Genomic DNA, 57,671 nt, shown 5'->3' with positions numbered 1-57,671 from the left:
CCTGTTGACCGGCATGGGCTACGGCCATCGCAAGCTCCACACCGGCGGCTCCGCCCCCCATAATCACCAGTCGCTTTTCGGCAAGGTTGCCGGATGCCGCGAACTGCTGCCACTGTTGATGAAAGTCCTCCAGTGGCTTGATGCTGATGACCTGCCCGGCATAACCCGTCAAGCTCGTCAGATCGGTTTTAGCGCCAACATCGATCGAGAGAAAGTCGTAGCTCATTATCTGGCCGTCTGCCAGACGAATCTGGTTGTGATCTGCCATTACCGCCACAACACTGCCCATCATCAGCTTGCCACCGGCAGCGGTAACCAGTGGCTCAACTTCGATACGACACTGCTCAATTCCGTAATGTCCCGCAATCCAGCCCGGAATCATGCCAGAGTAGTATTGCCATCTTGATGGCGTAACCACGATCAGCTCTACGCCCTGCAGCCTGCTTTTCCGAAGATGTTGTAGCACGATAAGGTGTGCATGCCCGGCCCCCATCAAAACCAGTCGTTTCATGGAATCTCCGCTGACAATCGACTAAACAGTGCTGGCAAAGGTATTCTCAAGGCTGACCCTTCTAGCTGGCGTGTGACTTCCCGTTGCCCGCCCGAACACTCAAACGTTACGGAGCACCGCACACAAGTGCAATGCAATCTGACCAAATTCCGCTTCGGCACCTTGTGATGACTGAACACTCCAGACACCAAGCCAACAACACTGGGCTCGCCATCATTGTACCGGTGCTGAACGAATTGAAGGTGCTGCCAGACCTTCTCAAACACCTTCAACACTGGCAACAGAGGGGTATTGAGGTTGTGCTGGTTGATGGCGGCAGTTCGGACACCACTGTGGAAGCCGCAAAAGCCGCCGGTTTTCGCGTTATCACGGCCACCGCCGGCCGGGCCCTCCAGATGAACGCCGGTGCCCAGGCCAGCGCCTCGGCCAACCTGTTGTTTCTGCATGCTGATACGCGGCTACCGGCGAATGCGGATCAGCACCTGCAAGCAATCTTCAAAACCACGCCCCAGGCCTGGGGTCGGTTTGATGTTCATATTGAAGGTTGCTCACGGTTGCTCCCGCTGATTGCTCTTCTGATGAACATTCGGTCCCGACTCACCGGCATTGCCACAGGCGACCAGGCAATATTCATGAGCCGTGAACTTTATAACCGGGTCGGCGGTTATCCCGAGCAGCCATTAATGGAAGATATTGAAATCAGCAAACGCCTTAAACAGATCTGCGCCCCGGTGTGCCTCAAGCAAAAAGCGACAACCTCCGGCCGCCGGTGGGACACCCACGGCAGCTGGCATACCATTACACTGATGTGGCAACTGCGCTGGGCCTACTGGCGCGGCACACCGGCAAACCAACTGGCGGAGCGTTACCGATGACCCCAGTGAGGATACTCATCATGGCCAAAGAGCCCGCTCCCGGGAAGGCCAAAACCCGACTGATTCCGGCCCTGGGTGAGGAAGGTGCAGCGGCACTGGCCAACCGGCTATTGAATCATGCACTGCAGCAGGCCCTGAGCGCCAACATCGGCCCGGTTGAGCTCTGTATCACCCCCAACCCGAACAACCCGTTCTGGCAGACCCTGGACCATGCCGGAGAGTATGAGTTTTCCGCACAGGTTGAGGGTGATCTGGGCAAGCGAATGGCGACGGCAGCCCGCCGGGGTTTGAGCCGGGGCACACCCGTACTGATCATTGGTACTGATTGCCCGGACCTGTCAGCTCAACGGTTGCGGACGATGGCCGAGTCACTTCACACCCACGACTGCTGCCTGTGTCCGGTCATGGACGGCGGCTATGCCCTGATCGGGCTGCGCCGGTTTGATGCAAGCCTGTTCAGCAGTATTCCCTGGAGCACCGAGCAGGTCGTAGACATAACCAGAGCACGGATAGAATCTCTGAACTGGTCTTGTTACGAAAGCGAATGCCTGAGCGACGTAGACGAGCCGCAAGACCTCGACCGACTGGCCGAATATTATCCGCAGCTTGCCACTGACAGGGCTTGAGCAACACGGCAAGACCCGCGCATCAGATTCCGGTTTCAAAGAGCCTTCGGGGACACAACGGCTCGTGGTAACATCCCCTCCTTTTAAACCCTGGCCCTAAAGAAACCGAGGACCTATGACGGCATCCGAGAAGCACCCGGCCCAGTCGGATTTATCCCAGCACACGCCGATGATGCAACAATATCTGCGAATCAAGCGAGAGCACCCCAACGAGATGGTGTTTTACCGCATGGGGGATTTCTACGAGCTGTTCTACGACGACGCCAAAAAAGCGGCCGAGCTGCTCGACATTACCCTGACCGCCCGGGGCCAGTCCGGTGGCAACCCGATCCCGATGGCCGGTGTGCCGTTCCACGCCGCTGAAGGCTACATTGCCCGAATGGTGCGCGCAGGCCAATCCATTGCCATTGCCGAACAGATTGGCGACCCCGCCACCAGCAAAGGGCCGGTTGACCGCAAGGTCGTGCGCATCGTGACCCCGGGCACCCTCAGCGACGAGGCATTCCTGGAGGACCGTCGGGACAACCTGCTGGCAGCCATCTACAGCCACAAAGAGCAGTTTGGTTTTGCCTCTCTCGACATTTCCAGTGGCCGCTTTGCCGTCGCAGAACTGGAAAGCCTGGAAGCCTTGCAGGGCGAACTCCAGCGCCTGCGCCCGGCGGAAATCCTGATCAGTGAAGACTTCCCCTACGGCGACGTACTGGAAGGCTTTACCGGGGTGCGCCGGCAAGGCCCCTGGCTGTTTGAAGCGGATTCAGCGCGGCGGGTGATTACCCAGCAACTGCAGGTCAAAGACCTCACCGGTTTTGGCTGTGAAGATCTGCATCTGGCCATCTGTGCTGCGGGCTGTCTGCTGCAGTACGCGCGGGAAACACAGCGCACCGCCTTGCCCCACATCCGCAAACTCACCCGGGAGCGCCGGGAGGATGCAGTGATTCTGGACGCCGCCAGCCGCCGCAACCTGGAGATCGACACCAACCTGATGGGTGGCCAGCAGTACACCCTGGCCTGGGTGATGGACCGCACCGCCACAGCCATGGGCGCCCGGGAACTGCGCCGCTGGCTCAACCGGCCGCTGCGGAATGTCGACGTTGTGCGCCAGCGCCAGCACGCGGTCTCCGCTCTGCTCGATGGTTTTCACTACGAGCCGGTACACGACCTGCTCAAGCGAGTCGGCGATATCGAACGCATTCTGGCCCGAGTTGCGCTGCGTTCGGCCCGGCCACGGGATCTGGCACGCCTGCGTGACGCTTTCGAGACACTGCCGGAGTTGCAACAAGCCCTGAAACCGGTGAGCTCGCCTCACGTCGCCAGTCTTGCCAAGTCCGTAAGTGAGTACCCGGCCCTGGCAGACCTGCTGACCCGGGCCATTATCGAAAACCCGCCCGTGGTCATCCGCGAGGGCGGTGTGATTGCCGAAGGCTTCGATGAAGAGCTGGACGAGCTGCGTAACATCAGCGAAAACGCCGGCCAGTACCTGCTGGATGTCGAAACCCGGGAGCGGCAGCGCACCGGCATTTCCACCCTGAAAGTGGGCTACAACCGGGTGCACGGCTATTACATTGAAATCAGCCGAGCTCAGTCAGACCAGGCACCGGTGGATTACATCCGCCGCCAGACCCTGAAAAACGCCGAGCGCTTCATCACTCCGGAACTGAAGGAGTTCGAAGACAAGGCTCTGAGCGCCAAGAGCCGCGCCCTGGCCCGGGAAAAAGGCCTGTACGATGAGGTTCTGGAAACCGTCGCCGAACAACTTGCACCGCTGCAGGATGCCGCCCAGGCCCTGGCCGAGCTCGACGTACTCAGCAACTTTGCCGAGCGCGCCACCAGCCTGCGCTTCACCGCGCCGGAGTTTACCGAGCAACCCGGTTTTGATGTGGAAGAAGGCCGCCACCCGGTGGTGGAGCAGCTGTTGGACGAGCCGTTTGTTCCCAACAACCTGTTGATCGACAACAAGCGCCGCATGCTGGTGATTACCGGCCCGAACATGGGCGGTAAGTCCACCTACATGCGCCAGGCCGCGCTGATTGCCCTGCTGGCCTACACCGGCAGCTTTGTGCCAGCCAACCGGGCGGTTCTGGGGCCCGTGGACCGGATCTTTACCCGGATGGGTTCGTCCGATGACATTGCCGGTGGCCGCTCCACGTTTATGGTAGAAATGACCGAAACCGCCAATATCCTGCACAACGCCACCGAGCACAGCCTGGTGCTGATGGATGAGGTCGGCCGCGGCACCAGCACGTTTGACGGCTTGTCGCTGGCCTGGGCCACCGCCGAACATCTGGCAAAGGAGATTCGCTGCTACACCTTGTTCGCTACTCATTATTTCGAACTGACCCAACTGGCCGATGACCTGGAACACGCGGTGAACGTTCACCTGACCGCCACCGAACACGACGATTCCATCGTCTTCCTGCACAACGTGCACGACGGCCCCGCGAGCCAGAGTTACGGTCTTCAGGTAGCAAAACTCGCCGGTGTGCCCCAGGATGTCATCCGCCACGCGAAGGCGCAGCTTGCCCACCTGGAAGGAAGCGCAGCCAATCCGTCCGTTCCGGTACAGGCGCGTATCGAGGAACCCGCCCCCAAAGCCGCCAGGCAACCGGCCAGCACGCAAGCGGTTTATCAGGGAGATATGTTTGCGATGGCAGAGCCAAGCGCAGTGGAAGAAGCCCTTCAGCAACTGGATATTGACGACCTGACACCCCGGGATGCCCTGAACCAGCTTTACGAGCTGCGGGCATTGCTGAAGAAATAACAGGAAACTGGGCCAAACTTGATCTGTGTAATAAGGTTATAGCAGGCCAAAGCTTGCGGCTGCGCGGGGCGCTCCCTACAATATCGCGCACAAATTATAGAAGGGGCCGGATTTTCAAGGCTCCTGATGAGACTGAACGTTCTACGAACCAGGGATCTGACTATGGCGTTTATCGTTACTGATAACTGCATCAAGTGCAAATACACCGACTGCGTGGAAGTCTGTCCGGTAGACTGCTTCTACGAAGGCCCCAACTTTCTGGTCATCGACCCGGACGAGTGCATCGACTGCGCGCTGTGCGAGCCTGAATGCCCGGCCGAAGCGATTTTCTCGGAAGACGAGCTGCCGGCTGATCAGGTTGCCTTTGTTGAAATCAACGCCGACCTGGCGGGCAAGTGGCCGAACATCACCGAGAAGAAAGATCCGCTGCCAGACGCCGCAGAATGGGATGGCAAGCCAGACAAGCTTCAGTATCTGGAGCGCTGAGCCCAGCCGTTACTGATAACAAAAAGGCCGGAAGATGTTCGTCTTCCGGCCTTTTTGTTGGCGCAGGCTTCAGGTGGCTCGGTACGATCAGTCCACCAGCAGTTTCTTGACCGCGGCTGAGCGGTAGAAAGCACCAAGCCGCCGACGCAGTAACGCTTCAACGTAGCCTTCCTCTCTCAGCACGTCGACCACCGGTAAAGCCAACTCTGCCAGCTCCGTGACAATCACTTCACGGGTCACGCCAACGTCCTGAAGTAAAGCGATGACGGGTTTACTGCCATATTTTGCATACAGGTGCTCAACCGCAGCCTGTGCGCAACCTTCGAAATAGGCGGTTTCCCGGAAGTGCAGCCAGAAGTCATACCCCAGCACTACAAACTCCTGAAGCTCCACATCGCCCAAGCCGTCTTTGAGCTCCGAAATGGTGGATCCTTCGAGCGTCACCCAGGCCGCCATCACGCTGTCCCTGAGCTCGTCGTCCGTGAGCGCCTTGTGCAGGAATTGTTCGCTGCGTGTGATCAGCCCCGGCAAGCTGTCGGACAACCAGGCCTTGATGCGCCGTTCAAAGGTTTCGTCCAGCCCTGGCACCGCTTTATTGGCCATTTTCTTGCCAAACTTCATCATCGAACCCACACCCGGAACCGAGCGGGTCAGCAGGTTGTCTTCATAGAGGTAGTTCACCAGCCCGTGGTAAACCACATTGGATACCAACTCCTGATACACCGGATGCGCCATGATCCCGGCAATAATGCGCTCCCGCTGCTGGCGAAGTTCCAGAGCTTCTTCAATAAAAGCACTGGCCTGATCACGGGACAAGATCTCACCCAAAGTGGTGTCTGCCTGCACCGGCGCGCTCATTACCTCAGTCGCCATTTCTGCGGCCAGCTCCGGTATCCCCGCATCGAGCTCCATATCGATAACAATACGCCGGATCACCCCCATCACCTGCTCGGAACTGACGAGCTGCTCCAGAGGAACCGTTTCAGCATGCTTCAGTAGCTCATCAACCTCAGCCTCCAGAAACTTCCTCAGTTTGGCACCTTTGAGAGAGGCCATCTCATGCTTAACGTGAGCCTCAAACAGAGTATCGGCTAAGTTGGGCGTAGGTTTGGTCATAACACTGGCATCCTTTGGCACGGTTCCTGAAATATGGCATGAGGCTATCACGGAAACCCGCGAGCCGGGTTTGCCTGAATTACCGGGAATGGGGTGAGAAAGGGCCAGTCAAGCAGACTGGCCCCAAAGACTACTGAAAATCGCTGAATTCATGTGGTTCGGAAGCCAGCGCGAGGCAGATGCTGCCCGGCCCCACATAGATTGCACTGGTGATTCCCATCTGGGACAGCAGCAATTCGACACCGTTGCTTTCGCAGGCGTCCCGGAGACGATTCAAGCCCGGCAGGTCCTCAATCTCGGTCCAGCTCAGACCACAGGAGAGACTGACATAGGGCGTCAGCAGGCCGGCCTCCACCCGGGCACAGGCGTAATTCATCACTTTTTCGACCGCCACATTGAAGTCACGGGTTTTTGCGACCGGATTACCGGCAGCACCCTGCCCAAAAATCACCGGAGTGATGTTCAAAGCCTTTCCGAGAAAGGCTGCAACAAAAGACACACTCTTGTCGCCCCGGCGACGCGCTCGCTCGCGGATGTAATGAAGATCTCGGGGAATCACGCATGTGTAGATTTTGTCAGTAAAGGTTTCCACCTCCTGCCGCAACGCGTTCTTGGGCATCTTCTGGCTAATCAGTCTAAGCGTGTGTGCCGCCAGCAAACCCTGGCCGGCAAAGATCTGTTTGCTGTCGATGACCCGCATGGAAAACTTGCCTTCCAGGCCTGCCGTCTTGCGCGCTTCTTCGTAATTGGCCATGACGGTGTTCATGGCCTCACTGGCATTCTGGAAGATCAGACTACGGCTGCGAGTCACGGTTTCACAAATAGCCACGTCAAACTGGGTAACAATCTTTTCCATGAACAAATCATGGATCTGCTGTGCGGAAAACGCCTGGGTTTCCGCCTCATGGCCCTTATCCAGAAGCCCACTCTGGTAGAACTCCTGCGTTTTCACCGGGTCATGGGTATCAATATAGGTTTGACCATCAATGATGGCGGTTACGGGCAGAACAAACAGATCGTGTTTGCGGGCAAATTCGTAGGGTAGATCACAGGCGGAATCAACAATCAGACCAACTCGCATGCGGCATGCCTCCAGATTCAGGCTACTCCCGAACCGGGGCGCCCTTTTTTGTCATTATTTTTAGGGCCAACAGTGTTGCACAAACTGGCGAAAAATTCAGCAGCCTGATTAAGTCAAACAATAAAAAAGGGAGGCACAAGGCCTCCCAAGGACACACAGTGGGTTGATGCCGCCGCCGAACACGGCGGCATCAGGTTCAGTGTTCTTTTGCCGCTTCGGCCCCCGGTGCCTCCGGGTCTGACGTGAAGCCGAGCAAGTGCGTACGTTCGATGAGGAAGTACAGGATGGCACCGGTGGCCAATCCCCAGCCTGCTCCGTAGACTGCCAGCACCACACCCATGGTGCCCGCAATGCCCCGCTCGGTGTTGTTCTCCAGTTGCTCCAGGCCCACCATCAAACAGATGTAGCCAGTCAGCAGCAGAGTCAGGGACAGAGCGATCGGCAGCACCGGCTGGAAGAAGCTCACCAGTGGCAGCACAAACAGCGCGATAAACCCGGTGATCCAGAAGGTGCCACCACCGCTGTAGATGGAGTCCATCGCATTACGACCGTACTTGTAACGCTCCGCCATGGTAGCTGTTACCGCCGTCCAGATCGGACCGGCGAGGCCTGGATAGGGTGCGAAGAAGGCGTGACCACCGTTACGGATCGCGGTGACCAGGTGAACGCGGTCAACGCTGTTGTCGATGTCTTCGTCTTTACGCAGGTGATCAACACGGTTCATCAGGGACTGACCAACCACGATGTCACCAAAGGCGATAACATAAGCGATTACGGCGGTCGGAATGGCGTACAGGAAGATGTTCAGATCCGGAAAACCAACGCTGAACGGCAGGTAGTTCCACAGTTGATCAAAAGCCGGCTTGGTGATGCCCCACTTAACATCGGGTACCGCATATTCACCGGTCGCAAAACCCACCAGAATGGCGACGATCATACCCGGCACCATGCCGTAGTTGGCGATTTTCCGGGCCAGAGCGTTGGTATCCACGAAGCCCTTGAACGACACCGAGAACATCAGGTAAAGGCAAACCAGCCCACCGACGATCAGGGAGATCGGGGTATTGGCCAGACGGCCGCCGGCCTCGATCTCACCCATCAGAGCGGCAATACCGGCACCGATGATGATACCGCCTTTCATGGAGCGTGGGATCCAGTTCACCAGCTTACTGCCGAGGCGAGTGACGCCAAGAATCAGGAAGATAAGGAACACCAGGAACTGCAGTGCAAACAGTGCCTGAATGGCCTCTGGCCCTGGCTCGTAATCCGAAAGGAACAGAAGAACCACGGGAATACCGGGCGTAATCCAACCCGGCACCAGGGGCACACCCAGCAACGCGGGCAGCATGAAGCCGATGCCACAAACCACCACGTAGGCCAGGGCAACGTCGTAGGGGACACCCAGGTATTTTTCCAGCAACGGAATCATCGCCAGACTGACCACGAACATGATCAGTGCCTGCACCATCTCCGCGAATTCCCAGCGGTAATGGACAAACGGAAGACGTACCTTGAACGGACCAGCCGGCCAGAACGGCTGTTCTTCACCGTTTTTTCTGTGGAACATTTGCATAATACTACCTCCGGGCACGCCTGCTCAGGGTGCCAGTCAATGTTGTTTTTGTGGTGAGAGTCGGTGGCACCAGCTGGCGCCACCGTTCAGGAGATCAATTCAGTTCTTTGGCCTGATCCCGCAACACGAACTTCTGGATCTTGCCGGTCGATGTTTTCGGCAATTCCGAGAAGACAACGGTTTTGGGTACCTTGAACCGAGCCAAATGCTCACGACAGAATTCGATGATGTCTTCTTCAGACACATCGCCTGCCTCAGGCTTGAGGGTGACGAAAGCGCAGGGTGTTTCGCCCCACTTTTCGTCCGGGCGCGCCACAACGGCCGCTTCCATGACCGCCGGGTGACGGTAGAGGGTATCTTCAACCTCAATGGTGGAGATGTTCTCACCACCGGAGATGATGATGTCTTTCAGACGGTCCTTGATTTCCAGGTAACCGTCTTCATGCCATACCGCCAGGTCACCGGTGTGGAACCAGCCACCACGGAAGGCTTCTTCCGTTGCTGATGGATTCTTCAGGTAGCCTTTCATCACGGTATTGCCACGGAGGAAAATCTCACCAATGGTCTTACCGTCCTTCGGTACCGGCTGCATGGTGCTGGGGTCGCCAACCATGGTGCCGCCCAACGTGTGATAACGAACGCCCTGACGTGCCTTGATCTGGGCGCGCTCGCGCAGGGGCAGCTCGTCCCATTCGGACTTCCAGGCACACACGGTAACCGGGCCGTACACTTCCGTCAGGCCGTATACGTGAGTCACCTTGATACCCAGTTCTTCGATGGCACCAATCACCTGGGCTGGGGGCGCCGCACCGGCGGTCATGGATTTCACTTCGTGATCAATGCCGGCTTTGGCTTCCGGAGAGGCGTTCAGCAGAGCATTCAGGACGATCGGCGCGCCGCACATGTGGGTCACCTGGTGATCGCGAATCAACTGGAGAATCTTCTCCGGATCCACCCGGCGCAGGCACACGTGGGTACCCGCCATGGCCGTGATGGTCCAGGGGAAGCACCAGCCGTTGCAGTGGAACATCGGCAATGTCCACAGGTACACCGGGTGCATATCCATCGACCACACAGCCTGGTTACCCAGCGAATTGATGTAAGCACCGCGATGGTGATACACCACACCCTTCGGGTTACCGGTAGTGCCGGACGTGTAATTCAGAGAAATGGCATCCCACTCGTCGGCCGGGAAGGCCCACTGGAATTCCGGATCGCCTTCCTGCAGAAACGCCTCGTAATCGAGATCGCTTACCTGCACGCCTTCGCCATACTCCGGGTCGTCGACATCGATCACCAGCGGCTTATGTTCAAGATGACGAACGGCATCCTTGATCACCTGACCGAACTCGCGGTCGGCAACTACCACCTTGGCCTCACCGTGCTCCAGCATGAAGGCGATCGCGTCGGCGTCCAGGCGAACGTTCAGCGTATTCAGCACGGCACCCACCATCGGCACACCAAAGTGGCATTCGACCATGGCGGGAATGTTCGGCAACATAACCGCAACCGTGTCACCCTTGCCAATGCCCCGCCCCTTGAGCGCAGAGGCCAAACGACGGCAACGGTCATAAGTCTCGGCCCAGTTGCGACGGATGGCCCCATGAATGATTGCAGGGTAGTCCGGATACACACTGGCCGTGCGCTCGATAAAATCAATGGGGGACTGGACAGCGTAATTGGCGTCCCGGGGCGTCAGGCCCTGGTCAAAGATCGAAGTCATTGGCGTGGTCCTCTAATCTCGGATGTTGTTCTTATGGCTTATGGCGTATTCAGAAGAATAGCCAAAGCAGCTATACTTCAAATTGCCGAAAATGGTAGAACACAGCAACAATGCTAGAAACTCTACCATGGTATTATAGGATTTTTACTATAACCTTATGAGTAAGCCTAAACAGCCCGTCGCTTTCAGCCCACTGCTGGCCAAAGACCCGCACCCCACCCTGATCGTGACCGCCAGGGCAGAAGTGCTGGCCACGAATGCTTCAGCGGATGCTTTACTAAACAAAGCACAGCTCGATACCCCTGGCCAGTTACTGCCGGTAAACGCCGAAGCGTTAGTCAAATCAGCGTTGGATCAGGGCCGCGCCATCGAAAATGTCGAGTCCCGGTTTGCGGGCACCATCTGCCTCTGGTGTTTCATTCCCGACCAGGACAACCAGCAGGTGCTGGTGCGTGGACGAGAGGCCACTCAGGACATCATCACCCGGGAAGAAGCGCTCCGCTCCAGCCGCCTGTACCGGCTGATCACCGAGAACACCACCGACCTGATCTCCCGGCACGCTCCGGATGGCCGCTTCATTGACGCGACGCCTGCTTCCTGGCGACTGCTCGGTTACTGGCCGGAAGAGTTACGTGGCAAGGCGCTCGAAACGGTGTTCCAGGGTGAGCATGCGGCTGAACAGCTGGCTCTGACCCGGCACCGGCTGGGGGAAGACGGTTACGCCACCATGACCCTGGAAATCCTGCACCGTAATGGCAGCCGGCGCTGGTTCGAGATTGCCAGCCGAGCCATTCGTGAAACCTATACCGGTGCCGTGGTGGAAGTGATCAGTGTCTCCCGCGACATTACCGCCCGGGTGGAGTCAGAAGAACAGACCCGCCTGCTGGCGGACGAACTGGCCCACACCGCGCGCCTGGCAACTCTGGGTGAGCTGGCCTCCAGCATTGCCCACGAGATGAATCAGCCGCTCGCCTCCATTGTGAATTTTGCCTCAGCAAGCCAGCGTTTTCTGAAAGAAGCGGACCAGCAGCCGGAAAAACTCACCAAGGTGGACGACGGCCTGCAGAAAATCGTGCACCACGCAAACAGGGCATCAGAAGTCATCAAGCGGTTGCGGGCGTTTCTTCGCAAAGGTGAGAAACGTATGGGGCCGATATCACTGAACGCCGTGATCACAGACGTTGTCCGACTGTGTCAGTGGGAAGCCGACAAGAACGGCGTGCGGCTGTATGAAAACCTGGCGGGTGACTCCCCCGTCATTACTGCAGATCCGGTGCTGCTGGAACAGGTATTGATTAACCTGATCCGTAACGGCATCGAGGCCAACGTAGAGGCGAATCCGGACCCGGGCAACGCCGGAGCCTCGCGCATTGTGGTCAGCACCTGCGTGAACGACCAGCAGGAAACCCTGATTCAGGTTTCCGATGAGGGGCCAGGGCTGAGTGACGAAGGCATCCGCCAGATGTTCCAGCCGTTTTACACCAGCAAACCCAAAGGCCTCGGTCTCGGGCTGTCCATGAGCCGCTCGATTATCGAAGGTTTTGGTGGCTTCCTCGATGCCACCCGACTCGAAACCGGAGGTCTGGCGTTGATCTGCCGGTTCCCCGCCAATAACCCTCGCGGCATTCCGAAAAATCGCTCAGGAGTAGATCCCGATGTCCGGTAATCCCCAGTCTCCAGCCAACACCGTGTATGTGGTCGACGACGATGCCGGCATGCTGGAATCCACGCAATGGTTACTGGAATCCGTAGGGCTTGAAGTTAAAGCCTACAGTGACGGCCGGCAGTTTCTGGAGGCGGTGGAAGGTTGTCGCCCCGGCTGCGTGGTATTGGATATCCGGATGCCCGGGCTGGGGGGGCTGAATGTGCAGGAGGAACTGCAGAAGCGGGACCTGGATGTGCCCATCATTTTTATCTCCGGGCACGCCGACGTGCCGATTGTTGTGCGCGCCTTCAAATCCGGCGCTTTCGATTTCATCGAAAAACCCTTCAACGAACAGCTGCTTCTGGACAGCGTTCAGCAGGCGCTTCAGCAGGCGACATCGGCTCAGGAAAAGAGCCCGGCCAGCGCCGATACCGAAGCCCTCATCGACACCCTCACCCGCCGGGAACGGGACGTATTCCTGCCTCTGGCCCAGGGTTACACCAGCCGGGAAATTGCCGAGCAGCTGGACGTGAGCGTCAAAACCATCGACCTGTACCGGGCCCGTGTAATGAAACGGCTTGGTGCCGATCGACTACCAGATGTGACCGGCATCGCCATTGCCGCCGGCCTGCTGGACCCCGAGCACCTGCGCGGCGTTCAGGCGCCCTGATCGCGAATCTCGTGGGCCAGGGCACCCAGTCGGATAACCGCCTTTTCAATGCGTTCGCTCCAGGGATTACCGCCGTTCAGTCGCAAGCAGTTCTCGAATTTGTTGGTGGTGGAGAACATCAGGCCAGGCGCCACGTTGATGCCTTCCTGCCTGGCCCGACGGTACAGTTCGGTGCCTGACACACCCACCGGCATCTGAACCCACAGCACAAAACCGCCCTGAGGCCGGCTCACCGCGGTACCCTCCGGGAAAGACCGGGCCACCGCCGCACGCAGCCGCTCAATGCCCTCACGATAATGCTGCCGGGCCTGACGCAGGTAACGGTCGTAACCGCCCTGCTCAAGAAAATGCGCCATTGCCAACTGCGGAATGGTTGAGGTGGCCAGGTTCACGAAATATTTGTGTTGGCGGGCGCTGGCCATGTGGCGCCCCGGGATCATCCAGCCCAGCCGAAGACCAGGCGAAACGGTCTTCGAAAACGAACTGCAGAAAATCACGTTGTCGGAGCGATCGAAGGCTTTGGCCGGCCGCGGACGCTCACCCGAGTGATAGAGATCGCCGTAAATATCATCCTCGATCAATGGAACATTGGCGGCCGCCAGCATGGAGACCAGCTGCTGCTTGCGCTCGTCGCTCATCCGGGCGCCCATCGGATTGCTGTGATTGGGCACCACCACGCAGGCCTTCAGCGGCCATTGCTCAAGCGCCAACTGAAGACCCTCCAGGCTCATCCCTTCGGATGGGTGGGTAGGGATTTCAATCACCCGCAAGCCCACCACCTCCAGCGCCTGCAGAATGCCCGGGAAAGACGGCGATTCTACCGCAACAATGTCCCCGGCCTGGGTAACCGCCCGCAACGCCAGAATAATCGCCTCCTGCGCACCATTGGTGGCCAGCACATCTTCCGGTGACACCGGCACCCCCAGGGTTGCCATACGCTGGGCAATCTGGCGCCGGAAACTTTCCTTGCCGGGAAAGGCGTAATCCAGCGTTTCCAGCCCGCGCCTCGCGGCCCAGATCGTGCTCTGCTGGATCTGCCGGACCGGCAGGTAATCCGGGTGAGGAATGGCCGTTGCCAGCGGCACCATCCGTTTTTGCTCATCCGCACACAAATCCAGCGTCATTTCCCGGGCAGACACCGGCAAAGGCCGGGTACGCTGATCCGGCATGCTCGGCTCCGGCACATCCCGGGCCGGCAGACACACGAAATAACCGCTGCGCTCCCGGGCCTGAAGAAAACCACGGGCTTCGAGGGTCTGATGTGCCTGCAGCACGGTAGAAATGCTCACCCCGAACTGTCGACTGAGAGCCCTGACGCCGGGCAGGCGATCACCCGCCCGATAAACGCCATCCGCAATCAACCCCTGTAACTGATCAGCCACCTGATTATAGAGCGCACCCATATCCGCCTCCCGCCATCACAATCCATCGATTCATCAACCTATTGGACCAGAACCACCGACAAAACCGGCAGTACAGATCGGCTATTTTCTGTACGGCACAGATGCCAAAAGCCGACGACTGTACCGGTTCAATAACAACTTAACTGAATCTGTTATGGAAGTCTGGCCCGGCAGACAATGAGATCCGGATCAGAGAAGAAGGAGCTTCACCATGGCAACAGCAACCTCACCGCTGGCCCAGGCAGCCGATGTAAGACAATTACGCACCCGGCGCAGCCGTAAGGATGTGCTTGGCCTCTCGGACACCCGCGCAACGGCGCACCCGACCTTGTTACAGGCGTTCCAGACACTTGCGCAGGCCGGATACCATGTCAGCCAGACCGGACCGACGCACTGGATCATCCGGGGCAGGACGCCCTTGCCCGAATTTCATTGCTACAGTGAAGGCGAAATACAACAGTTCGCCGCTAGCCGAACATGACACAAGCCAATTCAGCGCCCACAGGACAAACCATGCAGACACCGATCTTCCAGATAGACGCCTTTACCAACACACTGTTCGGTGGCAACCCGGCCGCCGTCATGCCGCTGCGTAGCTGGCTGCCGGACGACGTGTTGCAGGCGATAGCCGCAGAAAACAACCTGTCGGAAACGGCGTTTCTGGTAGCAACACCGGAGCTCGATGACGCCGACTTTCACATTCGCTGGTTCACTCCGACTGCAGAAGTGCCGTTGTGCGGCCATGCTACGCTGGCGTCGGCCTGGGTGGTGTTCAACAAGCTGGAATGGCCAGGGGATACTGTTCGATTTCAGTCAAAGTCCGGACCGCTGGCGGTTTCGAAAAGGCCCGGCGGCTGGCTGGAACTGGACTTTCCTAACCTGCCCTTCGAGCGCTGTCCTACTCCGGCACTGATTACTGAAGCCCTGCCCGGCGCACCGAGTGAAGCCTTTTTCGTACCCAACGACACCAACTACCTGGTGGTTCTGGAATCCGAGGCGGAGGTCAGATCCGCCGCTCCGGATATCCGCAAACTCGGACAGCTGGGCAATCAGGGCCTGATTGTGACGGCTGAGGGAGAACACTGTGATTTTGTCAGCCGATACTTCGCACCGGGCGTGGGTATTGAGGAGGACCCGGTCACAGGCTCGATACACAGTGTGCTAACGCCCTACTGGGCCAAACGCCTGGGCAAGTCCAGTCTGCAGGCGCGGCAACTCTCGGCCCGGGGTGGTGAACTGCGCTGCGAACTCAAAGGCGAACGCGTAGCCATTGCCGGCCAGGCGGCGTTCTTCATGGAAGGCTCCGTGCAGCTACCCTGAGGCTGATATACTGCCCGCCGGTTTTCTATCAGCGGCGGGCAGTCAATGGCAGTATCCACATCCCAGTATGACGTGATCATCATCGGCGCCGGTGCCGCCGGGCTGATGTGCGCGGCCACCGCCGGCTATCGCGGCCGCAAAGTGCTGGTGATTGACCACGCCAACAAGCCCGGCAAGAAGATCCTGATGTCCGGCGGCGGCCGCTGCAATTTCACCAACCTGAACAGCACGCCGGCAAATTTTCTCTCGGACAACCCCCATTACTGCATCTCGGCCCTGAAGCGTTATACCCCGCAGGATTTCGTCGAACTGGTGGACCGCCACGGGGTGGAATACGAAGAAAAAGCACCGGGACAGCTGTTCTGCAAGGACAGCGCGAAAGACATTCTCAATGTGCTGTTAACCGAGTGCGAGTGGGCCGGTGCGGAAATCCGCATGAACACCGCTGTTTCCGGCGTTCAGGCCTCCGGTTCCGGCTATACGGTCAAAACCAGTGCCGGCAGCCTGACGTGCGAATCGCTGGTGGTTGCCACCGGCGGCCTGTCCATCCCTACCATGGGCGCGACCGGTTTCGGCTACGAACTGGCAAAGCAGTTCGGGCTAAGGGTATTACCCACCCGCGCCGGGCTGGTGCCATTCACCCTGCACCCGGAGCTGAAGCAACAGCTGGCGCCCCTGGCCGGCGTAAGTTGCCCCGTGGACGCGAGCTGCCACAAGCAGCATTTTCGCGAGCCCATGCTGGTCACCCACCGGGGCCTGAGCGGGCCTGCCATGCTACAGGTATCCAGTTACTGGCAGCCGGGAGACGAGCTGCACATCAATCTGCTGCCGGCACAAACCGTCCAGGACGACCTGTTTGCGCTGCGCAAGCAGAAGCCCCAGTCCACCATGGCGCAGTACCTGAACCAGCACCTGCCCAAACGCTTCGCCCAGGCCTTCAATGAACTTCAGGGCTGGAGCCGGCCGCTGCAGGAATACCGTAACCAGGACATCGAGCAGATTGCCGACACTCTCGGCAACTGGATCATCAAACCCGCCGGCACCGAAGGTTACCGGACCGCCGAAGTAACCCTGGGCGGCCTGGATACCCGTCAGTTATCGTCAAAAACCATGGCCGTGCTGGAACAGCCCAATCTGTATTTTATCGGGGAAGTGGTGGATGTAACTGGCCATCTGGGCGGGCATAATTTTCAATGGGCCTGGGCTTCCGGCGTGGCGGCAGGCAACGATGCCTGACGTTATTACAGGTACTTTTCCAACGGCCACCAGGACAAGAACTTCGACGTCACCCGCCGCCAGAAACCCACACCCGGCTCGTGATCGATCCGTTGCCCTGAAGACTGCCAGACCAGATCGCCTCGCTCATCCAGGCTGACCTGCCAGCTGTTTTCCGGCGCCATGGCGTAGCGGATGTCATTGGCAACGGTTTCTGCCAGTTCCGGGCTGTGGATGATCAGTACGGTCTCGCCATTAAGGTACATAGACCGTAGGTTCACATTGAACGAGCCGATAAACAGGGTTTCCCGATCAAACACCACCGCTTTGGAATGCAGGCTGACCGCACCCTGTTCGCAGGCTGAATGGCTGGCAACCCATTTCAGACAAGCTGGGGCGCCCGGGCGAAGCTCATACAACTCAATACCCTGCTCCAGCATTTCCGTCCGCCAGCGGGCATAACCGGAATGATTGGTGACCAGATCGTTGGAGGCCAATGAATTGGTGATGGCCGCAATCTCAAGCGCCGGGTGGGCAAGGCGGCTCAGATCTTCCAGTTGATCTTCTGCCAGAATCAGATAAGCCGATTCGATCAGCACCTCCGATTCCGCTGCCTCTACCAGCCGATACAAGGCTTTCGCAGTATTCTGTCGGGCATTGGCCGGGGCTTCCGGATCTTCTGGCGGTGGATCAAAAACCAGTTCACCCGGTGCCTGCACCATGCCCGCAAACCAGCCACTCAGCAGAGTTTCCGCTGCTTGTCTGTTTTGCGGTGGCGCTGCCTGAAAGGTCTTCGTTCCAGAGGGTTCCCGGGTGAGGCGTGCCAGTGCATCTGATGCTTGTTCGGATAATGGCAACGGATACAGGTCGGCCAGTGGATACGCCCACTGGCTATTCCAGTAGGCCTCGAAATTATCCGTCATTTCGCCGGCCATCGGGCCCAGAGCCATCACATCCCGATCCCGAAAATTCAGTGTCGGGTGCTCATCGAAATACTCGTCGCCAATGTTGCGTCCCCCCGCAATACCCACGTAACCGTCCACCACCAGGGTTTTGTTGTGCATGCGACGGTTGATTCGGTCAAAATCGACCAGCAGGGCCAGCAAACGGCTAACGCCACTGCGGGATCTGGCAGGATTGAAAATACGCACTTGAATGTTCGGATGGCTACCCAGGCTGGCAAACAGAGGTTCCTTGCCGGCGGCATTGATATCGTCCAGCAGCAGCCGCACCTGCACGCCCCGATCTGCCGCTGCGACCAGGCGGCCGGCCAGATAGCGGCCGGTAGCATCGTCATTCCAGATGTAATACTGGGCATCAATATGGTGGCTGGCAGCCTCAATCAGAGCAGCACGCACAAGAAAGGCATCCCGGCCGGTGTCGAGCAGCTGGAAACCGGAATCCTGAGAGCCAGGGGCGAGGTGTACCTGGCCCTGATCCGTCAGGAAGGAGTCCGGCACCGGCGCCCTTCTAAGGTCCGGCTCATGATCCATCGGCTGCAACGCGGAGGCACACCCGGTTACCAACCCCAGAATCAAACACAGACTCAGCGGCGTGAGAATTATTCTCGTGAGTTGACCGGGCATGGCGTAGTTTCCTGCCTAACGAAGAATAACCAGGGGCTTCTTCGCGGTTTTCAGCATGGTGGTTGTGGTACTTCCCACCAGGAACTGGCGAATCCGGGAGTGGCCATAGGCGCCCATCACCAGAATGTCGATATCGTGCTCGTCCTGGTACGCGTGCAGCGCAGGCTCAACATCACCGTCACGAATAGCCGGGGTAATCTCCACACCCAGCCCGGCCAGCATTTTCTCTGCCTTTTTCAACTGCTCCCAGCGGTCTGCAGAGTCGGTACCAATCATCACCAGATGCACGGGCATGCCCTTCAGCACCGGGCTTGCCGCCAGCAATTCCACACCCTTGAAGGCAGTGTCGCTGCCATCGAACGCCAGCATGGCGCTTTTGGGCTGAGCAAACTCATCCGGTACCAGAAGAATCGGACGATGCACGCTGCGGATCGCGGTTTCCAGCTGGCTTCCGATATGAATGTCACGATCGGAGCTGCTTTCGCCGTGCAACCCGACCACAAACAGGCGGGTTTCTTTTTCGAGAGCCATCAGGGATTCGGTCAGGTTGCCATGGCGTTGGCGCTTGACCGCTTCGGCGGCACCTGCCGCTTTTACCCGGGCTTCTGCCTCATCCAACATATGGTGGCCGTGTTCAAGAGCAAGCTTCGCGCGTTTTCGATCCAGCTCAGCCAGCTCATCCAACAACTGCTCACGACTGCCCAGGCCAATGCTGCCCGCCAGGTCCGGCTCCGCCGGATAGCGCTCCTCATCGAGCACGTGCAACAGCATCAGGGGTGTGTCCATGTGCCGGCTGGCCCAGGCGGCGTAATCACACACCGCTGGAGCTGCCCGGGAACCGTCGATACAGGCCACTACTCGTAACATGTCTGCCTCGCCTTGGTGATGTTTCTCGTTCTTATTATGGCTTTGTATACCTGAATTTTCTTTGGTCGCGGTCATATTCAGTGCCCCATCAGCTGATCAACGGCATCGGGCTTGTCGTGCACCCCGAAGCGATCAACGATGGTGGCGCTGGCCTCGTTCAGGCCTATCACCTCAACATCCGCGCCCTCGCGGCGGAACTTGAGCACCGCCTTATCCAGAGCACCAACCGCGGTAATGTCCCAGAAATGTGCCCGGCTAAGATCTATCACTACATTATCCACTGCTTCCTTGAAGTCAAAGGAATCGGTGAATTTTTCCGAAGAACTGAAGAACACCTGCCCCACCACGGTGTAGCGGCGAGTGTCAGTTTCTTCGTCCCGTTCGGAGGTCACCAGCATGTAGTGGCCCACTTTGTTGGCGAAGAACAACGAGGCCAGCAGCACGCCCGCCAATACGCCGAACGCCAGGTTGTGGGTGGCCACGACCACGACCACCGTCACCACCATCACAATATTGGTGGAAAGCGGGTGGTCCCGGAGGTTCTTGATGGAGCCCCAGCTGAAGGTACCGATGGAGACCATGATCATCACCGCCACCAGTGCGGCCATGGGAATCTGCACCAGCCACTTGTCGAGCACCAGCACCATGATCAACAGGAAGACGCCCGCCGTCAGCGTTGACAGCCGGGTACGACCGCCTGATTTGATGTTGATGATTGACTGGCCAATCATCGCGCAACCGGCCATACCGCCCAGCAGACCGGAGCCGATATTGGCAATACCCTGACCTTTACACTCACGGTTGCGATCGCTGGTGGTGTCGGTCAGGTCGTCCACGATGGTGGCGGTCATCATCGATTCCAGCAGGCCAACGACTGCCAGCGCCACCGAATACGGCAGAATGATCCTCAAAGTTTCAAGGGTAAGCGGCACATCCGGCCACAGGAAGATTGGTAGCGTATCGGGCAGTTTACCCATATCACCCACGGTACGAATGTCCATATTCAGTGCCATAGCAACACCGGTCAGAACAACGATGCACACCAGAGGAGAAGGAATCAGCTTTCCCACCGCAGGTAGCAGCGGGAACAAATAAATGATTCCAAGGCCGGCGGCGGTCATGGCATACACATGCCAGGTAACGTTAGTCAGCTCTGGGAGCTGCGCCATAAAAATCAGGATGGCCAGCGCGTTGACAAAGCCGGTCACCACCGAACGGGAAACAAAACGCATCAGGCTGCCGAGCTTCAAGTAACCTGCCGCGATCTGAATCACCCCTGTCAGCAAGGTCGCGGCCAGCAGGTATTCCAGCCCGTGTTCTTTCACCAGAGTGACCATCAACAGCGCCATGGCGCCGGTCGCCGCCGAGATCATGCCGGGGCGGCCACCGACAAACGCGATGATGACCGCAATACAGAACGACGCATACAGGCCGACTTTCGGGTCAACACCCGCGATGATCGAGAAGGCAATCGCCTCGGGAATCAACGCCAGGGCCACCACGATACCGGAGAGCAGGTCGCCGCGAATATTCGAGAACCAGTTTTGCTTGAGTGCATTCACCATGGTTGGGGATATCCAGTTTTACAAAGAAAAGAGAAAAAGTTACCAGGCGCCACCAGGCCGGGCACGGGCAAACCTCAGGAAGCCTGCGGGGTATTCTGGCCGGGGCCAGTGAAGAATGGATGAAACGCTAGGGCGGAAGGATCGTCACGGTTTGGGGAGCTTCGCTTTGATTTTAGTCAGGTTACTGTTGATTCGGGGGCGCGAAGCTTAGCAGATGCAGGCACGAAAAGTAAGGCGACCCTCAACCGGTTCAGCTTAAAGGTGACCTGACCGCCGGTAATTGCCTAGAATGCAAAGCAAAACCGTTTTTTCACCGGATGCCTCCAGATGGACGATGTAGCAAACCAGTTTATCGCCTCAAACCAGACCACCATCCACCTGGCTGTGGCGTTGCTGCTTGGCGCCATCATCGGACTGGAGCGGGGGTGGGACGCACGGGAACAAAAGTCCGGCGAGCGTATTGCGGGCATACGTACCTTCTCGCTGGTGGGTTTGCTGGGCGGCATCTCCGCCGTGCTTGCCACCGAAATTACTGTCTGGGCCTTCCCGGTTCTGCTTCTGTGTGTCGCGGCCATGGGTCTGGTCGCCTACAGCGAGCGCCTGGACCACATTCGAAACTTCAGCATTACCGGCCTGGTGGGCATGCTGCTGACCTTTTGCTTCGGCGCAGTGGCCGTGGCGGTTGACCCGGTTATTGCCACAGCCGCGGCCGTGGTGACAGCCATTATTCTGGATAACAAACAAGAAATTCACGGCTGGGTACAGAAACTGCAGGCCCACGAGCTGGATGCCGCCCTGAAGCTGCTGCTGATCTCCGTGGTGATGCTGCCCCTGTTGCCCAATGAGCGAATGGGCCCCGGCGGTGTGCTGAACCCAAGGGAAATCTGGTGGATGGTGGTGATGATTGCCTCTATCTCCTTTGTCGGTTATTTCGCCATCCGGGTGGCCGGAGCCCGCAAGGGTATCCTGTTCACCAGCCTGTTTGCCGGCCTCAGCTCCTCAACCGCCCTGACCCTGCACTTCGCCCGTCAATCCGCCAAGAACCCCGACTTCAATCCTCAGTTTGCCGCCGGCATTCTGATTGCCTGCGGCACCATGTTTCCACGGATTCTGGTGTACTGCCTGGTGATCAATGCCGCCCTGCTCCCTCAGCTGATCTGGCCAGTGCTGGTGATGACCGCACTGCTTTACGGTCCGGCATTGGTTATCTGGAGGAAGAATTCAAAGCAACAGCAGGTCAGCCAGCCCAATCTTTCCCAGAACCCGCTGGATCTGTCCTCCGCGCTGGTGTTCGGTTTTCTGCTCACAGCCATACTTCTGCTGGGTGAATTTCTGAAGAATGCCTTTGGTGATGCCGGCGTCTATGCCCTGGCCGCCACATCGGGTGTAGCCGATGTCGATGCCATAACGCTCTCCCTCACCCGCATGTCCAATAACGGGCTGGCCATGGACGCCGCTGTCCTGGGCATCGTCATTGCGGCGGCGGTCAACAACCTGGTGAAGTCTGGCATTGCCTGGACCATCGGCAACCGCGAGGCGGGCCTGCTGGTGGCTGTACCCATGGTGCTTTCGCTCGGTGCCGGCCTGCTGGTTGCGTGGCTGCAATAACGAACTAGCCAGCCTTGCGGAACGTCAGGTTGTAGCGGAAGCTCCCCGTCAGCGGGTGCTGGCCGGCCTTGAGCGTCAGTACGCCGTGGTAGTTCAACCTGGCCGAGCCACCCCACACCGCCACATCACCATGCTCCAGCACAATGCGTTGCGGCCGGTCGCTGCGCTTGGGCCCACCAAACTGAAACACGACGGGCAATCCCAGAGACACCGAAACGATCGGCCAGGACATGTCCGTTTCGTCTTTGTCCTGGTGCAACCCCATCTTTGCTCCGGGCTGATAGCGATTGACCAGGCAGGCATCCGGTACGAAGCCGGGGAAGCCTGCTGCCGCGGCGGCCTGCTGGGCCAACTGGCCAAAACTGTCGGGCATGGCCGGCCAAGGCTGGCCGGTTTCAGGGTCACAGGCCTGATAGCGATAACCTCCAGCGTCCGTCACCCAGCCCAGCGGCCCGGCACAGGTCATGGCTACCGACATAGAATATCCGCCTGGCGTCACCATATGTCGAAACGGCGCCTGCCCGGCGATATCCGCCACTGCGCTCATCAGCGCGGGTGCGGCAGCGCACGCAAATCGCCGCAAAATCACCAGGCCCTCGCACGGTCGCTCCTGCCACGGCAGCTCATCATCGGAATCAAACAGGTCAAAAGTCATAAGCTGATCATTTTTATTGAGAAAATCAGGACAACAAAGTCAGAGCGTCTAAACTGACAGCAAGTACCAATATCTATCAAGGGCACCTCATGCAACCTCACCGTCAGCTCGCTCAGGTTTCACTGGCCTTCCTTATTGCGTTCGCGATTACCCTGGGCATGTTGATTCTGACCATTGTCCTGGTTGGCCAGAGCTTTCGGGGCATGGAACAGGCCAAGATCACGGCTGCATCAGCCACTGCGCGGCAACTGGCCGTCAGCGTGGATGACCGGATACAGGCCATCACACAACCACCGTCCACCGCCCTTGCCGTGCTCCGACACGATCCCCTAACCAACGCTGACACATTAGAGCAACGGCTGGAACGTTTGCCGGTTGTCGCCGACATTCTCTCCAGCAGCCACATCGTCAGTGCCGTTTACGCTGGCTATGGAAACGGCGATTTCTTTCTGTTCCGAAAGTTACAAAGTTCCGGCGCCGCTCAGTTTCCGGACGCGCCAGTCAACAGCCACTTTCTACTGCAAAGTCTGGTCCGCAGCGAAACCGGCCACCAAGGCAGCTGGCGATTCTACGATCGCAACCTGAACCTGATCGAGCATCGCGAACTGGCCAGCTACGACTACGATCCCCGCCAGCGGCCCTGGTATCAAGCCGCACAGGATTCAGATAGCCTGCGGCTCTCCGCACCTTATGCGTTCTTTACCACCCGGGAAACCGGCATCACTCTGTCTCAAAAGGCAAGCGGTAACGCGGCAACCGTTCTGGGCATCGATGTTACCGTTACGGACCTCGGCGCCCAACTGGTCGAACTGAAACAGACCCCCGATAGCCGCATTGCCATTCTGAACACATCGGGCCAACTGCTTGCCAGTTCGTCCCAAACCAACGAGCCAGATGACGCGGTTATCCGCGCGCTGATGCCTGAAAACGAAGCAGGCATCAGCCAGTTCACCCTGGACGGGCAAGACTGGTATGGCATCAGCGAACCCCTGGAATCCCTGCCGGGCGAGGCGCTGGCCATCGTCATTGCCATTCCTTCGGATGAGCTGCTGGCCGATGTCTGGACGGCCCTCACCCGGCAGACCCTGATTGCCGGCGCCATTGCCCTGATGCTACTGATCGTGGGCTGGGCACTGGGGCGGCAGGTAGGCAAACCGATTGAGCTACTGACAGGACAGGTCAGCCGACTTTCCAGATTCCGGTTTGATACGCCCGTCAGGTCCAACTCCCGCATACGGGAAGCGTCAGAATTGAGCATTGCCCTGGACGACATGGCTCACACCATTCGCAGCTTTCAGAACATTTCAACCGTGCTGAACCGGGGGCAAGACCTCAACCAGCTGTTAAAAGACATTCTCGAGCAGCTTGTTGGCATCGTAGGGCAGAAACGGGGCGCGGTGTACCTGTTCAACAGTCGCGAGCAGAAGCTTTACCTGTCGGTGAACCGGGATCTGGAGCTGCCTGCTTCCGTTCACCCGATCACGCCCGACGCCGATGATTACGAAGTCATTCGGGAGCTTCGCAGATACATTCCCGGTCATCCGGTGTTTGCGATTCTCAAAAACCGACGCAAAAAGCTGATCGGCGTTCTGATCATAGAAATCGAGCACGGCAATCAAACCAACCTGAGCGATGATCTGATTACCTTTGTGGATGAAATAGCCGGCTCCGCCGCTGTCGCCATAGAAACCCGAGAGCTGATCGAAAGCCAGCAAGCCCTGCTTGACGGCATCATCCGGCTGGTGGCCAATGCCATTGATGCAAAATCACCTTATACCGGGGGCCACTGCGAGCGAGTCCCCAAACTGGCTCAAATGCTGGTTGATGAGGCTGAAAGAAGCGGAGAAGGCGCCTTTGCACCGTTCAGAATGTCTGAAGACGAACGCTATGAGTTCCACCTGGCCGCCTGGTTGCATGACTGCGGCAAAATCACCAGCCCTGAGTACGTGGTCGACAAAGCTGTAAAACTGGAAACCATCCACAACCGAATTCATGAGATCCGCACCCGGTTTGAAGTGCTGCACCGGGATGCCGACATTGCCTACCTGAACGCACTCCTCGCCGGTGAGAATGATGCGGATGCGGCGGCCAGGCGGGATCAGGCCCAGGCAAAGCTGCAGGTTGACTATGCCTTTCTCGCGCAAGCCAACCAGGGCAGCGAATGGATCTCTGATGACGACGTGGAGCGTATAGGTCGAATTGGCCAACGGACCTGGTTGCGCCACTTCAGTGACCGAATCGGGCTATCGGGAGATGAGGAACGGGCCCTGACGAACACGCCCGAAGCCCCCTTGCCCGCGAGCGAAACCTTGCTGGCTGACAAACCCGGACACATCAGGGCCTGGGGTGATCGTATACCACCAGTGCAGAAAGACGACCCGCGCAATCACTGGGGGTTTGACATGAAGCTTCCGGACTGCGAATACAACCGGGGTGAGCTACACAACCTGACCGTGCGTTCGGGCACGCTGACCGATGAAGAGCGGTTCAAGATCAATGAACACATCGTGCAGACCATCTGCATGCTCGACGCCCTGCCCTTGCCTGACCGCCTGGCCAAGGTGCCACGGCTTGCAGGCACCCACCACGAGCGCATGGATGGAAAAGGCTATCCTTGCGGCCTTCAGGCAAGCGACATGACCATCCCGGAAAAGATCATGGCCGTTGCCGATGTGTTCGAGGCACTCACCGCAGTGGATCGTCCGTACAAAAAGGGCAAGACACTGACCGAGGCCCTCAGCATCATGGCCGGGATGGTCGACAAAGGGCATATTGACCCGGAAGTATTCAGGCTGTTTGTCCGTTCCGGCACCTACCTGCGCTATGCCGAGCAGCATCTGCGCGCCGAACAGATTGATCCTGTGGATGAAAGCCTGTTCATGCAGTAGCCGCGAAAAACCCGTATATTCCCGATACTGATTGTTACTTGAAGGATAGATGAATGCTTTTTGCAATTATTTTTGGTGGCCTGATTGGTTATGCCGTCGGCCGCTTCCCAGGATTTCTGGTCGGCGCGGCGATCGGCGCTTTCCTTTTCCAGCGCATAAAACAACGCCTGATTGGCAAAATCCAGAATCTGCAAGCCGGCTTCATCGAATCCATGTTTGCGGTGATGGGCGCACTGTGCAAAGCGGATGGTGTGGTCTCGCGGGACGAGATTCAGATGGCGGAAACCATGTTTGCCCGGTTCCGGCTGAACGAATCACAAAAAGCCATGGCCAGAGACGCGTTCAATCGGGGCAAATCCCCGGATTTTGATCTGGATGCCGAGCTTAACCAATTTTTGCAGTCCACTGGTCGGCAACCGGCATTCCTGCAAATGTTCCTGCAGGTTCAGGTATCGGCTGTTGCGGCCGACGGCGTGGTACACCCGGCCGAGCACGAAATGCTCGTGCGCATTGCCCGGGGGCTTGGTTTGCCGGAAAGCCAGGTAGACCAACTCGAAGCCATGCTTCGCGGCGCCCACGCGGGCCAGGCCGGAGGCAGTCCCAACTACTCAACCGGTCAGCAATTGGAGGATGCCTACAAAGTTCTGGGAGTGTCGCCCAGTGTCTCGGATACCGAGCTGAAGCGGGCTTACCGCAAACTGATGAGTGAAAACCACCCGGACAAACTGGCCGGGCGAGGCATGCCGGAAAGCATGCGGGAAATGGCGGAGGAACGTACCCGTGAAATCAGCCATGCTTACGATGTGATCAAAGAAGCCAGGAAGACCGCTTCGTAGCGGTTCAGAACCAGCGAGGAACGCGCCGGCAGTAGGCCATGTAGTCTTCGCCAAAGCGCAACGTCAGGGCTTTCTCTTCTTCCCTGGCCTGCCGGCCGATAACGACCCCCCCCACCACCAGGCACATCAACGAGAAGACACTCGGCAGTGCCAGAAAGAACCCAAGCTGGCCCGCCATTACCGCCAGAAACAGCGGGTTTCGGCTTCTGGCAAAGGGGCCCGCAGTCAACAGGCGGCCCCTGTTTTCCGGATCAATACCCGAACGCCAGTCATCGTGCATGTACGCCTGAAGGTAATTCACTGAGGCGAAGGCCGCCATCATCAACACCATACCCGCCAGCAATATCGGCCAATAATAAAGCCAGGGGAAAACACCCAGCCAGGCATCGATATCTGCAAAGATGCGAACCACACACACCAGCAGAATCGCCGCCCTAAACATATTGAAGGTATGCCGGTGCCACCAGGTGGCTCTTCCCCGCCGACCGTAATGAATATGGGAAAAGCCCAGGCGCGCATACAACCCCAGGGTTCTGGCGCTGAACTGAAGTCCAATCATCAAAAAATAAATGCCGAGAAACACTCGGACAGCGGGCTCGATCACATGCATGGTTCTTTCTGGGGTCAACAAATCGGAGGACAGCTTACGGCCTGGCACAAGTGATTAAAAGTGATGCTGATCAAACATTATTATGGAAGCAACGCGGCACACTGTGACGCCATACCCAAAATGACATGTCATCACGTTTGAAGCTGGGTTATGGTTTGAGGCTAACTGACCGCCTGGAGTATCGAATGGACTTTATTCAGCCTGCCTCCTTCAATTGTTTTCGGGATGATGCGCTCGGGGCATCAGATGCCACCGAGGTTGCGGCAAGAATCCGAAGTGGTGAGGTATCCGCCTTGGACGTTGTCAGCGCAGCGATCGAACGGTCCAGGCTGGCTCAGGTCACACTCAATGGAGTGGTCGCAGAAGCTTACGATGGCGCCCTTGCACAGGCTGCAAAGTTGGCATCATCAGACGCGCCCTTCGCTGGCGTTCCGACCTTTATCAAAGATAATACCGACGTCAAAGGACTGCCCACCGGCCATGGCTCCGCCGCCGTTCCGCGCCAGCTCGCCAGCAAGACCAGCCCCTTCGCCGAGCAGATGCTGGCGCAGGGTTACCTGTGCCTGGGCAAAAGCAGCATGCCGGAATTCGGTTTCAACGCGACGACCGAACCGGCCCACGGGCAACCCACCCGCAATCCCTGGAATCTGGCCTATTCCTGCGGCGCATCTTCCGGCGGTGCTGCCGCCATGGTGGCGGCCGGCGTAGTACCCATTGCCCATGCCAACGATGGTGGGGGCTCCATACGCATTCCCGCCGCCTGTTGCGGCCTGATCGGGTTGAAGCCCACCCGCGGGCGGGTTGTCGATAATGAAGCTGCCAAAACCCTGCCCGTGAATATTGTGAGCGATGGCGTGGTCACTCGCTCTGTGCGCGACAGCGCGGCTTTTATCGCCTACGCCGAACAGTATTTTCACAACCCGAAACTGCCTGAAGTTGGCCAGGTTCACGGGCCGGGTCACAAACAACTCCGCATCGGCCTGGTACTGGATTCCATCAACGGCTATCCAACCGACGCCGAAACCCGGCTCACCGTTGAACAAACGGCCAGGCAGCTGGAAAAGGCCGGTCACATTGTGGAGCCCATGGCGGTTCCCGTAGCCAAGTCGTTTCCGGATGACTTTGCCTTGTATTGGGGCATGCTCGCCTTCGGCCTCAAGCTTCAGGGTCGTAAACTCCTGCACCCCGATTTTGACAAACGAAAGGTAGACGGCCTGACCAACGGGTTGGACCGCATGATGCGAAAGCAGATCTGGCGATTACCTGCGGCTATCTGGCGGCTGAAACGATCCTGGCACGACTACGCCAGGGAAATGGCAGGATACGATGCAGTTCTGACACCGGTACTGGCCCACACCACACCACCGCTCGGCTACCTGAGCCCCACCGTGCCCTTCGACACGCTGTTTGAAAGGCTGATGCAGTACGTCAACTTTACCCCCCTCGCCAACGCCACCGGCGCACCGGCGATCTCGGTGCCCATGGGCTTAACCGAAAACAATCTGCCCATATCGGTTCAGTTCATGGGGCGCCATGGTGATGAGCGCACCTTGCTCGAAATCGCCTACCTGCTCGAAGCAGAGCAGAGCTGGCCCTCCCTGGCGGGCTACTGAGCTTAAGCCTCAGGCCAGTGCAGCAGTCATAGCAGGATCATCACTGCTATCACTGCTGCAGGCTACAACCCGGTTCCGACCTTGTTCCTTGGCGGCATAGAGGGCGCTGTCAGCGCGGGCAAAAAGGTCTTTGGTGGCATCGGCCCGGGCGGGCGATGCACTGCATACCCCAATGCTGACGGTCAGGTGAAGTATCTCTCCGGACACCCGGAACGCTGTTTTTTCAATCTCTCGACGAATGCGCTCTGCAACACGGAGCGCGCCCTCTTCAGGTGTATCTGGCAACAATACGACAAATTCTTCACCGCCGTAACGAGCGGCAAGATCCTGTGGCCGAGTAACATGGTCTTTTACGCACTTGGCAACCATCTGCAGGCAATCGTCGCCCACCAGGTGGCCATAGGTGTCGTTGAACTTCTTGAAGTGGTCAATATCCAGCACCAGCAATGACAGCATCTCTTCAAACCGGTATGCGTGAACCACTGCAGACTGGAAGGTTTTATCAAAATGCCCCCGGTTTTTCAGATTGGTCAGGGGGTCTTTGGCATTCAGTTCCAGCAACTGTTCATTCAGTGCTTCCAGATCACGGGTGCGTTCTTGCACCCGTGCTTCCAGCAACGCATTGGCTTCGCGCTGGATGTTCAGGGACTTTTCCTGGGCAAGTCGAGCCTTCCGCTCTTCACGCAACAGCCGCTGCTGAGCTGCAAAGGCTTTTTTCTTCTCGCGGTTCAGGCGGTCAGCCAGAGCAATTGACAGCAGAATAACGCCCAGCGCCGAACCCACCTGTGTGGCGTTTTCCGTCAGCAAATTGCGCGGCAACATCGTGAACTTGCTCAGCGCCAGCACGATGCCACCGAACAACATAAACACCCAGGCCACGGTGTAATAGCGGGCGGCGGGATCTTTCTTGACCCATCGCACGACACTCAATAGCAGCATGGTGGAGCAGCCGACAAACGCCACCAGGATGGAAGGCAGAATCATATGCTGATAAGGAATGAACAATCCCGCGGCTGAGAGCATACCGGCGATCATGACCATCGCCATTGTCCAGCGGTTGAGCCAGGGATGGTTTTCCCGGGTGACGTTGATAAAGCTGATGCTGAACGCGCCGCCGAAAAACACCACAAGATTCAGAAAAACGATGATCGACTGGTCGTTCCACCAGGTCGCCTCTGGCCAAAGAAACTGAAACGCCACACCATGCAGGCATGCCAGGAACAACGGCATAGCGGCAATGTATCCGACGTAATAGAGAAAGTTACGTTCGCCAACCGCCATGAATACAAAGAGATTATAGAGGATCATCACCAGTACAATGCCGTAGTAGATCCCCTCAAACAAACTCCGGCCTTGCTCAGCGGCATAGAAGGCATCCTGATCCCAGAGCGTCAGTGGCAACTGCATAGAACTGGTGGTGGCAACGCGGATAAGGATCGTTGTCGTCTCGTCCGGGGCAAGGACCATGGGAATAATAAAATTCCGGTGGTGAACCGGTCGATCGTAGAACGGCTGCTTATCGCCCAACACAAGCGGTTGCGACAGGCCGTCTGAAGACGCCGAATAGAAGGTTATTTGGTCGAGAACCGGATAACCGATTTCCAGAAAGTTGATGGCTTCCACCGCCAACGAATTGCTCAATTGGACCCGGAACCAATAGGCCTCGCTCCCGTAGCCAAGGCTAACGCTGTCGTTGCCGTTATGGGTCCACGCGGTTTCAGGCAACGAACGGACGTCCTCAACGGACACGTCTCCGCTTTCCACCCAGTAGTTAACAAACTGTGAAAGTTCCAGGCGCTTGGAGTGCTTGCCCCAAACGGCAGACTCAGCCAAAGCAGCGTTGGGTACCAAAAGTGATAGCGCGAATGCCAGCAGAAGTGCGAGTCTGTTCACTGTGTGCCCCGGATTATTGATTTTTTTTATATCTTTAGGCCTGAGTATGCACCAAACCGCCTGGGAGCACAGTCCGCCAGAACCAATCGACGCAAAATGACATAAAAAGATACAGAAGCAGTGCCACGACTGAGCTATTTATGTCAGAACGACTCCGGAATCGGGGAATATGCCCAGCACGGTCACGAAACTCGGCTCCGGCTGCGCATCTAATCTGACCGGCTCCCCCGTGACTGGATGGTTAAACGCCATTGCGATGGCCGCCAACATCAACCTGCCCTGCCCGAAGCGTTCGGCAAAATACCGGTTATGCCGGCCACGGCCATGATTGGCATCACCAATGATCGGGTGATTGATGTGTTTCATATGGCGCCGCAACTGGTGTTTGCGGCCGGTTTTCGGAAACAGCTCAACAAGGCTGTAGCGACTGGTAGGATAGCCTTCGATTGCCACGGGAATTTCCGTGGTGGCCAGCCTCCGGAAATGAGTCAGCGCCTCCCTTACGGGTTGCTCCTGCCCTCTCAGGCGCCGATCTTCCGGTTCATCCCTCAGGGGGTGGTCGATGATGCCAGCTTCCGGCGCCCAGCCCCGCACCATCGCCAGATAGGTTTTCGCCACTTCCCCCGCCATGAAGGCCTGCCCCATCGCTCTGGCGGTATCGGGGTCTCTGGCAAACAGCAGAAGGCCGGACGTCGGGCGGTCCAGCCGGTGCACCGGGTAGACATGCTCACCACCGTTCAGGGCGCGCGCGTACTGCAGTGCAAACTCGGTTTCATGTTTGTCGATCGGGCTGCGATGCACCAGCAAGCCAGAGGGCTTGTGGACTGCCAGCAGCCACTGATCACTATAAATTTCCCGCAGAGGGTTCAGTATTGTCATGCATGGCCGATAATAGTGTGACTCAGAGGCAGATAATGACTGCCCGTTCCGGACCTCCGGATCATACCGCTCTAAACCGACCTGAAACAGGACTCCGTCCAATGCCCTGGTACTCAAAAAGCATCCTGAACCGGATTCTCACCATTGTTGTGCTTGCCAACGTGCTGATCGCCGCGGTGGCTGGTGTCTATTTCAACAGTTCACTGAGCACCCAGACTCGTTACGACCACCTGGTCAGCGAAGAAATGGTGCAGGCGTTGGAAGCTCAAGACATCCTGAGCGACTTCAAAACCCAGGTTCAGGAATGGAAAAACGTGCTCATTCGTGGTGCCGATACCGGTCAGCGCGAGAAGTACTGGCGCAGCTTCCAAAATATGGAGGCCAACATTCAGCAGAAGCTGGACCGACTGGTTCCCCGGCTCACCGATGAAGACGCCAAATCCCTGATGCAGCGTTTCAAGAAAGCGCATCGGGACATGGGCGAAGCCTACCGGGACGGTTTCCAGGATTTCGTCGCTTCCGGCTACTCGCACAGTGCTGGCGACCAGGCCGTTGCAGGCATTGACCGGGAACCTGCCAAGCTCATTGACGAAGCGGCAACGAGTATCCGTGACTACGCCGTAGCGCAGTCAGCCGACCTGCGCGACAGCTCGGCATCTGACACCTGGTTGATGGGCAGTCTGCTGCTGGCCGCCATTGTACTCGGCACCCTGGCTTGCCTGCTGGTTCTTGTTCGTTCTGTCGTGCGCCCGACCCAGGAGCTGATCGTCAAACTGGACAAAATTGGCACAGGTGACCTGTCTGATCCCGTCACCCTGAAGCGACCGGACGAACTCGGCCGACTGGCCGACACCGCCCGGGCGTTACACCGGTTCCTGTCGGATACTGGTGAGCTGATGACGCACAACGCCGAACAATTGGCGCAAACCGGAGCGATGATCCGCGCCAATGCGGATGCGGTGTCGTCACAATCTGACCAGGCCCATCAGCGCATTGACCAGATTGCTACCGCCATGAATGAAATGTCGGCTACCGCCCAGGATGTTGCCCACCATGCCGCTTCGGTCGCCAGCCAAGTGGATGAAACCACCAATCAGACCCGCCACGCGGACAGCCAGATCAATCAGGCAGTGACCAGCATGAACCGGCTGACTGACCAGATTCGCAGCTCGGCGGAAACCGTGGCCGACCTGGCTCGCAGCGGTCAGCGCGTGGGTGATGTCATGCGGGTGATTCGTGAAATTGCCGATCAGACCAACCTGCTGGCCCTGAACGCCGCCATTGAGGCTGCCCGGGCGGGCGAAGCAGGCCGCGGGTTTGCGGTGGTTGCCGATGAGGTGCGAAACCTGGCCGCGAAAACCCAGGCTTCGACAGTCGAGATTGACCAGATCATCGCCAGCATTCAGACCGGCTCCAAAGATGCCACCGAATACATGCAGGCGTCAGAAGTGGTTGCCAAAGAAAGCAGCGATTCGGTGGATGCCGTTCGTCAGACCCTGGCGGACATCACCCAGCGGATGGTCAGTGTCAACGATGCTACCACTCAGGTAGCGACCGCCGCGGAAGAGCAGACCAGTGTTAGCGAAGACATCAACCGCAACGTAACTGAAGTGGCAGAAATCTCGGAAGCCATGCACCAGGCTGCGGAAGACAACCTGCGCACCGTCCCGGAACTGGAAGCCATGGCCGGAAAAGCCCAGGAACTGGCCGGCCGCATTCGCCACTGAGTCTAAGGCTGACGAAGCCGGCTGATCAGCGCACGGAAGCGCTGGCCCGAGCGTTCCCCAAGAACCAGCAAGGCCGGGGTCAGCAACAGCGTTAACAGCGTGGCAAAAGCCAGCCCCCCGGCAATGGCACTGGACAGTTGCATCCACCACTGGGTAGAAGGTGCACCCAGGCCCAGTGAAGGCTCCAGAAGGTTCACGTTGATCCCCAGTACCATTGGCATCAGCCCGAGTATGGTGGTGATGGCGGTCAGCAACACCGGCCGAAAGCGCAGGCAACCGGTTTCCAGCGCCGCCTCATAGGCCTCCTTGCCCTCTTTTTTCATCTGGTTGAAGGTGTCAATCAGGATGATGTTGTTGTTCACCACAATGCCTGCCAGGGCAATAATGCCCATGCCGACCATCACGATGCCGAACGACTGGCCATTAAGCAGCAAGCCCAGCAGAACGCCGGCGGTGGACAGCACGATGGCAGAGAGAATCAGCAGGGTCTGGTACAGGGAATTGAACTGGGTTACCAGGATCAGCAACATCAGGCCAATGGCCACCAGGAAGGCGGAGGCCAGGAAGTTGGACGCCTGCTGCTGATCTTCATTTTCACCCCCAAAACGGACCGTAATCCCCTCTGGCGGTTCGGGCATTTCTGCCTGCAAGACTTTCAGCAACTCATCCATCCGGCGGCCCGGCGCAACATCCGACTTGATGGTAATGGTCCGCTGGCCATCCACCCGAACAATGCTGCCGGTTTTGTCTCCGGGCTCCAGAGTCACAAACTCGGACAACGGCACCTGGCCCCTCGGCGTGTTGATGGTCTGCCGTTGCAAGTGCTCCAGCTCACGCCAGTTATTGGGCACACGCACCGCAATGTCGACTTCGTCCCGAACGTCCTCAGGCCGGTAAGTAGCCAGCACCAGACCATTGGTGACCAGCCGAACCGCGCTGCCAATACTCAGCACATCGGTACCGAAGCGGGCTGCTGCCTCGCGGTCTACTTCCAGGCGCCACTCAATGCCGGGCAGGCTGCGGTCGTCCTCAATATCAACAAACCCGCCAATCGTACGCATCCGGCTCTCGATCTCGTCCACAAATCCGTTCAGCTGGCTGCTGTCCATACTGCTGACCAACAACTCAACCGGCTTGCCTTCCGCCGGGCCACCTTCCTGTTTGCGAAATTCCAGTTCGATACCGGCTATATCCGCGGTGCGTTCCCGAAAGCCGTCGAGTATTTCGGTCGCGGTACGGCGAGTGAACCAATCGTTGAACTGAAACTGCAAAACCCCGATCACATCCGGTGCCATCTGATTACCCGTGGTGAGCATGGAGCGGGCATACAAGGCTTTGACTTCCGGCATGTTCTGCAGACGGCGCTCCACCTCCCGAACAATCGCATCACGCTCCCAGATCGACAGATCGCCGCGGGCGCGCACTTGTACCTGGGCGGAATCCGGCTCGACACTGGGGAAGAACTCAACGCCGTGATTGAAGCGGCCATAGGCTGCATAGATGATAATAATCAGCACCAGTGATCCCAGCAGGGTCAGGCCGGGCCTACGCAATAGTGCACCCAGGGTATTCCGGTACAGAGCCATGAAACGCCCTTCGGTGGCATCCTGATGCGAACGCCGACCTCCGCTGACACCACCCATAACCGGCAGGAACACCAGCGCCATCGCCAACGACGCAATCAGGCAGATCAGAACCGTCATCGGCAGGAACTTCATGAACTCGCCTACCACGCCAGGCCAGAACAGCAACGGCACGAAAACCGCCAGCGTGGTCGCCGTGGAGGCGATGACCGGCCAGGCCATCCGGGATGCAGCCTCCACCCATGCAGTTTTGACCGGCTGACCATCGCTCAGGTTACGGTCGGCCAGTTCGGAAACAACGATGGCTCCGTCAACCAACATTCCGGCCACCAGAATAAGGCTGAATAACACAACAATATTGAGGGTGAAGCCCATTCCCCAGATCACCAGAATACCGGTCAGGAATGCGCCCGGAATGGTCAGGCCGACCAGCAAAGCAGAGCGCGGGCCCATGGCCGCGATCACCACAATAAGCACAAGAACAATGGCCGTCAGTACGTTGTTGAGCAGGTCAGACAGGATATCGCGAACTTCCTCGGACTGATCCATGATGTAGCGGATTTCAAGCGTCTCGGGCAACCTGGGCCGGGCTTCATCAATCAGCGCCCTGACCTGCGCAATGGTTTCAATGATATTGGCTCCGGAACGCTTCGACACTTCCAGAACCAGAGCCGGTTCACCATTTATCCTGGCAAAGCCGGTTGGGTCCTTGAAGGTGCGCTGCAGCATGGCCACGTCACCGAAGGTCACCACGGCGTCACCATCCACTTTAATGGGCATGGACATCACATCTTCGATCGTCTCAATCACCCCGGGCACTTTCAGTGCCATTCTGCCATTGCCGGTATCCAGGGAACCGGCGGCCACCAGCTGGTTGTTGCGGGTAACCAGTGCGGCCAGCTGGTCAAAATCGATGCCATAGCTTTCAAGCACCTGAGGATCTACCACAATTTCCAGCAGGTCTTCGCGATCCCCGCCAATGTCTACTTCCAGGACTTCAGGAATGGCTTCGATCGCATCCTGGAAGCGCCGGGCGATGGTGATCAGTTCGCGCTCGGAAAGCGGGCCCGAGAGGCCGACCGACAACACCGGAAAAAGCGACACGTTAATCTCGTGCACCCGCGGCTCATCCGCCTCCTGGGGCAACTTGCTACGGGCAGTGTCGACCTTCTCACGAACATCCTGCAGCGCTTTGTCCGGATCAAAACCGGCATCAAACTCCAGCATGACCGAGGCATGGCCCTCGGAGGCGGTACCGCGCATTTCCTTGATACCTTCCAGGGCACGCAGCTCCTGCTCCATGGGACGCACCAGAAGTCGTTCCGCGTCCTCCGGGCTGATGCCATCCAGAGTCATGGCCACATAGATCATCGGGATAGTGACGTCCGGATTGGATTCCTTGGGAATCACCTGGTAGGCCGCCATACCGCCCAGCAGAAGAAACAGAAAGGTCAGCAAGGTGGTGCGGCTTCGGTCCATCGCCGCAGCGATCAGTGCTCTCATGGTGATCAGCCCCGCTGGTCAGAACGGTCGACAGGCAGAACCGTTTCACCGGCGGCGACAAACCCCGCACCGCGGGTAATCAACCGTATTTCGTCTGGCAGGCCAGATACCCAGGCGCCGGAGGTTGAAATACCGAGCAATTTGACGGTCTCGAACACCACCTCGTTTTGGCTGTTCACGTACTTCACGCCGGGCCGGCCATCATCATTAAGGCTCAGGTAGGCAGGTGAAATGAAAATCGCTTTCTGTTCCGGCAGCCGGATATTGAGGTTCGCGGTGCCACCCGCGGCTTTTTGCAGGTTCGGATTTTCCACCACCACTTCGACCGCAAAACTCCGGGTGTTCGGGTCGGCGGCACTGGCCACAAAACTGACCACGCCCGCCAGGCGACTACCATCCAGAAGGTTCACCTCAACCGCCTGCCCCGGCTGTACGTCCTTAACCGTTTGCTGTGGAATTCGCCCGGTGGCCTTCAGGCGGTCTACCTGCACCAACTCAAACAGCGGAGTACCCACTTGCACCAGCGCGCCCGGATCAACTTCACGGCGATTCACCACACCATCAAACGGCGCTTCGGGCTGAAGGTGCTCCAATGCCAGTTCAGCCGCTTTCAACTCAGCCCGGGCTGCGGACAACTCGCTTTGCAGGCTCAGTATTTCCGTTTCAGCCGCCAGGTTGCGAGCCTTAAGCTGACGCGCAGCGGACAGGTCCGCTTCCAGCTTACGAATTCGGGCTTGCCAGCGCGCTGCCACCGCATCACGGCCATCGGTAGACAGGGTCAGCAGCGCCTGGCCTACTGTAACCTGATCACCCAGGGTCACTTGAAGGCTTTCAACGGTTCCCGCTACGCGGGCGCTGACCATCACCATCTGCCAGGGCTCAAGCTGACCCTGCAGTTTCAATTCTGGCTGATAGGATTCAGACTCAAGCGTTTCCACTTCAACCCGAGTCAACTCCCGCTGCTCCTGTTCGGGCTCTGGTGGAACCTCGTCGCTCGCAACTTTAACCTCGCCGGTTGCCATCCAGATGACCAAGAGCACGACAACCAGAATCGACAGGCCCAGGGAACTCCATTTCGCTTTTGTCATCACTCACTCGCTGTTAATGAATTATTGCTGGCCGCGTCATAAAATTTGGGGCCGCCCGGCAAACCGAAAATAAAAGGTTGCAACCGGTTAAAAACGTAGGTTAGATTCTACACACATTGTTTGAATCAATTCAGAGCAGACTGTCGATTTTATGAATCTCAACTCAGTGGTTGTCCTTGTGAAGCTAGTCCTGGTGGTCGTGGTACCGTCCGGGGGCTTTTGCGTGGACAAGCAGGTGAGATAGCGACAACCTGACCAAGACACCAGAAACCCCCGGCACCGCAAGGTCCCGGGGGTTTCTTTTTGCGGCAAAGAAAAGGAAAAAACGACCATGAACGGCGCACAGCACATTCTTGAAGCGTTCCACCGCCACAACATCAGCACAGTTTTCGGCTACCCGGGTGGCTGCATCATGCCGCTATACGACGCGCTGGTGGACGATGTGGGCGTGGAACACGTGCTGTGCCGCCACGAACAGGCCTGCGCCCTGGCGGCGGATGGGTTTGCCCGCGCCAGCGGCGAGATTGGCGTGTGCATTGCCACCTCAGGCCCCGGCGCTACGAATCTGATCACCGGTGTGGCCAATGCCTACATGGACTCGACACCGCTGCTGGTCATCACCGGGCAGGTGCCCTCTGGCCTGATCGGCACCGATGCCTTCCAGGAAACCGACATTCTGGGTATGACTCTCGGCATCGTAAAACACAGCTACCTGGTGGACGATGCAGAGGCCCTGCCCGCCATCATGGAAGAGGCCATTGCTCTGGCCCAGAGTGGCCGGCCCGGGCCGGTGTGGATTGATATTCCAAAGGACACTCTGCTGGCCGAGGTGGCAACGCCGTCCCCGGTGACAGCACAGGAAGCTGAAGCCAACTGTCCGGATATCACCCGTGCCATGACTCTGTTGCGCACCGCAAAACGGCCCTTACTCTACAGCGGCGGCGGGGTCTCTTTGGCCCGCGCTGAAGAGAGCTTCCGCGCCTTTGCTAACGCGTCTTCCCTGCCAGGAGTTGTCACACTCAAAGGCATCGGCAATCCCGGCAAACACAATCCGCACAACCTGGGCATGCTGGGTATGCACGGCTCCCGCGCCGCCAACAAGGCGGTGGACGAGTGTGATCTGCTGTTTGTGGTCGGCGCACGCCTGGATGATCGCGCCACCGGCAAATTGAATACCTTTGCGCCAAATGCCCGACTGATCCACATCGATGCCGACAACGCCGAGCTCAACAAACTCCGGCCAGCCGACCTGGCCATACGTGGCGACCTGGATCGCATTCTGGCGGCGTTTACCGATGCCTTGGCAGCCGAACCACTGGCGATCAGCGACTGGCAGAAACAGTGCAAAACCTGGTACACCACCGGCGGCTTTCAGGCTGCGGATAATGAAGAGGCGCTGGCGCCGATCGCCGGCCCGGCCTTCATCCGCCAGCTGTCCCGAATTGCCCCGGATGACACCATCATTGCCTGTGACGTTGGCCAGCACCAGATGTGGGTGGCCCAACATTATGAGTTCGATCATCCGCGTCACCACCTGACCAGTGGCGGACTGGGCACCATGGGATTCGGCTTGCCGGCGGCGATTGGTGCGCAGTTTGCCGACCGCAACAGCACGGTGATCAACGTCACCGGCGATGGCTCGTTCATGATGAACGCCCAGGAGCTGGCAACCATTCGCCGTTACAACCTGCCGCTGAAGCTGATCATTCTCGACAATCAGTGCCTGGGTATGGTGCGCCAGCAGCAGGAGCTGTTCTACAACAACCGGGAAAGCCACATCAACCTGGACGACAACCCAGACTTTGTCGCCATGGCTCGAGCGTTTGATATTCCGGCCCTGTTCATCGAGCGCACCGATCAGATTCGCCGGGGCATCGAGACCATTCTGGCCTACGACGGGCCAATGCTGCTGCACGTGGCCATCAGCCGGGAGGAAAATGTATGGCCAATTGTAAAGCCCGGTGGCAGCAATAAAGAGATGATTGATGAAACCCGTCGCACCAATACAAACGCTAAGGAGCAGGTAGCATGAGCCCGCAGGCGGACAGTTCTATGCACAGTTACACTTTGAATTGCCGGATGATTCAGGAGGCGGCGGCGTTGGAGCGTTTGTGCCAGGTCGTTCGCGTTCGGGGGTTCCGGATTTCGCGGATGTCCATGGAGTCTGCCGATGACCACCTGGACATCGCCCTGACGCTCTCCGGCAGCCGGCCCATTACCATGTTACGCTCTCAACTGGAGAAGCTGCATACCGTTGTCGATGTGGCCCTTCAGGAACAGGGGGCATCGGTTCGGTCGGTTTCGGCTTAGGGGTCTTGGGTGGGGTTCTCGCCTGCTGGCTTGGGCTCCTAGCCTGTGGGTTTGCGGGCGGGTACGCGGGGTGTGGGGTGATTTTCTTCTGGGAAAAATAACTCGCTGCGCTCAGACATTTTTTTCCCTGCCAGAAAACCACCCCAACCCCCCCCTACCGACGGGCATTTTTGGTACGGGAGTTTTTGACTCCGGCGCCTGTTGAAATTGTGCTCTTATCGGCTTTGTGGGTTTTGCTGGGGAGAGACAGATTCCGTTTACAGAATTTAATTGAGAGGTTTTGCTCATGACTACGGACAAACGACGTCGCTATTCCGCGCCGGTGGTAGATGGCATCAACAAGTCGGCCAGTCGTGCGATGTTGCGGGCGGTGGGGTTTACGGATGAGGATTTTCGGCGGCCTCAGATTGGTATTGCGTCCACCTGGAGCAATCTGACGCCGTGCAATATGCACATTGACGGGCTCGCCCGGGAAGCCGCCAAAGGCGCCGATGCAGCAGGGGGTAAGAGCCTGATTTTTAATACCATCACCATTTCCGACGGCATCGCCAACGGCACCGAAGGCATGAAGTACTCGCTGGTGTCGCGGGAGGTGATTGCAGATTCGATCGAAACCGTCGCCGGTTGTGAAGGCTTTGATGGGCTGGTGGCCATTGGCGGGTGTGACAAGAATATGCCCGGCTGCCTGATGGGGCTGGCGCGGTTGAACCGCCCATCGGTGTTTGTTTACGGCGGGACTATTCAACCGGGGGAGAACCACACCGATATCATCTCGGTGTTTGAGGCCGTTGGTGCCCATGCCCAGGGCAAGATGGATCTGATTGAGGTGAAGCAGATCGAGGAAACGGCGATTCCGGGGCCGGGTTCCTGTGGCGGCATGTACACCGCCAATACCATGGCCTCGGCCATTGAGGCGATGGGTATGAGCTTGCCGGGAAGTTCGGCGCAGAATGCGGTGTCGGATACCAAGCTGGCCGATTGCGAGGCCGCCGGCGCGGCGGTGCTGAAACTGCTGGACGCAGACATCAAACCGTCTGACATCATGACCCGCGAGGCGTTCGAGAATGCGATTACCGTGGTGATCACGCTGGGTGGCTCCACCAATGCGGTGCTGCATTTGCTGGGCATGGCAAGCACGGTAGGGGTTGAGCTGTCACTGGACGACTTCGTGCGCATTGGCAAACAGGTTCCGGTGCTGGCCGATTTGCGCCCATCGGGCCATTACATGATGTCTGAGCTGGTCGCCATCGGTGGCATTCAGCCCCTGATGCGGATGCTGCTGGACCGGGGTCTGTTGCACGGCGACTGCATGACGGTGACCGGCAAGACCCTGGCCGAAAACCTGGCAACCGTGGCGCCCTATCCGGACGATCAACAGATCATCCGGGCCTTTGAGAATCCGATCAAAGCAGACAGCCATTTGCGGATCCTGTTCGGCAACCTGGCGCCGGAGGGCTCGGTGGCCAAGATTACCGGCAAAGAAGGCACCCACTTCTCCGGTCGGGCGCGAGTGTTCCATTCTGAAGAGGAAGCCCAGGAGCGGATTCTCGACGGCACCGTAGTGGCCGGCGATGTGCTGGTGATTCGCTACGAAGGCCCCAAAGGCGGCCCGGGCATGCGAGAAATGCTCAGCCCCACCTCCGCGATCATGGGCAAAGGTCTAGGCAGCGATGTGGCGCTGATCACCGATGGCCGTTTTTCCGGTGGCAGCCATGGTTTTGTGGTCGGCCACATCACCCCGGAAGCCGCCGTCGGTGGCCCGATCGCACTGGTGGAGGATGGCGACACCATCACCATCGATGCGGTGAACAACTCAATCCTGCTGGAGATCTCTGACGAGGAAATGGAGAAACGGCGCAAAGCCTGGACGCCACCGGAGCCACGATTTACCCGGGGTGTTTTGGCGAAATACGCTCGCACCGTAAGTTCTGCATCTACCGGGGCTGTGACTGACTTGCCATAGTTTGGCTTGGGCTCCTGGCCGTCTGCCTGGGCACCCATCTTTCTGGGTGTTCAGGAGGGTACGTGGGGTGCGGGTCTGGAAAAAAGACGCTTGAGCTTCTCCACAAACTATCAGGTGGCCACTGTCGGGAACACAAATCGCGCAGTTACGAGTTCACCCAGGTCATCATCACCTGGCTTCACCCACATTTTCTGGGCAAATACCTGATGGCGCTTCACCGCAAAATAATGTCAAGGCGCAGTGTCGTCCTCCGGACTCATTACCTTGGTGCCCCGACAATACCCTTCTGGAGGGTTGTCAGGATCAATAATCGGCCACTCCGACAGTTTGGGGCACCCCATTCATAAGCTCCAAAATGAATCGGTCCAAGGTCCCTGTATTCTAAAAATCTTCGCTCAGTTCAAGACCATTAAAATCTCTTTGTGCGTAGATCGATTCGTATTGAAAAGACAATACAAACTCAAATGGAACTTGCTCAGATAGATTTAGAACAATTTTTTTCACATCATCAAAGGGCGCCTGCAACGTAGCATCAACGTCAAAATATATCCTTAATCCAACCGACCACTCTGCGCCCTCCAATCCCTCAGCTAATATATCTGAGTCCTCGATATTAGCATTTACTGACATCATCGCATTCGTGTTAGTTAACTTCACAGAAAATCCTGATTTCGTCTCAGAATAGTCTGAACACTCAACACCCGATAACGCCCCTTTTACATCTTCGATACTGACGCCCTTGGCAACCTCCAAATTCAGAGTAATACTCATGTTAAAATCTCCTCAGCAATACAATTTCACCATCAATCAGATATAAGTTTTTCAAACCATTCACCGGCTTTTCATCCAGGAACTTCAAAATATCAGCTGAAGACAATGGGGAGTCAGTAATATTAAGAACTATATCCGGCGCCTGATGCTCAACCTTGTGTATCATGTTATCCCTAATAGTGTTCGGATTTTTGGACTTAGGCGAATAGACATCTGCTGGCCTACTGTTGATATCCAAGTCCGGATTTCCTCCTTTCTTGCCCATATTAGGTAAATGAGCCACATCCAAGCCTCTATCGGATAAGATTTCTGCTGATTCATTTTGTCTAACTAGAGAACGAACCATATCAGCATTCGCATTTGGGTGGGGCAACTCTGGCGTCCCTCTCAATGTGCCCGGTTTTACGGTCATTAACTCAGCGCTTGGAGTTTCAGGCTGAGCCTGGATACCCTCTGGGCGCGGCTTGGCTTCAGCTTCAAAGTGGTTCTTGTTCTTTAGATCAGCATCTCGCCACACCTTACGTAAACGCTGAAGCTTGAGCGCCTCACCAAACTTACGGAAAGAGGCTCCAAGTGCGGCCAATACGCCGGCGTAGCGAGCGCTGCCAGATGCTTGGGCGGCTTTGCCTCCACCAAAAACGGCGGGGCCCAGAATTGCGCTTAGAACTACCTCAAACACCAGTGCACCACCCGCATGGGTGTATTCGGTATGGTGATGTATTACAGCATACTCAGACAGAAACTCGACGAGCGCCGTCCTCAGTTCGTCATCGAACATCACCAGGCTGGCCAATTCGTATGCTTCAATCAGATCTTCCGTGCTGATATCCGCAGGTGAAAACCCGATGGTAGAAATCCACCGATCGTGGCGCATTTCGTTCCACGCCTCAATGAAGGCCTTACCCCATCCACTGTCTGCATTGCCTTGACTGGCAACTCCACGTCGACTTTAGAACATCAAGCGCAAGTGCGGCAGGACTATTCAAGCTGTACATGCCAAAAACATAATCAACTGTTGCGCCAGCCGCATCAAACGCACTCTCAGCGAATGCACCGACGCTCACCACGGCTTTCTGGTACCAGGGCAGCACCTGGTATCCCTGCGCCCTGGATTCGGTTTCCCGCCGTTCCTCCCCCAGCAGGCGATCGAGACCCGCAATGATAGCTTTTCGCTCATGACGTACCGTGTCATCGCTTGCATTGGAGCTCAGCCGAACCGTTGCATATCGACCGTTAAGACCGTCGACGGTGGCGGCGCCCTGGTGATCCAACACGCCTGACAGGCTGTCCAGATCTGTGCCCACCTGAAACGGCAAATCGGCAACGCCCGTGCCATCCGGCCAGCGATACTGAATGGTCAGTTTATAGGGGCCCTTCCCGGGAATGGGTGCCGCAACTGGCTCCGAAGCCCGCTGATAATCCTGTTTGGCGGGAGCGTGCAGCGAATCTGAACGCATGGTCAAACCACCGCCCGTACCCGTTGGCCATTGCTCACGCAAACGGCTCACCAGGGGCTTCGGCAGGTCTGAGCGAAGATGATCAGGACTGGCATTATGTTCTGTGAAAAGTCCGAACGATGCGCCGCCCTGCCGGGCAAGCACCATTTGCCCGCTTTGCAAGGCATCGAGTATTCCCTGACGCTCACTGCTGGATGCTTTTTCCAGAACCCGGAAACCAGAATCCGGCGAGGGCTCTATATGAGCGCCCTGATAGCCTCGAGAGAAATAGTCCTGTGCGATGGAAATCGCTTCGGAGGGGTGCAGTAACGACGGCAGAATCCTTTCGGTAAAGCCGTAGCCACCGGTAACGTATAACTGGTAGGACACAATTCCGTTTCCTTGTCCGCTTGTCTATCCATGTGCTCTCCTGAGCAGGCCGAAACAATACGTCCACTTCTTCCGTAAAACAACTTCGCCGACCAATCTCTATTCATACAGCAATGCCCGCGGAATTCCTTCAGCAGGCATCGCTGTTACAAAGATAAAAAAACAGCAAGTCATTAACTTAGTGAACCCGCCAATGCCCGTCGGCGCGGGGTGGTCGGTGGATTTTTTGCCGGAAAAAGATGTCTGAGCACAGCGAGTTGTTTTTCCAAAAAAAATCCACCGGCCACCCCGCAAGCCCGCCCGCACCCTGGAAGGCTGCAAGCGGGCAAACTCAAAGCTCAGCGACTACCAAGCCTTATAAGGCAAGAACTTCCCGTTCATGGTCACCACCACACGATCACCCTTCGGGTTTTCCTCTTTCTCGATGTCCATGGTGAAGTCGATGGCGCTCATGATGCCGTCACCAAACTTCTCATGGATCAACGCTTTCATGGTATCGCCGTAAACGCCCACCACCTCGTACAAGCGGTAGATCAGCGGGTCCTGGGGAACGCCACCTTCCCACGCTTTCTTCGGGCACACCTGCAGGGCTTCGGCAATTGGCTTGTCCAGGCCCAGCGTCTCGCAGAGCGCGAACGCCTTGTCTTCGGCCAGGCTGTTCATGCCCAGACAGGCGGAGGTGGTGAACACCGGAGACATGCCGATGGATTCAGCAATGGCTTCCCAGGTCATACCCTTCGACACTTTGGCTTCCAGGATTTTTGCGGTCATCAGTTCTTTGTTCATCATGTTCATTTCCTCTTGTGGACATTCAAGGTCAAGCATTCACCGCTTGCGCGGTGGTTTCGTTGTGAGTATCAGGCGTGGCAGGCACCGGTTGAGGTGCTGCATCGCCTGCACTGGGATCAATGACTCTCGGGCTGCCATCTCGCTCAGGCAGCGCCGAGCCACTGCGGTTTACCAGAAAATCCACCAGGTAGTGCCGGATCTTCTGATGGGCAGGGTTCTGGAAAATGGTCGCGCGAGAGCGAGGGTGCGGCAGGTTCACCTTCACGCTCTCGGCAATGCGGGCATTGGGGCCGTTGGACATCAGGAAGATGCGGTCAGACAACAGAATCGCCTCATCCACATCGTGGGTGATCATGAACACCGTCTGGCGGGTCTCTTCCCAGATTTTCACCAGCTCGTCCTGAATCACGCCACGGGTGAGCGCATCCAGTGCCCCGAAGGGTTCGTCCAACAGCAGCAATTCCGGCTGAGTGGCGAAGGCGCGAGCGATACTGACACGCTGGCGCATGCCCCCGGAAAGCTGGGAGGGTTTCCGGTCCATGGCATGATCAAGACCGACCATTTTCAGATAGCGCTCACTGTGCTCGCGCACTTTGTCTTTGGACCAGCTCGGCCAGCGCGCCTTAACAGCGAAGATGATGTTGTTCAATGCGGTCTTCCAGGGCAGCAAGCTGTAGTTCTGAAACACCACGCCCCGCTCCAGGCCCGGGCCTTTTACTTCTTTACCGTTCATCACCACGTTGCCTGAGCTGGCTTCATCCAGACCCGCCAGCACGTTCAGAATGGTGGATTTGCCGCAGCCGGAATGGCCGATGATGCACACAAATTCACCTTTCTGGAGGGCAAAGCGAATGTCTTCAAATACCGTCAACTCGCCGCCCTGGCCATCGGGGTAAACCTTCGACAGGCCATCTACTTCCAGGAATGACTTACTCATAACAGTTCTCCAGTCGGAGGGGTTTGGCGGGCGCCATTAACCAGGCGCCCGGCCCACTCATTCTTTGTATTCAACCAGCTTCTGGGCCTTGCCCAAGGCCAGGTCGAGCAGCATGCCCACCACACCGATCATCAGGATGGAGAAGATCACACTCGCCAGGTCGAGGTTGTTCCACTCGTTCCACACGTAGTAGCCAATACCGGTGCCACCCACGAGCATTTCCGCGGCCACGATCACCAGCCAGGCAATGCCGATGGAGATGCGCATACCAGTCAGAATGGTCGGCGCGGCGGCCGGCAGAATCACCGTAAGTGCGGTTTTGATCGGATTAAGCTCATGAGTGCGGGCCACGTTGACCCAGTCCGAGCGCACGTTAGCCACGCCGAAGGCGGTGTTCAGCAACATGGGCCAAATGGAGCAGATAAAGATCACGAAGATGGCCGAGGCGTCTGAGTCCTGAATGATGAACAGGGCCAGCGGCATCCAGGCCAGGGGCGAGATCGGTCGCAGCACCTGAATGTACGGATTCAGTGCCTTGTACATCAGCGGTGACATACCGATCAGAAAGCCTAATGGAAGCGCAATCGCCATGGCCGCCAGGTAACCGGTCAGCACTCGATACACTGAGTAAGCCAACTGGATGCCAATGCCCTTATCGTTGGCGCCGGCGTCGTAGAACGGGTTAGACAACTCCGCCCAGGCCACCTGGATGACGGCCGAAGGTGGTGGCACACGGGATTCTTGCCCCGAGACGCCCATCAGTAACTCATACTCGGAGGTAGCCTCCGTCGCCGCGGGCGGCTGGGTAGACATCTCCCAGAGCCCCAGCGCCAGAATCAGGAACGAAATCGACAGCAACGCTGCCCTGATATTAAGAGACGCCATCATCACAACCTCCCGATCGCAAAGCTGCGGGCGTACTCTTCGGCCTTTTCAGGGTCAAAGGTCTTGCCCATGATGGTGTGATTCTTATAGGTGGTATCCGGCGCGTCGTAGCCCATCTCACGCATCAGCTTGCCGGTTTCACCCGCCAGGTAGACCTGTTCTGCGATGCCTTTGTAGTCCACATCACCCTCGATGTAGCCCCAGCGTTTCATCTGGGTGAGTATCCATACACCCATCGAGTGCCAGGGGAATGGATCGAAATCGATACGGTCCGGCACATCCTTAACCTCTCCCAGACCATCCGCGTATCGACCAGTCAGCACTTGCTGGATCACCGGGACTGGCTGGTTCAGGTAGTTTCTCGGGGCAATGGCCTCGGCAATCTCTTTGCGATTCTCCGGCTCATTGGAGTACTGGGTGGCGTCGATGATGGCGCGCAGCAGGGCGCCGTAGGTATTCGGGTTATCGCTGGCGAACTTCTGGCTGCAGGCAAAGGCACAGCAGGGGTGACCTTCCCAGATGTCTTTGGTGAGCATGTGAATAAAGCCGACTTTCTCCCAGACGGCACGCTGATTGAACGGGTCTGGTGACAAATAGCCATCCAGGTTACCGGCGCGCAGGTTGGCGACCATCTCAGGTGGTGGAACCACCCGGATCTGAACGTCTTTGTCTGGGTCGATACCGTTTTCCGCCAGGTAATAACGCAACAGGAAGTTGTGCATGGAATACTCGAACGGCACCCCGAATTTGAAACCTTTCCACTGTTTGGGGTCGCGCTTGTCCATGTGGTCCACATGCAGCACGATGGCCTGGCCGTTGATGTTCTCAACCGCCGGCATGATGAAGGGCTCTGGAGTAGAGCCAGCGCCCATGGTCATGGCCAGTGGCATTGGTGTCAGCATGTGTGAGGCGTCGTATTCACCCGCCAGTGACTTATCCCGGGCTACGGCCCAGCCGGCGGTTTTCGTCACGGTCACGTCCAGACCATAACGCTCATAAAAACCCATGGGGGCCGCCATGATGATGGGCGTGGCACAGGTAATGGGTACAAAACCAACGTTCAGCTTGGTTTTCTCAAGCTTGCCGAGCGATTCCTTGACCGCCGCCTTGGCTTTATCCATCGGGAACACCGAACCCAGCAACGCAGCCGCGGTGCCCGTTCCCATCATCTTCATAAAGCTGCGGCGGCTGTGATCGTTGTGGCCAAACACGGAACGCACCACTGCGCTCTCTATGGCGCGGTCCATCATGGCTTCGGAGTCCATCGCCGCTGCCGAGGCCGGGGTCGCCGGCTGCTTGAGATTCAGTGATACCGACGGCGTCTCCTGCCCGGGCTGGCATTCGGGGCAACCGCAGGTCTTCGCATGGATCAGTGATTGGTCGCCATCAAACGGGTTACCAAGGCTTTTTGTGGTCATGGGGCACTCTCCCTACTCTCAGATGGTTTTTGCACTCTTTGGGTGCAATAAAAACTCTGGTACGGCCCTGGCGGTATTCAGGCCAAGGCCAATTGCACGCTCTGAGGAAGCTATTGCGGGGTTCGTGCCAACTTTTTAAATTTATACATCCACCTGTTTTAAAAGGACTTTTTTATAAACCGCAATACAACTAACACTACGACATTTCGTATTTAACGATTTATCGTAGTGTTGACTCCGACTTTTCGTAGTTGGCACAGGCTTTGTTTAGTACCTCACATGAGCCAAATGGACGCCCAACATGCCCCAATCTGAACAGACCGAAAATTATCGCTGGGTTGACCACCTGCCAGAAGCTGCCTTGCTGGTGGATGCCGGGCAGGATCTGATTCTTGCCGCCAACAGCGCCATGGGACGAATGGCTGGCACAGACCGGCAGTCCATCACCAACAGCCCTTGCACGCAGATGTTCCCGGACCAACGCCCGCAACTGATCAACTTTACGGAAGAAACCCTGTTCCGCAGCCACGGCTGGAGTCGGGATTTCAGCCTGAAACATCGGGATGGCCACACCGTCGAACTTGAGATTTCATCGTCTTGCGTCGGCGAAGCCGAATCCCAGACCATCCTGCTGTTGCTCCGAGACCGCCGGCAACTGAGAACACTCCGGGAGCGTCATGAAGCCAATCACTACCACCGGGGCGGCTTGCTGGAATGGCGACGGGTAGAAGAACTGTTCAAGGATATGGAGCGTGAGAATCAACTGATCCTGCACGCCGTTGGTGAGGGCATTTATGGTGTAGACGCCGAAGGCCGCACCACCTTCGCCAACCCCGCAGCCGAGCGAATGCTGGGGTGGCGCATGGATGAATTGATGGGCCGGGTAATCCACCGAGTGGTGCACCATTCCCACGAAGACGGCAGCCTGTTCCCCTTGAAAGACTGCCCCATTTACGGCGCCTTTCGGGATGCCAGCATCAAACGCGTCGGCGACGACTGGTTCTGGCGCAAAGACGGCACCGGCTTCCCGGTGGAATATACCAGCACGCCGATTCTGGATAACGGTCACCCCGTGGGTGCTGTTGTGGTGTTCCGCGATATCTCCCCGCGCCTGCAAGCGCAACAGGAATTGCAGCAGGCACTGGAGGAAGTGGAAAACCTGAAGCGCCGCCTGGAAATGGAAAACGCCTACCTGCAGGAAGAGCTCAGTGCCGAATTCCATTTTCATGAGATTCTGGGCCAAAGCGACGCCATCAAGGCCATCGTGCGGCGCATCGGCATGGTGGCGCCGACCGATGCCAACGTACTGATCACCGGTGAATCCGGCACCGGCAAAGAGCTGATCGCCCGCGCCATTCACCAGGCCAGCACGCGGCGTGACCGACCCTTGATCCGGGTAAACTGCGCGGCCATTCCAAAAGAGCTGTTTGAAAGCGAGTTTTTCGGCCACATCAAGGGAGCCTTTACCGGCGCCATCAACGACCGCATTGGTCGATTTGAACTGGCCGACGGCGGCACGCTGTTTCTGGATGAAGTGGGTGAGATTCCGCTTGAACTACAAGGCAAGCTGCTGCGGGTACTGCAGGATCAAAACTTCGAGCGCGTGGGCGAGAACAAGACCCGTGCTGTGGATGTACGGGTGATTGCCGCCACCAACCGGGATCTGAAAACAGAGATTCGTGAGAAGACCTTCCGGGAGGATCTGTACTTCCGGCTCAACGTGTTTCCCATCGAGTCTATTCCGTTACGCCGACGGCTTGAGGATATACCGATGCTGGCCCAGGAGTTTCTCAACCGCGCCTGCCAGCGATTCAACCGCCCACCGCTGGCTCTGACTGATCGTGACGTTACCACTCTCAAGGGCTACCACTGGCCCGGCAATGTCCGGGAACTGGAAAACGTTATCGAGCGGCAGGTGATCACGGCCGACGGCCGGCTCGATCTCGACCTGCCCAGCCCGGACAACGGCGCAGCGCAGCCCACAGGCACCAGCACACCCGCCCGCCACTACAACGGCGAATTACTGACCGAGGACCAGATGCGAGAACTGGAAGCCCAGAATCTTGTGCGGGCACTTAAAATGACCGCTGGCCGGGTATTCGGGGATGACGGTGCCGCCGCGCTGCTTTGCGTTAAGCCGACAACGCTGACCTCACGTCTCAAAAAGATGAAGCTCGATCCCCGGCAGTTTCGCTCTTAGGATTTCGCGTTGGGGGCTGGATTTCGGCTGGGAGTTTGATGCTCTGGATTTCTGGATTCACGGGCGGGTACGCGGGGTATGGGGTGTTTTTCTTCTGGGAAAAATAACTCGCTTCGCTCAGACATCTTTTTCCCTGCCAGAAAAACACCCCACACCCCCCTACCGACGGGCAGCACAGGAAGACCAGGTTAAAAGACAAAAGCGAAACGAAATGAAAGGAAAGACGATCGCAGAGCCAGATCGACGGACAGCCCAGCAGTGCTCGAAAACAACTATGGTTTTAACTAGAGAAATCCTGCCAATGCCCGTCGGCGCGGGGTGGTTGGTGGATTTTTTGCCGGAAAAAGATGTCTGAGCGAAGCGAGTTGTTTTTCCAAAAAAAATCCACCGGCCACCCCGCAAGCCCGCCCGCAAAAGCGGAAGGCTGGGAGCCCAAGCCCGAATATCACTCCCTCAAGCTTAAATCAGCTCCACAGCCACGGCAGTAGCTTCACCGCCGCCAATGCACAGCGATGCAACACCACGCTTAAGACCACGCTGTTTGAGGGCGTTGATCAGGGTGATGATGATCCTGGAGCCCGATGAGCCGATGGGATGACCCAAGGCGCAGGCGCCGCCGTGCACGTTGACCTTTTCCGCAGGTAATTTCAGCTCATTGATGGCGGCCAGGGTGACCACCGCGAAGGCCTCGTTGATCTCGAACAGGTCTACATCATCCAGCGTCCAGCCGGCTTTCTTCAGCACTTTTTCGATGGAGCCGATGGGGGCCAGTGTGAACTCTGCCGGCAAGCGGGCATGGGTCGCGTGGGCCACGATTCTCGCCTGAGGGATCAGGCCGCGGGCGTCGGCTTCGGCGGCAGAGGCCAGTACCAGCGCAGAGGCGCCGTCGCTGATGGAGCTGGAGTTGGCGGCGGTTACCGAGCCGTCTTTGGCGAAGGCCGGTTTCAGTTGCGGGATCTTTTCGGGCTTGGCGTTGCCCGGTTGTTCGTCGGTGTCGACCTCGGTATCACCGCCTCGGCCCGCGACAGTCACCGGGGTAATTTCATCCCGGAACCAGCCGTTCTGGATCGCCGTCAGGGCTTTTTGCAGGGAACCGATGGCGAACTCGTCCATGGCCTGGCGGGTGATGTTGAATTTATCTGCAGTGCGCTGGGCGAACACGCCCATCAGGCCGCCTTCGTAGGCGTCTTCCAGGCCGTCCAGGAACATGCTGTCCATCACCTGACCGTGGCCCATGCGCATTCCGGCGCGGGCTTTCGGTAACAGGTACGGTGCCTGGCTCATGTTTTCCATGCCGCCGGCGATCATGATGCTGTTGGTGCCGGCTTTAATCTGGTCGTGGGCCATGATGACGGCTTGCATGCCGGAGCCGCACATTTTGTTGATGGTGGTGCAGCCACTGCTATCCGGAATACCGGCAGCGCGGGATGCCTGCCGCGCAGGTGCCTGGCCAAGGCCGGCGGGCAGCACGCAGCCCATGATAATTTCCTGAATGTCTGCCGGCTGCAATCCCGCGCGCTCAATGGCGGCCTTGATGGAAACGGCACCCAGTTCCGGTGATCGCACCGAGCTCAGAGAGCCCATCATGCCGCCCATCGGGGTTCTGGCGGAGCCTGCTATGACGATATCGTTGTTCATGGGTTTTATTCTCCTTCAACGGAATCTGATTGGTATTCTTATTTTGCTCATCGGTCTTGTTTGGGTTCCTAGCCTTCCAGCCGTGCGGGCGGGCTTGCGGGGTGGCTGTTGAATTTTTTTTGGAAAAACAACTCGCTTCGCTCAGACATCTTTTTCCGGCAAAAAACCCAACAACCACCCCGCGCCGACGGGCATTGGCGGGTATTCGCTAAATAACTGCATTTGTTTTTTCCCTTGGTATTCCCGTGCTGCCCGTCGGTAGGGGGGTGTGGGGTATTTTTCTGGCAGGGAAAAAGATGTCTGAGCGAAGCGAGTTGTTTTTCCCAGAAGAAAAATACCCCATACCCCGCGTACCCGCCCCTCAAACAGCAGGCTAGGAGCCCAAGCCAGATCCCTCAGCGCCCAAGCACCGACCGTGCAATAATCTCTTTCATCACCTCTGAAGTGCCGCCGTAAATCCGCTGCACCCGAGCGTCGATAAAGTTCCGGGAAATCGGGTATTCGGTGGTGTAACCGTAGCCACCAAATAACTGCAAACAACCATCGGCCACCCGGCACTGCATCTCCGTGGCGCTGTACTTGGCCATCGACGCCGTGGGCGCATCCAGCTTGCCGTCTTCGTATTCGCGGATGCACTGGTCAACAAACGCCTTGTTGATGCGGTAGTCCGTCTCCATACGGGCGATTTCGAAACGGGTGTTTTGCAGCTGGCTGAGCTTCTGGCCGAACAGCTCCCGCTCCTGGGCATAGGCAATGGTCAGGTCCAGGGAGCCTCTGGCGGCGGCGACGCCCAAGGCGCCGATCACCAGGCGTTCGCGAGGCAGTTCGCGCATCAGGTACATGAAGCCCTGCCCTTCCTCGCCCAGCAAAGCCGATGAAGGAATGCGCATGTCAGAGAAGAACAGCTCGGAGGTATCGCCGGAGTGCTGGCCGATTTTGTCCAGGTTTCGACCTTTACTGAAGCCCGGCAATGAGGTGTCCACCAGGAACAAACTGATGCCTCGGGCCCCGGCTTTCGGGTCGGTTTTGGCAGCAACGATCACCATGTCGGCGTGCTGGCCGTTGGTGATGAAGGTTTTGGAGCCGTTGAGGATGTAATCGTCACCATCCTTTACCGCACTGGTGCGCATGGCCTGCAGGTCGCTGCCGGCACCGGGTTCGGTCATGGCGATGGCGCCGACGGCTTCGCCGGAGACCATCTTTGGCAACCATTGCTGGCACTGGGCCTCGTTGCCGATGTGGCTGAGGTAAGGCGCCACGATATCTGAATGCACCATCACATTGGTAGACAACGCCCCGAAGCCCATGCGGGCCATTTCTTCGCCTACCACCACAGAAAACTGGAAAGGCGCACCAATGCCGCCGCAGTCTTCCGGCACGTCGACACACAGTAGACTGGCGTTGCCCAGGGTATTCCATAGCTCCCGTGGCACGATCCCGCTTTTCTCCCAGGCTTCATAGTGCGGTTTCACTTCGGCTTCCAGAGCCTTGATCACCGACTCCCGGAACATGGCCAATTCTTCTTGATCGACGTGGTTGGTCATATCACTCACCTGTAGTTATTCGTTCGCTTGTGGCGAATCCTGTTGCCTGAACCCGCTTTTGGCAGGTGGTTTTCATCTATTCACTTAGGCGCCATTCTCAGCGCGCAATCCAATCGAATAACTTCGCCATTCAAAATCGGATTCCGCACCATCTGATCAACCATCATGCCGAACTCTTCCGGCTTACCCAGACGCTTGGGGAACGGCAGTGTCGCCGCCAGGCTGTCCTGCACTTCTTCAGGCATTCCGGCCATCATCGGGGTCATGAACAGACCCGGAGCAATGGTGTTCACGCGGACACCTTCACGGGCAAGCTCCCGGGCCGATTGCAGGGTCAGCGCTACCACGCCGCCTTTCGAGGCACTGTAAGCCGCCTGACCAATCTGGCCTTCGTAGGCCGCAACCGATGCGGTGTTGATGATCACACCCCGCTCGCCGTCGGCATTGGGTTCGCGCTGCGCCATATCCGCTGCGGCCAGGCGCAGGATGTTGAAGGTGCCGATCAGGTTCACCTGGATCACCTTGTTGAAGCTGTCCAGCGGCATCACGCCCTCGCGGCCCAGAATCTTCGCCGCCGGGGCTATGCCCGCGCAGTTCACCGCAATGCCACAGGGGCCATGGGCATCGCGGGCGGCTTTCAGTGCGGCTTCCGCACTTTCTTCCGAGGCCACGTTGCATTCGATAAAAATGCCGCCCAGCTCGGCCGCCACCTGTTCGCCACGCTCTTTGTTCAGGTCCAGAATGGCTACTTTGCAGCCCGCTGCGGCCAGTGCGCGGGCGGCACCTTCTCCAAGCCCGGAGGCACCGCCGGTGACAATAGCCGGTACGTCTTTGAAGTCCATAAGTTACTCCTTGCAATTCATTCCGTGGGGCATTTCGGCCCCACTCATAATTGACGTTTACGTAAACTTTAACCGAGAAGCACTGAAAAGGAAACGTCAAAAGGTTGATGGCACCATCACCCCAGGCGCTCGACAATCAACGCAATACCCTGCCCGCCACCGATGCACATAGTGATTAGGCCGTAACGGCCACCGGTACGTTCCAGTTCCGCCAGGGCTTTGATAATCAGGATGGAGCCGGTCGCACCCACCGGGTGGCCCAGAGCGACCGCGCCGCCGTTCGGGTTCACCTTGTCTTCCGGCAGGCCAAGCTCGCGGCTGACGGCCATGGCCTGGGCGGCGAAGGCTTCGTTGGATTCGATCACGTCCAGGTCTGCCACGGACAAACCGGTGTTCTTCAGAACCTGGCGAACCGCCGGAATCGGGCCCACGCCCATCACTTCCGGGGCTACGCCGGCAAAGGCGTAACCCACCAGTCGGGCGCGGGCTTTCAAGCCCCGCTTTTCGGCTTCGGCGGCGCTGGTCAGCACCATGGCGGCGGCGCCGTCGTTAAGGCCGGAGGCATTGCCCGGGGTCACAATGCCGTCTTTCTGGAACGCGGGTTTCAGGCCAGCCAGGCTTTCAACCGTGGTGCCCGGGCGCACGTGTTCGTCTTTGTCGAACACGACTTCCTTGCGACCCTGTTTGACGGTAACCGGCACGATCTGGCCATCGAAATAACCTTTCTCGATGGCATTCGCGGCCCGACGGTGGCTTTCAGCAGAAAACGCGTCCAGTTCTTCCCGGGTCAGGCCCTGATTGGCGGCAATACGCTCGGCGGTCATACCCATGTGACCACTGCCAAACGGATCGCTGAGGATGCCCAGGGTCAGGTCTACCGCGCGGCCATCGCCCATGCGCAGGCCTTTGCGAACGTTCGGTAACAGGTAAGCACCCTGGCTCATGGATTCGGCACCACCAGCCAGCGCCATGCGGCTGTCGCCCATCACAATCAGCTGGGCCGCGCTGATCACCGACTGCACGGCAGAGCCACACAGGCGGTTCACGTTGAACGCCGCCGAGCTTTTCTCCATACCCACATTCAGGGCAATGTGCCGAGCCAGGTAAGCATCCTGCGGACCGGTGGTGATGATATGGCCGAATACCGAATGGTCGATATCCTCGGCTGCCACGCCAGCGCGGCTGATGGCCTCGCGAGCGGCGGCGGTGCCCAGTTCGGCCGGAGCCAGTGAGCTCAGGCTGCCGCCAAAGCTGCCGATGGCGGTGCGGGCACCGTCCAGAATGACTACGTCTGTCAGTTTCATGTGTTTCTCCTGAATATGAGTAATCGAAAGGCTCACTTGCCCAGCATGGAGCGGGCAATCACCTCTTTCATGATTTCCGAGGTACCGGCGTAGATAGTCTGCACCCTGGCATCCACAAAGAACCGGGAAATCGGGTATTCCAGCGTGTAACCGTACCCGCCGAACAGCTGCAGGCATTCGTGGGCAATATCACACTGCATTTCCGTCAGCATCAGCTTCAGGATGGCCGCGTCTGTCGCGGTCATGGCGCCCTGGTGGTATTTGCTGACGCACTGATTGAGGTAGGCGCGAGCCATATCAATGCGGGCCCGGGCTTCGGCCAGCTTGAACCGGGTGTTCTGGAAATCGGCAATGCGCTGGCCGAAGGCCTGGCGTTGCTGCACGTAATCCAGCGTAAGAGCCAATGCGCCTTCGGAGGCACCGATCGCCTGGGCACCCACACCCAGGCGCTCCCGGGGCAGCTCCTGCATCAGGTAGGCGAAGCCTTTGCCTTCTTCTCCGAGCAAAGCCTCCTCAGGCACGATCAGATCCGAGAAAAACAACTCTGCGGTGTCACTGGCATGCTGGCCGATTTTCTTGATGCCCTTCCCCCGGCTAAAGCCCGGCAGGCTGGTATCCACCAGAAACAACGACACGCCTTTGGCGCCGGCTTTTGGGGCGGTCTTGGCGCAGACAATCACCATATCGGCATGCAGGCCGTTGGTGATAAACACCTTGGCGCCGTTAATGCGCCAGCCGCCCTCGGTGCGTTCCGCCGTGGTGCGCATAGCTGCAAGATCACTGCCGGCACCCGGCTCGGTCATCGCGATGGCACCCAGCACCTCGCCGGAGATCATCGCCGGCAACCAGGCCTGTTTCTGCTGTTCATTACCCAGATGCAGGATGTACGGCATCACAATGTTGGCGTGGATGTTGTAACCGGAGGCCAGGCCACCAAAGCCCATGCGGGCGATTTCTTCTATGGCCAGCTGGCTCACCTCGAAACTGGCCGCCGCACCGCCATACTCCTCGGGCATATCAATGCCGAGCATGCCGGCCTGCCCCAGCGTGTTCCAGAGTGACCGGGGTATTTCACCGGCTTCTTCCCACTGCTCATAAAAAGGTGTGACTTCCTGCTCCAGCGCCCGGACAATCATGGCCTGGAAAAGTTCGGTATCTGCCTGCTCTGCTGACATTAGCGCCCCCGCGATTGGATTCAGACAATAAGATGGACCATCATTAAACTCCGAAAGCCATGGGGCTAGAATGACCCTTCTGGCCGAATTTATTGACCTGTTACGCGGCTTCGCTGACCACTATGGCCAAGGCTCACATTGCCAACCACTACCTTCAAGCCACCCT

General features: G+C 57.9%; 46 protein-coding genes (2 of these 46 running past the window's edge). 19 read left to right on the top strand and 27 right to left on the bottom strand.

Annotated elements, in window-relative coordinates; genetic code table 11:
- A protein-coding gene (locus QPL95_RS00505; protein ID WP_303289065.1) for an FAD-dependent oxidoreductase crosses the window boundary here: on the bottom strand, positions 1-511 show its 5' end (the start). Its footprint begins 602 nt before the window's first position; 511 of the gene's 1,113 nt are visible here — the first part of the coding sequence; the start codon lies at positions 509-511; the stop codon falls past the left edge of the window.
- Between the two features lie 167 nt (positions 512-678).
- Here QPL95_RS00505 and QPL95_RS00500 point away from each other — a divergent pair, with 167 nt between their 5' ends.
- The 4 genes from QPL95_RS00500 to fdxA all read left to right on the top strand — a co-directional run bounded on the left by QPL95_RS00500 (position 679) and on the right by fdxA (position 5,256).
- Positions 679-1,386 carry a TIGR04283 family arsenosugar biosynthesis glycosyltransferase gene (locus QPL95_RS00500; protein ID WP_303289064.1) on the top strand — a complete coding sequence of 236 codons (708 nt, stop codon included), beginning with the start codon at positions 679-681 and terminating at the stop codon, positions 1,384-1,386.
- 20 nt (positions 1,387-1,406) lie between these two features.
- Positions 1,407-2,012: a TIGR04282 family arsenosugar biosynthesis glycosyltransferase gene (locus tag QPL95_RS00495; protein ID WP_303289063.1), complete on the top strand. Its 606-nt coding sequence runs from the start codon at positions 1,407-1,409 to the stop codon at positions 2,010-2,012.
- A 115-nt stretch (positions 2,013-2,127) separates the two neighbouring features.
- A complete protein-coding gene (mutS, locus tag QPL95_RS00490; RefSeq protein ID WP_303289062.1) occupies positions 2,128-4,770 on the top strand; it encodes a DNA mismatch repair protein MutS in 2,643 nt (880 codons plus the stop codon).
- Between the two features lie 162 nt (positions 4,771-4,932).
- Positions 4,933-5,256, top strand: coding sequence for a ferredoxin FdxA (gene fdxA / locus QPL95_RS00485; RefSeq protein WP_303289061.1), 324 nt, complete (start codon positions 4,933-4,935; stop codon positions 5,254-5,256).
- Positions 5,257-5,343: 87 nt separating this feature from the next.
- Here the strand turns inward: fdxA and QPL95_RS00480 are convergent, their stop codons facing one another.
- The 4 genes from QPL95_RS00480 to QPL95_RS00465 all read right to left on the bottom strand — a co-directional run bounded on the left by QPL95_RS00480 (position 5,344) and on the right by QPL95_RS00465 (position 10,749).
- Positions 5,344-6,372, bottom strand: coding sequence for a hypothetical protein (locus QPL95_RS00480; RefSeq protein WP_303289060.1), 1,029 nt, complete (start codon positions 6,370-6,372; stop codon positions 5,344-5,346).
- Positions 6,373-6,502: 130 nt separating this feature from the next.
- Positions 6,503-7,453 (bottom strand): DegV family protein, encoded by a 951-nt coding sequence (locus QPL95_RS00475; RefSeq protein WP_303289059.1) that lies wholly within the window; start codon positions 7,451-7,453, stop codon positions 6,503-6,505.
- 196 nt (positions 7,454-7,649) lie between these two features.
- Positions 7,650-9,026 (bottom strand): solute carrier family 23 protein, encoded by a 1,377-nt coding sequence (locus QPL95_RS00470; protein WP_303289058.1) that lies wholly within the window; start codon positions 9,024-9,026, stop codon positions 7,650-7,652.
- 94 nt (positions 9,027-9,120) lie between these two features.
- Positions 9,121-10,749 (bottom strand): acyl-CoA synthetase, encoded by a 1,629-nt coding sequence (locus QPL95_RS00465; protein ID WP_303289057.1) that lies wholly within the window; start codon positions 10,747-10,749, stop codon positions 9,121-9,123.
- 157 nt (positions 10,750-10,906) lie between these two features.
- On the opposite strand from QPL95_RS00465, the gene QPL95_RS00460 reads away from it, so the two are divergent.
- Entirely contained in the window at positions 10,907-12,415 is a 1,509-nt protein-coding gene (locus QPL95_RS00460; RefSeq protein ID WP_303289056.1) for a sensor histidine kinase, read from the top strand.
- The gene (locus QPL95_RS00455) at positions 12,405-13,064 is read left to right on the top strand and encodes a response regulator transcription factor (RefSeq protein ID WP_303289055.1); all 660 of its coding nucleotides are present in this window, start codon (positions 12,405-12,407) and stop codon (positions 13,062-13,064) included. Before QPL95_RS00460 ends, QPL95_RS00455 begins: the two co-directional genes overlap by 11 nt.
- Here the strand turns inward: QPL95_RS00455 and QPL95_RS00450 are convergent.
- Entirely contained in the window at positions 13,052-14,467 is a 1,416-nt protein-coding gene (locus QPL95_RS00450; protein WP_303289054.1) for a PLP-dependent aminotransferase family protein, read from the bottom strand. The genes QPL95_RS00455 and QPL95_RS00450 overlap by 13 nt on opposite strands.
- Before the next feature lie 211 nt (positions 14,468-14,678).
- Between QPL95_RS00450 and QPL95_RS00445 the strand changes: the two genes are divergently transcribed.
- From QPL95_RS00445 to QPL95_RS00435, 3 genes are read left to right on the top strand one after another with little or no spacing between them, the layout of a single operon-like run.
- The gene (locus tag QPL95_RS00445; protein WP_303289053.1) at positions 14,679-14,948 is read left to right on the top strand and encodes a hypothetical protein; all 270 of its coding nucleotides are present in this window, start codon (positions 14,679-14,681) and stop codon (positions 14,946-14,948) included.
- A 32-nt stretch (positions 14,949-14,980) separates the two neighbouring features.
- Positions 14,981-15,787: a PhzF family phenazine biosynthesis protein gene (locus QPL95_RS00440; protein WP_303289052.1), complete on the top strand. Its 807-nt coding sequence runs from the start codon at positions 14,981-14,983 to the stop codon at positions 15,785-15,787.
- A gap of 45 nt (positions 15,788-15,832) precedes the next feature.
- Positions 15,833-17,023 (top strand): NAD(P)/FAD-dependent oxidoreductase, encoded by a 1,191-nt coding sequence (locus QPL95_RS00435; RefSeq protein WP_303289051.1) that lies wholly within the window; start codon positions 15,833-15,835, stop codon positions 17,021-17,023.
- 5 nt (positions 17,024-17,028) lie between these two features.
- Here the strand turns inward: QPL95_RS00435 and QPL95_RS00430 are convergent, their stop codons facing one another.
- From QPL95_RS00430 to QPL95_RS00420, 3 genes are read right to left on the bottom strand one after another with little or no spacing between them, the layout of a single operon-like run.
- Positions 17,029-18,588: a phospholipase D family protein gene (locus QPL95_RS00430; protein ID WP_303289050.1), complete on the bottom strand. Its 1,560-nt coding sequence runs from the start codon at positions 18,586-18,588 to the stop codon at positions 17,029-17,031.
- 15 nt (positions 18,589-18,603) lie between these two features.
- Positions 18,604-19,530, bottom strand: a complete 927-nt coding sequence (locus QPL95_RS00425; RefSeq protein ID WP_303289049.1) for a universal stress protein — start codon at positions 19,528-19,530, stop codon at positions 18,604-18,606.
- 2 nt (positions 19,531-19,532) lie between these two features.
- Positions 19,533-21,020 (bottom strand): SulP family inorganic anion transporter, encoded by a 1,488-nt coding sequence (locus QPL95_RS00420; RefSeq protein ID WP_303289048.1) that lies wholly within the window; start codon positions 21,018-21,020, stop codon positions 19,533-19,535.
- Between the two features lie 327 nt (positions 21,021-21,347).
- On the opposite strand from QPL95_RS00420, the gene QPL95_RS00415 reads away from it, so the two are divergent.
- Positions 21,348-22,628 (top strand): MgtC/SapB family protein, encoded by a 1,281-nt coding sequence (locus QPL95_RS00415; protein WP_303289047.1) that lies wholly within the window; start codon positions 21,348-21,350, stop codon positions 22,626-22,628.
- Positions 22,629-22,632: 4 nt separating this feature from the next.
- On the opposite strand, the gene alkB is transcribed toward QPL95_RS00415, so the two are convergent.
- A complete protein-coding gene (gene alkB, locus QPL95_RS00410) occupies positions 22,633-23,283 on the bottom strand; it encodes a DNA oxidative demethylase AlkB (RefSeq protein ID WP_303289046.1) in 651 nt (216 codons plus the stop codon).
- 89 nt (positions 23,284-23,372) lie between these two features.
- Here alkB and QPL95_RS00405 point away from each other — a divergent pair, with 89 nt between their 5' ends.
- Together QPL95_RS00405 and djlA are read left to right on the top strand one after the other, a co-directional pair.
- A complete protein-coding gene (locus QPL95_RS00405; protein WP_303289045.1) occupies positions 23,373-26,171 on the top strand; it encodes an HD domain-containing phosphohydrolase in 2,799 nt (932 codons plus the stop codon).
- 53 nt (positions 26,172-26,224) lie between these two features.
- Complete coding sequence (djlA, locus tag QPL95_RS00400; protein ID WP_303289044.1) at positions 26,225-27,007, top strand: co-chaperone DjlA; 783 nt, start codon at positions 26,225-26,227, stop codon at positions 27,005-27,007.
- A gap of 4 nt (positions 27,008-27,011) precedes the next feature.
- On the opposite strand, the gene QPL95_RS00395 is transcribed toward djlA, so the two are convergent.
- Positions 27,012-27,566 (bottom strand): isoprenylcysteine carboxylmethyltransferase family protein, encoded by a 555-nt coding sequence (locus QPL95_RS00395; protein ID WP_303289043.1) that lies wholly within the window; start codon positions 27,564-27,566, stop codon positions 27,012-27,014.
- 236 nt (positions 27,567-27,802) lie between these two features.
- Between QPL95_RS00395 and QPL95_RS00390 the strand changes: the two genes are divergently transcribed.
- Positions 27,803-29,230: an amidase gene (locus tag QPL95_RS00390; protein ID WP_303289042.1), complete on the top strand. Its 1,428-nt coding sequence runs from the start codon at positions 27,803-27,805 to the stop codon at positions 29,228-29,230.
- Positions 29,231-29,239: 9 nt separating this feature from the next.
- Here the strand turns inward: QPL95_RS00390 and QPL95_RS00385 are convergent, their stop codons facing one another.
- Positions 29,240-31,123 (bottom strand): diguanylate cyclase, encoded by a 1,884-nt coding sequence (locus QPL95_RS00385; RefSeq protein WP_303289041.1) that lies wholly within the window; start codon positions 31,121-31,123, stop codon positions 29,240-29,242.
- A 138-nt stretch (positions 31,124-31,261) separates the two neighbouring features.
- Positions 31,262-32,002 carry a pseudouridine synthase gene (locus tag QPL95_RS00380; RefSeq protein WP_303289040.1) on the bottom strand — a complete coding sequence of 247 codons (741 nt, stop codon included), beginning with the start codon at positions 32,000-32,002 and terminating at the stop codon, positions 31,262-31,264.
- A gap of 101 nt (positions 32,003-32,103) precedes the next feature.
- Here QPL95_RS00380 and QPL95_RS00375 point away from each other — a divergent pair, with 101 nt between their 5' ends.
- Positions 32,104-33,729, top strand: coding sequence for a methyl-accepting chemotaxis protein (locus QPL95_RS00375; RefSeq protein ID WP_303289039.1), 1,626 nt, complete (start codon positions 32,104-32,106; stop codon positions 33,727-33,729).
- 2 nt (positions 33,730-33,731) lie between these two features.
- On the opposite strand, the gene QPL95_RS00370 is transcribed toward QPL95_RS00375, so the two are convergent.
- Positions 33,732-36,815: an efflux RND transporter permease subunit gene (locus QPL95_RS00370; protein ID WP_303289038.1), complete on the bottom strand. Its 3,084-nt coding sequence runs from the start codon at positions 36,813-36,815 to the stop codon at positions 33,732-33,734.
- 5 nt (positions 36,816-36,820) lie between these two features.
- Positions 36,821-37,903, bottom strand: coding sequence for an efflux RND transporter periplasmic adaptor subunit (locus QPL95_RS00365; protein WP_303289037.1), 1,083 nt, complete (start codon positions 37,901-37,903; stop codon positions 36,821-36,823).
- A 331-nt stretch (positions 37,904-38,234) separates the two neighbouring features.
- Between QPL95_RS00365 and ilvG the strand changes: the two genes are divergently transcribed.
- The 3 genes from ilvG (at position 38,235) to ilvD (ending at position 42,176) form a co-directional block, all read left to right on the top strand.
- Entirely contained in the window at positions 38,235-39,935 is a 1,701-nt protein-coding gene (gene ilvG / locus QPL95_RS00360) for an acetolactate synthase 2 catalytic subunit (RefSeq protein WP_303289036.1), read from the top strand.
- Positions 39,932-40,213, top strand: a complete 282-nt coding sequence (locus QPL95_RS00355; RefSeq protein WP_303289035.1) for an ACT domain-containing protein — start codon at positions 39,932-39,934, stop codon at positions 40,211-40,213. Before ilvG ends, QPL95_RS00355 begins: the two co-directional genes overlap by 4 nt.
- A gap of 286 nt (positions 40,214-40,499) precedes the next feature.
- Complete coding sequence (ilvD, locus tag QPL95_RS00350) at positions 40,500-42,176, top strand: dihydroxy-acid dehydratase (protein ID WP_303289034.1); 1,677 nt, start codon at positions 40,500-40,502, stop codon at positions 42,174-42,176.
- Positions 42,177-42,557: 381 nt separating this feature from the next.
- On the opposite strand, the gene QPL95_RS00345 is transcribed toward ilvD, so the two are convergent.
- The 7 genes from QPL95_RS00345 to QPL95_RS00315 all read right to left on the bottom strand — a co-directional run bounded on the left by QPL95_RS00345 (position 42,558) and on the right by QPL95_RS00315 (position 48,802).
- A complete protein-coding gene (locus QPL95_RS00345; protein WP_303289033.1) occupies positions 42,558-42,947 on the bottom strand; it encodes a hypothetical protein in 390 nt (129 codons plus the stop codon).
- Position 42,948: 1 nt separating this feature from the next.
- On the bottom strand, positions 42,949-43,821 hold the full coding sequence (locus QPL95_RS00340) for a hypothetical protein (RefSeq protein WP_303289032.1): 873 nt from the start codon (positions 43,819-43,821) through the stop codon (positions 42,949-42,951).
- Positions 43,822-43,846: 25 nt separating this feature from the next.
- The gene (locus QPL95_RS00335) at positions 43,847-44,773 is read right to left on the bottom strand and encodes a hypothetical protein (protein ID WP_303289031.1); all 927 of its coding nucleotides are present in this window, start codon (positions 44,771-44,773) and stop codon (positions 43,847-43,849) included.
- A 345-nt stretch (positions 44,774-45,118) separates the two neighbouring features.
- Entirely contained in the window at positions 45,119-45,562 is a 444-nt protein-coding gene (gene cynS / locus QPL95_RS00330) for a cyanase (protein ID WP_303289030.1), read from the bottom strand.
- Between the two features lie 28 nt (positions 45,563-45,590).
- A complete protein-coding gene (locus QPL95_RS00325; RefSeq protein WP_303289029.1) occupies positions 45,591-46,499 on the bottom strand; it encodes an ABC transporter ATP-binding protein in 909 nt (302 codons plus the stop codon).
- Between the two features lie 57 nt (positions 46,500-46,556).
- Positions 46,557-47,384 (bottom strand): nitrate ABC transporter permease, encoded by an 828-nt coding sequence (gene ntrB, locus QPL95_RS00320; RefSeq protein ID WP_368389721.1) that lies wholly within the window; start codon positions 47,382-47,384, stop codon positions 46,557-46,559.
- Between the two features lie 2 nt (positions 47,385-47,386).
- On the bottom strand, positions 47,387-48,802 hold the full coding sequence (locus QPL95_RS00315; RefSeq protein WP_303289027.1) for a CmpA/NrtA family ABC transporter substrate-binding protein: 1,416 nt from the start codon (positions 48,800-48,802) through the stop codon (positions 47,387-47,389).
- Between the two features lie 301 nt (positions 48,803-49,103).
- On the opposite strand from QPL95_RS00315, the gene QPL95_RS00310 reads away from it, so the two are divergent.
- Positions 49,104-51,002, top strand: a complete 1,899-nt coding sequence (locus QPL95_RS00310) for a sigma 54-interacting transcriptional regulator (RefSeq protein ID WP_303289026.1) — start codon at positions 49,104-49,106, stop codon at positions 51,000-51,002.
- A 459-nt stretch (positions 51,003-51,461) separates the two neighbouring features.
- On the opposite strand, the gene QPL95_RS00305 is transcribed toward QPL95_RS00310, so the two are convergent.
- The 5 genes from QPL95_RS00305 to QPL95_RS00285 form a co-directional block, all read right to left on the bottom strand.
- Complete coding sequence (locus QPL95_RS00305) at positions 51,462-52,640, bottom strand: acetyl-CoA C-acyltransferase (RefSeq protein WP_303289025.1); 1,179 nt, start codon at positions 52,638-52,640, stop codon at positions 51,462-51,464.
- A gap of 395 nt (positions 52,641-53,035) precedes the next feature.
- Positions 53,036-54,184 carry an acyl-CoA dehydrogenase family protein gene (locus QPL95_RS00300; RefSeq protein WP_303289024.1) on the bottom strand — a complete coding sequence of 383 codons (1,149 nt, stop codon included), beginning with the start codon at positions 54,182-54,184 and terminating at the stop codon, positions 53,036-53,038.
- An 80-nt stretch (positions 54,185-54,264) separates the two neighbouring features.
- Positions 54,265-55,026 carry a 3-hydroxyacyl-CoA dehydrogenase gene (locus QPL95_RS00295; protein WP_303289023.1) on the bottom strand — a complete coding sequence of 254 codons (762 nt, stop codon included), beginning with the start codon at positions 55,024-55,026 and terminating at the stop codon, positions 54,265-54,267.
- 116 nt (positions 55,027-55,142) lie between these two features.
- Entirely contained in the window at positions 55,143-56,330 is a 1,188-nt protein-coding gene (gene bktB, locus QPL95_RS00290; protein WP_303289022.1) for a beta-ketothiolase BktB, read from the bottom strand.
- Between the two features lie 32 nt (positions 56,331-56,362).
- Complete coding sequence (locus tag QPL95_RS00285; protein ID WP_303289021.1) at positions 56,363-57,505, bottom strand: acyl-CoA dehydrogenase family protein; 1,143 nt, start codon at positions 57,503-57,505, stop codon at positions 56,363-56,365.
- A gap of 92 nt (positions 57,506-57,597) precedes the next feature.
- On the opposite strand from QPL95_RS00285, the gene QPL95_RS00280 reads away from it, so the two are divergent.
- Positions 57,598-57,671, top strand: partial view of an AraC family transcriptional regulator gene (locus tag QPL95_RS00280; RefSeq protein ID WP_303289020.1) — the 5' end (the start) only. Its footprint extends 964 nt past the window's final position; the window shows 74 of its 1,038 coding nt (coding positions 1-74); its start codon is at positions 57,598-57,600; its stop codon lies beyond the right edge, outside the window.

Origin of the sequence: Marinobacter sp. SS5-14b (genome assembly GCF_030541005.1) — a bacterium.
Classification (GTDB): Bacteria; Pseudomonadota; Gammaproteobacteria; order Pseudomonadales; family Oleiphilaceae; genus Marinobacter.
This window is presented reverse-complemented; position numbering and strand designations above follow the sequence as displayed.

Excerpts from the sequence above, each read along its gene's own strand:
- QPL95_RS00500 (WP_303289064.1), top strand. The coding sequence starts at position 679 with ATGACTGAACACTCCAGACACCAAGCCAACAACACTGGGCTCGCCATC.
- QPL95_RS00495 (WP_303289063.1), top strand. The coding sequence starts at position 1,407 with ATGGCCAAAGAGCCCGCTCCCGGGAAGGCCAAAACCCGACTGATTCCG.
- mutS (WP_303289062.1), top strand. The coding sequence starts at position 2,128 with ATGACGGCATCCGAGAAGCACCCGGCCCAGTCGGATTTATCCCAGCAC.
- fdxA (WP_303289061.1), top strand. The coding sequence starts at position 4,933 with ATGGCGTTTATCGTTACTGATAACTGCATCAAGTGCAAATACACCGAC.
- QPL95_RS00480 (WP_303289060.1), bottom strand. The coding sequence starts at position 6,372 with ATGACCAAACCTACGCCCAACTTAGCCGATACTCTGTTTGAGGCTCAC.
- QPL95_RS00475 (WP_303289059.1), bottom strand. The coding sequence starts at position 7,453 with ATGCGAGTTGGTCTGATTGTTGATTCCGCCTGTGATCTACCCTACGAA.
- QPL95_RS00470 (WP_303289058.1), bottom strand. The coding sequence starts at position 9,026 with ATGCAAATGTTCCACAGAAAAAACGGTGAAGAACAGCCGTTCTGGCCG.
- QPL95_RS00465 (WP_303289057.1), bottom strand. The coding sequence starts at position 10,749 with ATGACTTCGATCTTTGACCAGGGCCTGACGCCCCGGGACGCCAATTAC.
- QPL95_RS00460 (WP_303289056.1), top strand. The coding sequence starts at position 10,907 with ATGAGTAAGCCTAAACAGCCCGTCGCTTTCAGCCCACTGCTGGCCAAA.
- QPL95_RS00455 (WP_303289055.1), top strand. The coding sequence starts at position 12,405 with ATGTCCGGTAATCCCCAGTCTCCAGCCAACACCGTGTATGTGGTCGAC.
- QPL95_RS00450 (WP_303289054.1), bottom strand. The coding sequence starts at position 14,467 with ATGGGTGCGCTCTATAATCAGGTGGCTGATCAGTTACAGGGGTTGATT.
- QPL95_RS00445 (WP_303289053.1), top strand. The coding sequence starts at position 14,679 with ATGGCAACAGCAACCTCACCGCTGGCCCAGGCAGCCGATGTAAGACAA.
- QPL95_RS00440 (WP_303289052.1), top strand. The coding sequence starts at position 14,981 with ATGCAGACACCGATCTTCCAGATAGACGCCTTTACCAACACACTGTTC.
- QPL95_RS00435 (WP_303289051.1), top strand. The coding sequence starts at position 15,833 with ATGGCAGTATCCACATCCCAGTATGACGTGATCATCATCGGCGCCGGT.
- QPL95_RS00430 (WP_303289050.1), bottom strand. The coding sequence starts at position 18,588 with ATGCCCGGTCAACTCACGAGAATAATTCTCACGCCGCTGAGTCTGTGT.
- QPL95_RS00425 (WP_303289049.1), bottom strand. The coding sequence starts at position 19,530 with ATGACCGCGACCAAAGAAAATTCAGGTATACAAAGCCATAATAAGAAC.
- QPL95_RS00420 (WP_303289048.1), bottom strand. The coding sequence starts at position 21,020 with ATGGTGAATGCACTCAAGCAAAACTGGTTCTCGAATATTCGCGGCGAC.
- QPL95_RS00415 (WP_303289047.1), top strand. The coding sequence starts at position 21,348 with ATGGACGATGTAGCAAACCAGTTTATCGCCTCAAACCAGACCACCATC.
- alkB (WP_303289046.1), bottom strand. The coding sequence starts at position 23,283 with ATGACTTTTGACCTGTTTGATTCCGATGATGAGCTGCCGTGGCAGGAG.
- QPL95_RS00405 (WP_303289045.1), top strand. The coding sequence starts at position 23,373 with ATGCAACCTCACCGTCAGCTCGCTCAGGTTTCACTGGCCTTCCTTATT.
- djlA (WP_303289044.1), top strand. The coding sequence starts at position 26,225 with ATGCTTTTTGCAATTATTTTTGGTGGCCTGATTGGTTATGCCGTCGGC.
- QPL95_RS00395 (WP_303289043.1), bottom strand. The coding sequence starts at position 27,566 with ATGATTGGACTTCAGTTCAGCGCCAGAACCCTGGGGTTGTATGCGCGC.
- QPL95_RS00390 (WP_303289042.1), top strand. The coding sequence starts at position 27,803 with ATGGACTTTATTCAGCCTGCCTCCTTCAATTGTTTTCGGGATGATGCG.
- QPL95_RS00380 (WP_303289040.1), bottom strand. The coding sequence starts at position 32,002 with ATGACAATACTGAACCCTCTGCGGGAAATTTATAGTGATCAGTGGCTG.
- QPL95_RS00375 (WP_303289039.1), top strand. The coding sequence starts at position 32,104 with ATGCCCTGGTACTCAAAAAGCATCCTGAACCGGATTCTCACCATTGTT.
- QPL95_RS00370 (WP_303289038.1), bottom strand. The coding sequence starts at position 36,815 with ATGAGAGCACTGATCGCTGCGGCGATGGACCGAAGCCGCACCACCTTG.
- QPL95_RS00365 (WP_303289037.1), bottom strand. The coding sequence starts at position 37,903 with ATGACAAAAGCGAAATGGAGTTCCCTGGGCCTGTCGATTCTGGTTGTC.
- ilvG (WP_303289036.1), top strand. The coding sequence starts at position 38,235 with ATGAACGGCGCACAGCACATTCTTGAAGCGTTCCACCGCCACAACATC.
- QPL95_RS00355 (WP_303289035.1), top strand. The coding sequence starts at position 39,932 with ATGAGCCCGCAGGCGGACAGTTCTATGCACAGTTACACTTTGAATTGC.
- ilvD (WP_303289034.1), top strand. The coding sequence starts at position 40,500 with ATGACTACGGACAAACGACGTCGCTATTCCGCGCCGGTGGTAGATGGC.
- QPL95_RS00345 (WP_303289033.1), bottom strand. The coding sequence starts at position 42,947 with ATGAGTATTACTCTGAATTTGGAGGTTGCCAAGGGCGTCAGTATCGAA.
- QPL95_RS00340 (WP_303289032.1), bottom strand. The coding sequence starts at position 43,821 with ATGCGCCACGATCGGTGGATTTCTACCATCGGGTTTTCACCTGCGGAT.
- cynS (WP_303289030.1), bottom strand. The coding sequence starts at position 45,562 with ATGATGAACAAAGAACTGATGACCGCAAAAATCCTGGAAGCCAAAGTG.
- QPL95_RS00325 (WP_303289029.1), bottom strand. The coding sequence starts at position 46,499 with ATGAGTAAGTCATTCCTGGAAGTAGATGGCCTGTCGAAGGTTTACCCC.
- ntrB (WP_368389721.1), bottom strand. The coding sequence starts at position 47,384 with ATGGCGTCTCTTAATATCAGGGCAGCGTTGCTGTCGATTTCGTTCCTG.
- QPL95_RS00315 (WP_303289027.1), bottom strand. The coding sequence starts at position 48,802 with ATGACCACAAAAAGCCTTGGTAACCCGTTTGATGGCGACCAATCACTG.
- QPL95_RS00310 (WP_303289026.1), top strand. The coding sequence starts at position 49,104 with ATGCCCCAATCTGAACAGACCGAAAATTATCGCTGGGTTGACCACCTG.
- QPL95_RS00305 (WP_303289025.1), bottom strand. The coding sequence starts at position 52,640 with ATGAACAACGATATCGTCATAGCAGGCTCCGCCAGAACCCCGATGGGC.
- QPL95_RS00300 (WP_303289024.1), bottom strand. The coding sequence starts at position 54,184 with ATGACCAACCACGTCGATCAAGAAGAATTGGCCATGTTCCGGGAGTCG.
- QPL95_RS00295 (WP_303289023.1), bottom strand. The coding sequence starts at position 55,026 with ATGGACTTCAAAGACGTACCGGCTATTGTCACCGGCGGTGCCTCCGGG.
- bktB (WP_303289022.1), bottom strand. The coding sequence starts at position 56,330 with ATGAAACTGACAGACGTAGTCATTCTGGACGGTGCCCGCACCGCCATC.
- QPL95_RS00285 (WP_303289021.1), bottom strand. The coding sequence starts at position 57,505 with ATGTCAGCAGAGCAGGCAGATACCGAACTTTTCCAGGCCATGATTGTC.